58 protein-coding genes and 1 pseudogene are annotated in these 57,487 nt (G+C 37.2%); 35 read left to right on the forward strand and 24 right to left on the reverse strand.

What is annotated here, in order from left to right:
• Positions 1-275 precede the first annotated feature (275 nt).
• Complete coding sequence (locus F564_RS0117845) at positions 276-1,163, forward strand: DUF72 domain-containing protein (protein ID WP_028123758.1); 888 nt, start codon at positions 276-278, stop codon at positions 1,161-1,163.
• A gap of 152 nt (positions 1,164-1,315) precedes the next feature.
• On the opposite strand, the gene F564_RS0117850 is transcribed toward F564_RS0117845, so the two are convergent.
• Positions 1,316-1,612, reverse strand: coding sequence for a hypothetical protein (locus F564_RS0117850; RefSeq protein WP_028123759.1), 297 nt, complete (start codon positions 1,610-1,612; stop codon positions 1,316-1,318).
• A gap of 247 nt (positions 1,613-1,859) precedes the next feature.
• Between F564_RS0117850 and glyA the strand changes: the two genes are divergently transcribed.
• The 18 genes from glyA (at position 1,860) to F564_RS0117940 (ending at position 21,586) form a co-directional block, all read left to right on the forward strand.
• Positions 1,860-3,128: a serine hydroxymethyltransferase gene (gene glyA, locus F564_RS0117855; RefSeq protein WP_028123760.1), complete on the forward strand. Its 1,269-nt coding sequence runs from the start codon at positions 1,860-1,862 to the stop codon at positions 3,126-3,128.
• A gap of 66 nt (positions 3,129-3,194) precedes the next feature.
• Positions 3,195-3,671, forward strand: coding sequence for a regulatory protein RecX (locus F564_RS0117860; RefSeq protein ID WP_028123761.1), 477 nt, complete (start codon positions 3,195-3,197; stop codon positions 3,669-3,671).
• A 98-nt stretch (positions 3,672-3,769) separates the two neighbouring features.
• Complete coding sequence (locus F564_RS0117865) at positions 3,770-4,375, forward strand: outer membrane beta-barrel protein (protein ID WP_028123762.1); 606 nt, start codon at positions 3,770-3,772, stop codon at positions 4,373-4,375.
• Positions 4,376-4,509: 134 nt separating this feature from the next.
• Positions 4,510-5,214 (forward strand): polysaccharide biosynthesis/export family protein, encoded by a 705-nt coding sequence (locus tag F564_RS0117870; RefSeq protein WP_228373938.1) that lies wholly within the window; start codon positions 4,510-4,512, stop codon positions 5,212-5,214.
• Between the two features lie 5 nt (positions 5,215-5,219).
• Positions 5,220-7,553, forward strand: a complete 2,334-nt coding sequence (locus tag F564_RS0117875; RefSeq protein WP_028123764.1) for a GumC family protein — start codon at positions 5,220-5,222, stop codon at positions 7,551-7,553.
• Positions 7,553-9,007 carry a lipopolysaccharide biosynthesis protein gene (locus F564_RS0117880; RefSeq protein ID WP_028123765.1) on the forward strand — a complete coding sequence of 485 codons (1,455 nt, stop codon included), beginning with the start codon at positions 7,553-7,555 and terminating at the stop codon, positions 9,005-9,007. The genes F564_RS0117875 and F564_RS0117880 overlap by 1 nt, the downstream gene beginning before the upstream one ends.
• 32 nt (positions 9,008-9,039) lie before the next feature.
• The gene (locus tag F564_RS19725; protein ID WP_161625953.1) at positions 9,040-9,942 is read left to right on the forward strand and encodes a glycosyltransferase family 2 protein; all 903 of its coding nucleotides are present in this window, start codon (positions 9,040-9,042) and stop codon (positions 9,940-9,942) included.
• A 71-nt stretch (positions 9,943-10,013) separates the two neighbouring features.
• Positions 10,014-11,162 carry a glycoside hydrolase family 88 protein gene (locus tag F564_RS0117890; protein ID WP_028123766.1) on the forward strand — a complete coding sequence of 383 codons (1,149 nt, stop codon included), beginning with the start codon at positions 10,014-10,016 and terminating at the stop codon, positions 11,160-11,162.
• 2 nt (positions 11,163-11,164) lie between these two features.
• The gene (locus tag F564_RS0117895; protein WP_034982032.1) at positions 11,165-12,304 is read left to right on the forward strand and encodes a polysaccharide pyruvyl transferase family protein; all 1,140 of its coding nucleotides are present in this window, start codon (positions 11,165-11,167) and stop codon (positions 12,302-12,304) included.
• A 4-nt stretch (positions 12,305-12,308) separates the two neighbouring features.
• A complete protein-coding gene (locus F564_RS0117900) occupies positions 12,309-12,962 on the forward strand; it encodes an acyltransferase (protein ID WP_051259743.1) in 654 nt (217 codons plus the stop codon).
• Positions 12,946-13,905, forward strand: coding sequence for a glycosyltransferase family 2 protein (locus tag F564_RS20075; protein ID WP_051259744.1), 960 nt, complete (start codon positions 12,946-12,948; stop codon positions 13,903-13,905). The genes F564_RS0117900 and F564_RS20075 overlap by 17 nt, the downstream gene beginning before the upstream one ends.
• Complete coding sequence (locus F564_RS0117910; protein ID WP_028123769.1) at positions 13,902-14,975, forward strand: glycosyltransferase; 1,074 nt, start codon at positions 13,902-13,904, stop codon at positions 14,973-14,975. Before F564_RS20075 ends, F564_RS0117910 begins: the two co-directional genes overlap by 4 nt.
• The gene (locus F564_RS0117915) at positions 14,962-16,092 is read left to right on the forward strand and encodes a glycosyltransferase family 4 protein (protein ID WP_028123770.1); all 1,131 of its coding nucleotides are present in this window, start codon (positions 14,962-14,964) and stop codon (positions 16,090-16,092) included. The genes F564_RS0117910 and F564_RS0117915 overlap by 14 nt, the downstream gene beginning before the upstream one ends.
• Positions 16,085-17,278 (forward strand): glycosyltransferase, encoded by a 1,194-nt coding sequence (locus F564_RS19735; RefSeq protein ID WP_034982033.1) that lies wholly within the window; start codon positions 16,085-16,087, stop codon positions 17,276-17,278. The genes F564_RS0117915 and F564_RS19735 overlap by 8 nt, the downstream gene beginning before the upstream one ends.
• Positions 17,278-18,333, forward strand: a complete 1,056-nt coding sequence (locus F564_RS0117925) for a glycosyltransferase family 4 protein (protein WP_028123771.1) — start codon at positions 17,278-17,280, stop codon at positions 18,331-18,333. Before F564_RS19735 ends, F564_RS0117925 begins: the two co-directional genes overlap by 1 nt.
• Before the next feature lie 2 nt (positions 18,334-18,335).
• Positions 18,336-19,370 (forward strand): acyltransferase family protein, encoded by a 1,035-nt coding sequence (locus F564_RS0117930; RefSeq protein WP_161625954.1) that lies wholly within the window; start codon positions 18,336-18,338, stop codon positions 19,368-19,370.
• On the forward strand, positions 19,360-20,529 hold the full coding sequence (locus F564_RS0117935; protein ID WP_028123773.1) for a hypothetical protein: 1,170 nt from the start codon (positions 19,360-19,362) through the stop codon (positions 20,527-20,529). The genes F564_RS0117930 and F564_RS0117935 overlap by 11 nt, the downstream gene beginning before the upstream one ends.
• Before the next feature lies 1 nt (position 20,530).
• On the forward strand, positions 20,531-21,586 hold the full coding sequence (locus tag F564_RS0117940; protein ID WP_028123774.1) for a hypothetical protein: 1,056 nt from the start codon (positions 20,531-20,533) through the stop codon (positions 21,584-21,586).
• Between the two features lie 153 nt (positions 21,587-21,739).
• On the opposite strand, the gene F564_RS0117945 is transcribed toward F564_RS0117940, so the two are convergent.
• Complete coding sequence (locus F564_RS0117945; protein ID WP_028123775.1) at positions 21,740-22,018, reverse strand: helix-turn-helix domain-containing protein; 279 nt, start codon at positions 22,016-22,018, stop codon at positions 21,740-21,742.
• A gap of 356 nt (positions 22,019-22,374) precedes the next feature.
• Between F564_RS0117945 and F564_RS0117955 the strand changes: the two genes are divergently transcribed.
• From F564_RS0117955 to F564_RS0117975, 5 genes are all read left to right on the forward strand, one after another.
• Entirely contained in the window at positions 22,375-23,019 is a 645-nt protein-coding gene (locus tag F564_RS0117955) for a DUF6266 family protein (protein WP_154656925.1), read from the forward strand.
• Between the two features lie 154 nt (positions 23,020-23,173).
• Entirely contained in the window at positions 23,174-24,322 is a 1,149-nt protein-coding gene (locus F564_RS0117960; protein ID WP_028123778.1) for a glycosyltransferase family 4 protein, read from the forward strand.
• Positions 24,323-24,450: 128 nt separating this feature from the next.
• The gene (locus tag F564_RS0117965) at positions 24,451-26,175 is read left to right on the forward strand and encodes a T9SS type A sorting domain-containing protein (RefSeq protein ID WP_161625955.1); all 1,725 of its coding nucleotides are present in this window, start codon (positions 24,451-24,453) and stop codon (positions 26,173-26,175) included.
• 209 nt (positions 26,176-26,384) lie between these two features.
• Positions 26,385-26,975, forward strand: a complete 591-nt coding sequence (locus tag F564_RS0117970; protein WP_028123780.1) for a hypothetical protein — start codon at positions 26,385-26,387, stop codon at positions 26,973-26,975.
• 60 nt (positions 26,976-27,035) lie between these two features.
• Entirely contained in the window at positions 27,036-27,896 is an 861-nt protein-coding gene (locus F564_RS0117975) for a mechanosensitive ion channel family protein (protein ID WP_028123781.1), read from the forward strand.
• Positions 27,897-27,977: 81 nt separating this feature from the next.
• Here F564_RS0117975 and F564_RS0117980 read toward each other — a convergent pair whose 3' ends face one another.
• The 7 genes from F564_RS0117980 to F564_RS0118015 all read right to left on the reverse strand — a co-directional run bounded on the left by F564_RS0117980 (position 27,978) and on the right by F564_RS0118015 (position 32,945).
• Positions 27,978-28,709 (reverse strand): SIMPL domain-containing protein, encoded by a 732-nt coding sequence (locus tag F564_RS0117980; protein WP_028123782.1) that lies wholly within the window; start codon positions 28,707-28,709, stop codon positions 27,978-27,980.
• 308 nt (positions 28,710-29,017) lie between these two features.
• On the reverse strand, positions 29,018-29,380 hold the full coding sequence (gene folB, locus F564_RS0117985) for a dihydroneopterin aldolase (protein ID WP_028123783.1): 363 nt from the start codon (positions 29,378-29,380) through the stop codon (positions 29,018-29,020).
• A gap of 260 nt (positions 29,381-29,640) precedes the next feature.
• A complete protein-coding gene (gene nadA, locus F564_RS0117995; protein WP_028123785.1) occupies positions 29,641-30,657 on the reverse strand; it encodes a quinolinate synthase NadA in 1,017 nt (338 codons plus the stop codon).
• Positions 30,658-30,733: 76 nt separating this feature from the next.
• On the reverse strand, positions 30,734-31,300 hold the full coding sequence (gmk, locus tag F564_RS0118000) for a guanylate kinase (RefSeq protein WP_028123786.1): 567 nt from the start codon (positions 31,298-31,300) through the stop codon (positions 30,734-30,736).
• Positions 31,301-31,353: 53 nt separating this feature from the next.
• Positions 31,354-31,608, reverse strand: coding sequence for a hypothetical protein (locus F564_RS0118005; RefSeq protein ID WP_028123787.1), 255 nt, complete (start codon positions 31,606-31,608; stop codon positions 31,354-31,356).
• Positions 31,586-31,951 carry a hypothetical protein gene (locus F564_RS0118010; RefSeq protein ID WP_154656926.1) on the reverse strand — a complete coding sequence of 122 codons (366 nt, stop codon included), beginning with the start codon at positions 31,949-31,951 and terminating at the stop codon, positions 31,586-31,588. The genes F564_RS0118005 and F564_RS0118010 overlap by 23 nt, the downstream gene beginning before the upstream one ends.
• A 136-nt stretch (positions 31,952-32,087) precedes the next feature.
• Entirely contained in the window at positions 32,088-32,945 is an 858-nt protein-coding gene (locus F564_RS0118015; RefSeq protein ID WP_028123789.1) for a YicC/YloC family endoribonuclease, read from the reverse strand.
• A 273-nt stretch (positions 32,946-33,218) separates the two neighbouring features.
• Here F564_RS0118015 and lpxK point away from each other — a divergent pair, with 273 nt between their 5' ends.
• Both lpxK and F564_RS0118025 read left to right on the forward strand, forming a co-directional pair.
• Entirely contained in the window at positions 33,219-34,244 is a 1,026-nt protein-coding gene (gene lpxK / locus F564_RS0118020; RefSeq protein WP_028123790.1) for a tetraacyldisaccharide 4'-kinase, read from the forward strand.
• The gene (locus F564_RS0118025; protein WP_028123791.1) at positions 34,228-35,040 is read left to right on the forward strand and encodes a purine-nucleoside phosphorylase; all 813 of its coding nucleotides are present in this window, start codon (positions 34,228-34,230) and stop codon (positions 35,038-35,040) included. Before lpxK ends, F564_RS0118025 begins: the two co-directional genes overlap by 17 nt.
• 55 nt (positions 35,041-35,095) lie before the next feature.
• On the opposite strand, the gene F564_RS0118030 is transcribed toward F564_RS0118025, so the two are convergent.
• From F564_RS0118030 to F564_RS0118070, 9 genes are all read right to left on the reverse strand, one after another.
• The gene (locus F564_RS0118030) at positions 35,096-35,581 is read right to left on the reverse strand and encodes a hypothetical protein (protein WP_028123792.1); all 486 of its coding nucleotides are present in this window, start codon (positions 35,579-35,581) and stop codon (positions 35,096-35,098) included.
• A 385-nt stretch (positions 35,582-35,966) separates the two neighbouring features.
• On the reverse strand, positions 35,967-37,160 hold the full coding sequence (gene sucC / locus F564_RS0118035) for an ADP-forming succinate--CoA ligase subunit beta (protein ID WP_028123793.1): 1,194 nt from the start codon (positions 37,158-37,160) through the stop codon (positions 35,967-35,969).
• Between the two features lie 261 nt (positions 37,161-37,421).
• Complete coding sequence (locus F564_RS0118040) at positions 37,422-37,682, reverse strand: zinc ribbon domain-containing protein (RefSeq protein ID WP_028123794.1); 261 nt, start codon at positions 37,680-37,682, stop codon at positions 37,422-37,424.
• Positions 37,683-38,042, reverse strand: a complete 360-nt coding sequence (locus F564_RS0118045; protein WP_028123795.1) for a response regulator transcription factor — start codon at positions 38,040-38,042, stop codon at positions 37,683-37,685.
• The gene (locus tag F564_RS0118050) at positions 38,043-38,429 is read right to left on the reverse strand and encodes a DUF423 domain-containing protein (protein WP_028123796.1); all 387 of its coding nucleotides are present in this window, start codon (positions 38,427-38,429) and stop codon (positions 38,043-38,045) included.
• A 3-nt stretch (positions 38,430-38,432) separates the two neighbouring features.
• Positions 38,433-38,762 carry a hypothetical protein gene (locus F564_RS19740; protein WP_051259745.1) on the reverse strand — a complete coding sequence of 110 codons (330 nt, stop codon included), beginning with the start codon at positions 38,760-38,762 and terminating at the stop codon, positions 38,433-38,435.
• A 44-nt stretch (positions 38,763-38,806) separates the two neighbouring features.
• On the reverse strand, positions 38,807-38,983 hold the full coding sequence (locus F564_RS20725) for a hypothetical protein (RefSeq protein WP_154656927.1): 177 nt from the start codon (positions 38,981-38,983) through the stop codon (positions 38,807-38,809).
• Positions 38,984-39,034: 51 nt separating this feature from the next.
• Complete coding sequence (locus F564_RS0118065; RefSeq protein ID WP_161625957.1) at positions 39,035-40,570, reverse strand: WG repeat-containing protein; 1,536 nt, start codon at positions 40,568-40,570, stop codon at positions 39,035-39,037.
• 43 nt (positions 40,571-40,613) lie between these two features.
• A complete protein-coding gene (locus tag F564_RS0118070) occupies positions 40,614-41,942 on the reverse strand; it encodes a hydroxymethylglutaryl-CoA reductase, degradative (protein WP_028123798.1) in 1,329 nt (442 codons plus the stop codon).
• A gap of 97 nt (positions 41,943-42,039) precedes the next feature.
• Between F564_RS0118070 and fic the strand changes: the two are divergent.
• The 5 genes and pseudogenes from fic (at position 42,040) to F564_RS0118095 (ending at position 45,465) form a co-directional block, all read left to right on the forward strand.
• Positions 42,040-42,597: pseudogene (fic, locus tag F564_RS19745) on the forward strand (protein adenylyltransferase Fic).
• Positions 42,598-42,711: 114 nt separating this feature from the next.
• Positions 42,712-43,968 carry a putative DNA modification/repair radical SAM protein gene (locus F564_RS0118080; protein WP_028123799.1) on the forward strand — a complete coding sequence of 419 codons (1,257 nt, stop codon included), beginning with the start codon at positions 42,712-42,714 and terminating at the stop codon, positions 43,966-43,968.
• A 70-nt stretch (positions 43,969-44,038) separates the two neighbouring features.
• Positions 44,039-44,275, forward strand: a complete 237-nt coding sequence (locus F564_RS0118085; RefSeq protein WP_028123800.1) for a type II toxin-antitoxin system ParD family antitoxin — start codon at positions 44,039-44,041, stop codon at positions 44,273-44,275.
• On the forward strand, positions 44,268-44,564 hold the full coding sequence (locus F564_RS0118090) for a type II toxin-antitoxin system RelE/ParE family toxin (RefSeq protein ID WP_028123801.1): 297 nt from the start codon (positions 44,268-44,270) through the stop codon (positions 44,562-44,564). Before F564_RS0118085 ends, F564_RS0118090 begins: the two co-directional genes overlap by 8 nt.
• Before the next feature lie 142 nt (positions 44,565-44,706).
• The gene (locus F564_RS0118095) at positions 44,707-45,465 is read left to right on the forward strand and encodes a TIGR03915 family putative DNA repair protein (RefSeq protein ID WP_028123802.1); all 759 of its coding nucleotides are present in this window, start codon (positions 44,707-44,709) and stop codon (positions 45,463-45,465) included.
• A gap of 2 nt (positions 45,466-45,467) precedes the next feature.
• Here the strand turns inward: F564_RS0118095 and F564_RS0118100 are convergent, their stop codons facing one another.
• Complete coding sequence (locus F564_RS0118100) at positions 45,468-47,495, reverse strand: TonB-dependent receptor (RefSeq protein WP_028123803.1); 2,028 nt, start codon at positions 47,493-47,495, stop codon at positions 45,468-45,470.
• Between the two features lie 144 nt (positions 47,496-47,639).
• Here F564_RS0118100 and F564_RS0118105 point away from each other — a divergent pair, with 144 nt between their 5' ends.
• The 3 genes from F564_RS0118105 to F564_RS0118115 all read left to right on the forward strand — a co-directional run bounded on the left by F564_RS0118105 (position 47,640) and on the right by F564_RS0118115 (position 51,063).
• On the forward strand, positions 47,640-48,149 hold the full coding sequence (locus F564_RS0118105; protein WP_028123804.1) for a YceI family protein: 510 nt from the start codon (positions 47,640-47,642) through the stop codon (positions 48,147-48,149).
• Between the two features lie 515 nt (positions 48,150-48,664).
• Entirely contained in the window at positions 48,665-49,492 is an 828-nt protein-coding gene (ygiD, locus tag F564_RS0118110; RefSeq protein ID WP_028123805.1) for a 4,5-DOPA-extradiol-dioxygenase, read from the forward strand.
• 401 nt (positions 49,493-49,893) lie between these two features.
• Positions 49,894-51,063 carry a peptidase associated/transthyretin-like domain-containing protein gene (locus F564_RS0118115; RefSeq protein ID WP_028123806.1) on the forward strand — a complete coding sequence of 390 codons (1,170 nt, stop codon included), beginning with the start codon at positions 49,894-49,896 and terminating at the stop codon, positions 51,061-51,063.
• 122 nt (positions 51,064-51,185) lie between these two features.
• Here F564_RS0118115 and F564_RS0118120 read toward each other — a convergent pair whose 3' ends face one another.
• The 3 genes from F564_RS0118120 to F564_RS0118135 all read right to left on the reverse strand — a co-directional run bounded on the left by F564_RS0118120 (position 51,186) and on the right by F564_RS0118135 (position 54,227).
• The gene (locus tag F564_RS0118120) at positions 51,186-51,632 is read right to left on the reverse strand and encodes a GNAT family N-acetyltransferase (RefSeq protein WP_028123807.1); all 447 of its coding nucleotides are present in this window, start codon (positions 51,630-51,632) and stop codon (positions 51,186-51,188) included.
• A 127-nt stretch (positions 51,633-51,759) separates the two neighbouring features.
• The gene (hutH, locus tag F564_RS0118125) at positions 51,760-53,247 is read right to left on the reverse strand and encodes a histidine ammonia-lyase (protein WP_028123808.1); all 1,488 of its coding nucleotides are present in this window, start codon (positions 53,245-53,247) and stop codon (positions 51,760-51,762) included.
• 323 nt (positions 53,248-53,570) lie between these two features.
• Positions 53,571-54,227, reverse strand: a complete 657-nt coding sequence (locus F564_RS0118135) for a GDSL-type esterase/lipase family protein (RefSeq protein WP_028123809.1) — start codon at positions 54,225-54,227, stop codon at positions 53,571-53,573.
• A 173-nt stretch (positions 54,228-54,400) separates the two neighbouring features.
• On the opposite strand from F564_RS0118135, the gene F564_RS0118140 reads away from it, so the two are divergent.
• A complete protein-coding gene (locus F564_RS0118140; protein ID WP_028123810.1) occupies positions 54,401-54,646 on the forward strand; it encodes a VF530 family protein in 246 nt (81 codons plus the stop codon).
• An 89-nt stretch (positions 54,647-54,735) separates the two neighbouring features.
• On the opposite strand, the gene F564_RS0118145 is transcribed toward F564_RS0118140, so the two are convergent.
• Both F564_RS0118145 and F564_RS0118150 read right to left on the reverse strand, forming a co-directional pair.
• A complete protein-coding gene (locus F564_RS0118145) occupies positions 54,736-55,113 on the reverse strand; it encodes a YchJ family protein (protein ID WP_028123811.1) in 378 nt (125 codons plus the stop codon).
• A gap of 81 nt (positions 55,114-55,194) precedes the next feature.
• Positions 55,195-57,291 (reverse strand): M3 family metallopeptidase, encoded by a 2,097-nt coding sequence (locus tag F564_RS0118150; protein WP_028123812.1) that lies wholly within the window; start codon positions 57,289-57,291, stop codon positions 55,195-55,197.
• Between the last annotated feature and the right edge of the window lie 196 nt (positions 57,292-57,487).

Consider the following 57,487-nt stretch of genomic DNA (forward strand, 5'->3'; position numbering starts at 1 on the left):
CTTTAGGGTTGGGGTAAAGAAAATCAATCTGAAATTATTTCTATGGTATTTTAAAAGTGTATCTAGCAATGACCTCAAAATTCATCGCAATTATTTCCCCAACCCTAAAGGGAGTAATTTCGATGAAATTTCAGCTTGATTTTCCTCCCTTTAGGGTTGGGGTAAAAAAATCACTCCAACGTTATATTAGATAACTTTAAAATATTCAACTCTTTTTCTCTAACTTTAGAGCTCTAAACTAACATCTCGTTTCTAACCTCTAACTTCTAATTAAAATGAAATTCGGACAAGTTGCAGATCCTTCGCAGATAGATTTTACTTTACCAAAAGACCATCCTCAAACCCAATTCATCCTCGAACAGAATAAAAAAGGATTGGAAAATATCTCCATAGGTTGTGCAAAGTGGAACAAGACCGACCTCAAAGGCTTTTATCCGAAAGGAACCAAAGATGAGCTGACCTATTACGCAACGCAATTTAATTCGATCGAGCTGAATGCCACTTTTTACGGGATGCCAACAGCCGATCAAGTTACGACTTGGAAGGAGAAAACACCTAAATATTTCAAATTCTTTCCGAAGATCACCAACACCGTTTCCCACTTCCGAAGATTGCTGAATATTACTGATGTGGTGACCCAATTTGCATCAGCTGTTCTTAACTTTGATGAGAAATTGGGCATGGTTTTCCTGCAGCTTCACGATAACTTCAAGCCGAAAGATTATGAACGACTGGAGCAGTTTGTAAAAGACTGGCCAAAAGAAGTTCCCTTAGCCATTGAACTCAGAAATACCGAATGGTTCACAGACGAAGAAGTTTTCAACACGGTTTGTGAATTGTTTGAAATGAATAACATTACCAATATCATCGTGGATACAGCCGGTAGACGCGATATGCTTCATATGCGGTTGACGACCTCCAGTGCTTTCATCCGTTATGTTGGTGCCAATGCCGACAGCGATTATCAAAGATTGGAAGATTGGCTTCAAAGGTTGACCAAATGGAAAAAAGAGGGTCTTCAGAATTTGTATTTCTTTGTTCATCAAAATATCGAAAAAGCTTCACCACTTTTGTCTTCACATCTCATTCAAAAAATGAATGAAGACTGGAAGACAGATATTCACACTCCTGTAATGGCAGATGGTCAGCCGACTTTGTTTTAAATGATATTAAAGAAAATAAAAAATTCCCTTCGTGCAGGGAATTATTTTTTTTCTCCAAAAATTCCCCTCCTCTGGAGGGGCGACGAAAATTCAAAGGATTTTTGTCGGGGTGGTTATTGTCACTCTGAGGCTCTCGAAGACCATAAAAAAGCTTACGCCAAAAACTTCAGCTCTTTATCTTTGAAATTATTTCTTTCCACCAGTTTATTCATCGCTTTCATTGTTTTTTTACGCAGTTTTGCAAGAATACGGACATTTTTGTCCTCGCTGTAATCAAAAATATTGTCTTCAAACGAAAAGACATCACCTTTTTTGAAACTGATGTTGTTTTCCTTTAACTCTTTCAGAAGCATCAGGTTGGTCATCACTTTCAGTGAGGTGCTTTCAGCAGCTTCCATATATTTCAGAGATTTCAGAAGTTCTTTTTTATATTTTTTCTTAGAATTCATAATTTTTTTATTAAGAGTTTGTAAACTTAGTCATAATATTTTTACTTTCAGAATAACTTTTTTAAGTATAGCGCTTTGTTGCGTTTGAAGTTGATGCTGAGCCTTTGTTCGTATCTTCAGGAGCCTTAATACAGAGGTATGGAAATCATCTTGCTGGACTTCGTGATCATATGAATCGTTTTAGTTTAGATTTAAAGTTATAAAAATATCTTCAGAATTTCTTATTTTTGACAAAAATAAATCTAAAATGCAAGACCCAATCTTTGACCTCATTGAAAAAGAAAGAGAAAGACAAACCCACGGAATCGAATTGATCGCTTCGGAAAATTTTGTTTCCGAAAATGTGATGAAGGCGATGGGAAGTGTACTGACCAACAAATATGCAGAAGGCTACCCAGGCAGACGTTATTACGGCGGTTGCGAAGTGGTGGATCAGGTAGAGCAATTGGCGATCGACAGAGCAAAAGAGCTTTTCGGGGTGGAGTATGTGAATGTACAGCCACATTCCGGATCTCAGGCCAATGCGGCAATCTACCTTTCGATCCTGAAACCTGGCGATAAGGTGATGGGGATGGATCTTTCTATGGGAGGTCATCTCACGCACGGTTCTGCGGTTAATTTCTCCGGAATTCAGTACGAAGTTTGTTCTTACGGTGTTCAAAGAGAAACAGGTTTGATCGATTATGATCAGATGAGGGAAGTGGCTTTGAGAGAAAGACCGAAAATGTTGATCGCTGGATTTTCAGCTTATTCCAGAGATTTGGATTATGAAAAATTCCGTGAAGTGGCAGATGAGATTGGCGCTACACTTTGGGCAGATATTGCACACCCGGCTGGTTTGGTGGCCAAGGGCTTATTGAATGACCCATTTGCGCATTGCCACGTGGTGACGACTACGACGCACAAGACATTGAGAGGGCCAAGAGGTGGAATGATTATGCTGGGCAAAGATTTTGAAAATACATACGGACACAAAACACCGAAAGGCGAAACGAAACTGATGAGTGCCGTTCTTGATAGTGCTGTTTTTCCCGGCATTCAGGGTGGACCTTTGGAGCACGTGATTGGTGCAAAGGCAGTGGCATTTGCTGAAGCTATTGATTCTAAATTCGAAGTGTATGCTAAGCAAGTGAAGGCTAATGCTCAGGCTTTATCAAAATCTATGGTGGACAATGGCTTCGAGATCGTAAGTGGCGGAACTGATAATCACCTGATGCTGATCGACCTTCGCAATAAGAATGTAAACGGAAAAGAGACCGAAAAAGCCTTGGTGAAAGCCGATATTACTTGTAACAAAAATATGGTTCCTTTTGATGACAAGTCACCTTTTACCACTTCTGGTATCAGATTAGGAACTGCAGCAATTACAACCAGAGGTCTGAAAGAAAATGATATGGAAACCATTGCAGGCTTGATCTCAGAAGTAGTGGATCATATTGCCAATGAAGAAGTTCTGACGTCTGTGAAAAAGAAAGTAAACGAGTTGATGGAGGGTCACGCACTTTTCAACTATTAAATTATAATAAAAAAATGACAATAAAAGAATGGACAATTTCGTTCATTCTTTTTTGTTTGAAATCAGATGGAAAAAAAGTCCTATACTTTTGAGGAGATCCTGCAGAAAATGGTCAACTACTGCGTTTATCAGGATCGTTGTCATGCCGAGGTGGAGCAGAAGATGAGAGATTTCTTATTGATTCCGGAAGCTAAGGACGAGATTTTTCTTTATCTGATGAAGGAGAATTACCTCAATGAGGAACGTTTTACCCGAAGTTACATCCGTGGAAAATTTTACATCAAGCACTGGGGAAGGACTAAGATCAAGATGAATCTGAAGCAAAAAGGGATCAATGAAAAGCTGATTTCTAATTCTATGGATGAAATTGATGATTCAGATTATGAAAAAACAGTTATGAAGCTTTACGAAAATTATTTTTCTGCACAAAAAGGGCTTCAGGATTATCAGAAGAAGAGCAAAACAATTAAACACTTATTGTCCAAAGGCTATGAATATGAGGTGATTTTGGATCAAATAGAGAGACAGGATTCCGAAAGTTAATATAATTTAATATTACAAATAACATATCAAAAAGAAAATATTTTGTTAAAATAGATAAATAATTCTTAATTTCGTCCCAAATTAGATCAATACATTTCATGAAAAAAATAAATCTTATATATTTTCTGTTGTTTTTCGGGTTTGCGAACGCACAGTCTATAAAATATGGTGTGACAGGAAACTTTCATAAGACTTCGGTTGTAGGCATTCACGATCGTTCAAGGGGTATATTTGGCGGAAGTGTTGGTGTATTCGCAGATATCTCACTGGTACCCAATTCGGCATGGCTTTATTTTACGCCACAGCTAGAGTATGCGATGCAGGGTGAGGCAGCTGAAATTCCAGGTAAAGACCGTCAGAAATTTTATTTTAATTATGTAGGATTGCCATTGTATATCAAGTACTTTTTGAAGAATAACGGCTATAAAGGTGATCTCTATTTTATGGCAGGACCAAGATTCGAATTTTTAGTATCTGATAAAGTCAGCGGACCACCGTCTCTTACAGTTGCACAGGAAGGCAATCAGAAAACAATTGGTTATGGTGTATCAGTAGGTGTGGGTGTAAAAGTACAGGACAAACTGGATGTTTTTATCCGGTTTGACAGAGGGTTTTCAAAAATCTATCCAGATTATACAAAATATACAACATATAACAGGATGTTAGGCATAGGTGTTAACTACTATATCGGCAGCACTAACTAATATTATATTTATATATTATCTAAACTGTAATAGATAATCTTTATCTTTGCAGGATTCCAATGAAAAAATCATTATTTTTTTTGCTCTTAATGCTTTTAGCTTTTTCTTGCAAGCCAAAAGAAAACTTTGTTTACATGGGCAATAATAACTTCGAGCAAGAAGTTTCTCAGGCACGCTACGAAGGTCTCCGCATACAGGAAGGAGACGTTTTGGAGGTGACTGTGACAGCTTTAGATGACCTAGCTATCAAGCCTTTCAATAGAACAACCATGCCGCAAACTGGAGAGCAAACCGGAAATGCTTTGCAGTTAGGTGATAATCAGTATCAAGTTAATTCTGACGGATATGTTTCTTTCCCTGTATTGGGAAATGTTTATTGTAAAGGAATGACCAAACAACAGCTTGTGGTTGAATTCGAAACCAGACTGAAGCAATATCTGACAGATCCGCTAGTCACTATAAGACTTGTGAATTTCAGTGTCAGTATTTTAGGTGACGTCAGGACTCCGGGACAAAAAACAAGTTTTACAGAACGTTTAAATGTTTTACAAGCACTTGCTTTAGGTGGCGACATGAATGATTCTGCCAACCGTACAAAAGTAAAATTGATACGTTATTCCGAAGAGTCGGGTAAAGACATTGTCTATTCTCTTGATGTTTCTGAAGCATCTATCGTCAATTCACCATATTATTATCTGCAGCAAAATGATATTCTGTATGTAGAAGCCGACCGCAATAAACAAATTGGCGCAAATGCAAATCCGAATCGTGCGATAATATTGCAGATTTTTGCAGTGGTTTTATCCTTGACTACAATTATAATAGCAATATCCAAATAATTAATATGGAGTTAATGGATGGCCAATCGGCTGTAAAGAAGAACAAAATTAATATCAAAAAAGAAGTTTTAAAGTTTCTGCGTTATTGGTATTGGATCGTTCTTAGTATCATACTGTTTTTTTTTGGTGCTAAAATTTATCTTCGGTATGTCACACCTCAGTACCTTTCCAAAACAACATTACAGTTTCCACAGTCCAATACGAAAGGTAATGCAGCACTGAGTGATTTGCAGACTTTAGGAAATGGACTTTCAGAAGACAGTGAACTTCAAGGAGAGACTACCGCAATTTTAGCAAAACCGAATCTTGCGAAAGTAGTTGGTAAGCTAAATCTGAATGTTAGTTTTTTTACCGTGGGAGCAATCAAAGAAATCGAGCTTTACACCTCATCACCGGTACAGGGAAAAATTATTTCTATCTCAGATCCTAAGTTTTCTGCAGTTTCGTATTTAATTACGCCGGTAGGCAATAATTCATATAAGCTATCAGAAGGTCCACTTCTGAAAGGTAAAAACACATTTTCATTTGGCGAGTTTGCGGCATTACCTTTTGGTAAAGTAGTTATAAATATCAAGCCAGGTAGAAAAAATTTTAAAACCGTTAAAGTTGTGTTTAAAAGCACAAAAAACATTGTTTCTTCTTTAGAAAAAGCTGTGTCAGTTGTGTTACCTGCTAATAAAGGTTTGTTGATGGAATTGAGTTTGACAGGTGCTATTCCAGGTAAATCGGAGGATATTTTGAACAGTATTACGGAGCAGTATAATACGGAAGGTGTAAAAGATCGTAGTTTAGAAGCACAGAATACACAGGATTTCATCAATGGAAGATTGGAAATTATATCAAGAGATCTTGGAGGTATAGAAAATGAAAAAGAGAATTTCAAAAGAAATAATGAAATTACAGATCTTGATGCACAGGCCAGTATGGCACTTACCAATTCCAATGATAATACCAAGCAGTACGTTTTGTATGCCACACAGTTGGATTTGGTTAATTCTATTTATAATGCCAGTGGCTCAGAACAGCTTTTACCAACTAATCTAGGACTTTCTAATGCAACGGAAGGGTACATTGCCAAATACAATGATATGTTGCTCACTAGGAATAAGACTTTAAAGCAAGCAACAAATAAAAACCCTTCAATTATTCAGTTGAACAGGGAGATTGCCGAGATCAGAGGCTTGATAAGAGAGAACTTGTTAGAGTCCAAATCGACCTTGCAAATCCAGATTGCACAGCTAAAAGGTCAGCTAAATGCTGATCGTACAAGGATTTATAATTATCCTACACAAGAAAAAATATTCCGTGGTATAGAGCGTCAGCAGACTCTGAAGGAACAGCTGTATTTGTATCTTTTACAAAAAAGAGAAGAAAATGCTATTACATTGGCTGTTACTGCGCCAAAGGCAAAGATCCTGAATCCCGCCTACACCATTGGTATCGTAGAGCCTAATAAGCAGCAGATTATGATGGGTGCATTATTGGCCGGTTTACTTTTACCTTTGATAGTCTTATATATCAAATATGCGTCAGATAACAAAGTTCATACAAAAGATGAATTACAATCGTATATACCCAACGCTGCGGTCATTGCAGAGATTCCTGCTAAACAGGATGGTGGTTTGGTCTTGCTGACTCAGAACGATTTTACTGTGTTTGCAGAATCATTTAGGATACTAACTTCCAATCTGAAATTTCTATTACGATCGAAAGAGATAAAGCAGTCCTGTGGAGTGATTCTGGTGACATCTTCTATAAAAGGTGAAGGAAAAACAACTGTTGCAATGAATACGGCTTTGACCCTTGCCGGATCCTCAAAGGTTTTGATTATTGGTGCTGATATTAGAAATCCCCAACTGCATCGGTTTGTAAAGGAAAGTGAAAAAGGTCTCACAGATTATTTAATATCAGAAGATGAGGCTCCTGATTCTTACATCGTGCCTTCTACGCTTCATCCTAATCTGGATATTTTGTTTAGCGGTGCTATTGCACCTAATCCAAATGATTTGCTGGATATGAAAAAGTTCGACACGATGATTCATCAACTTAAGGATCATTATCAATATATTATTTTAGATTCTGCTCCTGTAATGCTTGTGAGTGATACCCTTCATCTTATGCCACATGCAGATGTGATTCTTTACATTGTGAAAGCTGGTTATACTGGTCATCAGATGCTTGGTTTTGCAGATGAATTTCAAAAGACTCACGATATCAAAAATATTTCTTTTGTACTCAATAACGTTATGCCAGAAGATAGCCGATATGGTAGCAGGTATGGCTACTACTCACCAGCCAGAACAGAAACGAAATTGGCAAAACTTTTTAAAAGAAAATAATGTCGTTAAAAAAACAGGCATTTTCGGGCATGATCTGGACATTTATAGAGATGTTCGGAGGACAAATAATTAATTTTTTTGTCAACATTATCCTTGCAAGAAAATTGTTTCCAGAAGATTATGGTCTAATAGGAATGATCTTCATTTTCATAACAATAAGTAATGTTCTGATGGACTCTGGTATTTCAACTTCTATCTTACGAAGTAAGAATGTTGATGAAGAAGATTATGCCACACTCTTTGTTTCTAATGTTACAATAAGTATTATTATTTATGTAATTATTTTTTCTTTTGCTCCGTATATCGCTAAGTTCTACAACAAGGAAATTTTAAGTGCTTTAATACGAGTATATGGTTTGAACATTATAATACAGTCATTTGTTATAGTGCAATCGATATATTTACTGAAGAATTTAAAGTTTAAGAAGCAGACTTTAATGAAGTTACCTTCTATAATTATTAGTTCATGTGTAGCGATTTATATGGCATATCATGGATATGGAGTATGGAGTCTGGTTTGGATGTATTTATTGCAGAATTTTTGTTGGGCATTATTTCATTGGGTTTTTGGAAATTGGAATCCTAAATTAGGTTTTAACTATGAAATTTTTAAAAAGCACTTCTCTTATGGTAATAAATTGGTCGTAGTAGAATTGCTTAACAGCTCTACAGCAAATATTTATCAGATTGTCTTGGGGAAATTTTTTAATTCAGGTTTGGTAGGAAACTACACGCAAGCGATAACCTTACGGCAAATACCAGTCTCTAACATTTATGGTGCTATTATGAAGGTTTTGTTTCCAATCTTCTCTAAGATACAAGGGAATAAAAAATCTTTCAACCATTATTTTTTATTTTGTCAAGAAGTTTTGTTGCTAATTTTGGTCCCAATATTTATTTTTATGGGTTTTTATTCAAAAGAAATACTTATTTTATTATTTTCAAAAAAGTGGGAAAATGCAAGTTTTTTCTTAACGGCGGCATGTATCGCTGGTTTATTTGGGTCAATTACAAATTACAATATAAGTATTCTCAAAATAGTTGTCGATTCTTCAAAGATTTTGAAATTCGAAATGATAAATAAAATTCAGTTATTTTTCTTTATAGTACTTTCTCTTTTTATTAGTCGAGATGCTAATTTGCTTGTGTCTACATTACCGCTTTGTGCTTTGATCAGCTTTTTGTTTAGTAATATTATGATTAATAGGGCATTGGATGTCAATTTTTTCAAAATGGTTTTTAGTATATTTCTTTACATTACATTTGCGTTAGTAGGAGTTTTGGGAGCGAAGTATATCTATTATTTATCGGGTGATAGTAATCTTCCGCTTTTTTATCAAGTATCATCTAGTGCTATATTAGCATTTGCTATATTTATTATTTTCGTGAGAATATTCAGGAAAAAGATTCTTATTGAATTTTTTGATTTAGTAAAGGGAAATTTTAAATTCTAGTATATAAGAAAAAATATTCCAAAATGAAAATAATGAAGAAGGTTTCCTGTGTAATCATCACCTATAATGGGATGAAGTGGATAGAAAATTGTCTGCGTAGTCTGGAAAGATCTGACTATCCAGTGGATGTCATTGTGATCGATAATGGCTCAAATGATGGGACAATAGAGTTGATTGACAGTTCTTTTAAAAATGTGAATTTTGTTAAGTCTCCAAAAAATTTAGGATTTGGTGCCGCAAATAACCTAGGTTTTGAAATGGCAGCAAGTAATCATTCAGAATTTGTGTTCCTTCTAAACCAAGATACCATCATCTATCCTGATACGGTTGGACGTCTCATTGATGTATTTACGAGCAAAAAGACAATTGGGATTGTATCTCCATTGCATCTCAATGATAATGGAGACAAACTGGATAAGAAATTTGAAGAATATATCTCTGCAAAAACATGTCAGGACTTCATCTCTGATATGACTTTGGGGAATCCCAAAGCATATTACGAAATAGGCTTTGTAAACGCAGCAGCGTGGATGGTAAAAACAGCGGCGGTCACAGAAATTGGGCTGTTTTCAAAAGAATTTTTCCACTATGGAGAAGATTCTAATTTCTTGCAAAGATTGAAATACCACGGCTTTTCGTTGGTCATAACGCCATTTTCAAAAATACACCATTTAAGAGAGGAGAGAAAAGGACAGTTGACAGAAAAGTTCCGTAAGGAGCAGACTTTGCTTGCAATCAAAAGCATCATGCTAAACCTGAATTTTTCATCAGGTAGAAAAAGAACTTTGATGCTGAAATTCTTATTGTCCAAAGTGAAAACATTAAAAATAAGAGATTTCTTTTTGATACTATATCATTATTTATATCTGTCCAGAAAATATTCACAGATCAAAAACAGGTACAAAATGAAAAATCAGAATATAAATTTCTATTAGAAAAGTCAAGTACTTTTCTTATTTTACCCAATTACGGATAAGATAAGATGCCAAATTAAAATAGATACGATATGGAATTTCTCCTTTATATAATTCTAATAACATCAGCTTTCGTCAATATTCTGTTCTTCTACTATGATTTCTTTCCCTTCTTTAAAAATATTCTAAAAGAAAAAAGAAAAAAAAGTACAGCGCCAACAGATAAAGATGTGAAAGCGATTGAGAATGAGATTTTAAAAACTTCATTCGATATTATCGAGGCCGATAAACAACTGACGACCTGGGACAAAAAGCAATACGTTTCCGAAAAACTGTACCATTACATCAAAGGGACAAAGTCTGATTCTTTTAAGAAATTTCATTTTCCTGTTGCATTTTTATACCATGGTCTTTCATCGTATGTTTTGAATAAGAATAAGGAGTCCGATATCTTAAGATTCAAAGCGGTGTTCGATAAAATTATTGATCAGACAGGGCAACCCAAATTCACGATGGATAAACCGGATCAGGTTCCATTTGGATTGACAGCATTAAGTCTTTATGACAAATTCAAGGAAGCAAAATATTTGCAATTCTCAGAATATATCTTTCAATTTATTTTAACTAATCTGGATCATAAAGGTATAATGCTTTATAACAAATCTTCTGACAACCAATATGTAGATGTATTGGGAATGATAGTTCCTTTTCTAGTCAGTTATTCTAAAGTCAGTGGTGACGGCGATGCTTTGATTTTGGCAAAAGCCCAGATTGATTTTTTTGAGAAACACGGTGTTGATAGTGAAACATTTCTACCTTCTCACTCATTTCATTTAAAGACTTTTATCAGAACAGGCTCTGTCAATTGGGGACGTGGCTTCGGTTGGTATTTGCTGGGAATCAATGCGGTTAATTCTGTAGATGCATCTTATGTGAATAAGATAGAAAAAATTTTCAGTAGCGTTCCTAGCATTGGAAATCATATTTATTCGCAGTTTCCAGGCAGCAGCCAAAAAGCAGATCTGTCAGCAACAATGATGCTTCTCAATTGCTTCTCAGATTCCGGGATCATTACTGTCAATAAAGAAGAACTGATCAACACATTACAGCCTTACGTCCAGGATGGTTATGTAATGCAAACATCCGGTGATACTATTGGAATCAATGACTATTCTGACTTTTTTGGGAAGAGTGAGTTTTCACAAGGTATGATGTTATTACTATTATCAAAACTAAAATAAAAATGAAGAAAATTGCGATTTTGACACAGCCACTCATTTCTAACTATGGTGGAATTTTACAAGCTTTTGCGCTTCAAAAAGTTTTGAAGAATAACGATTACGATGTTACAACAATCGATAGAAGGTACAATGGTGTTTCCGGATCCAAATTACTATTAAGCAATATAAAAAACACGATCCTCAATACTCTTAAACTTGGCAATGCTAGAAATTTCACAAGTTCTGATATTAGATATGTTACAAAAAATCCACGTCATTTTATAGCAAAGTATATGACACTTTCTGAAGTTATAGATCAAAACGAAAAAATGGTCAATCATTTCAAAAATAACACTTATGATGTGGTGATTGTAGGAAGTGATCAGGTGTGGCGACCGCGTTATTCGCCAAATATTTATGACTATTTTTTCGGATTTTTAAAAGACAATTCCACAACAAAAAAAATATCTTACGCGGCATCCTTTGGTGTAGATACTTGGGAATATAGCGACACTCAAACCAAAGAAGTAAAAGGTCTAGTCAAGCTATTTGATGGCGTCTCTGTACGAGAAAAGAGTGCTGTTCAGCTTTGTAAAGATAATTTGAACACAGATGCAAATTTTGTTCTGGATCCTACATTGTTACTGGGAAAGGAAGATTACTTGAAGTTGATTACAGAACAATCAGAAAGATCAGCGCCATCTATCTTCACTTATGTTCTGGATAAATCGGAATCTAAAAAAGATATTATTCATTTTGTCCAGAAAAAACTGGGCAAAGATGTCACAACCAATCAGCCCAAAGAAATTATCAGAGAATCATCATCTAAGGTTTTGAATGATTATGCCTACCCTTCTATAGAAGGGTGGATTAGATCCTTTGATCAGGCAGATTTTATCGTAACTGACTCTTTTCATGGAACCATCTTTTCCATCATATTTAATAAGCCATTTTTAACGATTGTAAATTCTGAGAGAGGTGCAGCACGTTTTAAGTCTTTGCTGGCATTGTTGAATCTGGAGGACAGGTTAATTGAGAGCTATGATGAATCCCTGATTTCTGAAAAATTATTAGCAAGTATTGATTATTCTAAAGTTAATGCAACTTTAAACGAACTGAAGGCTGAGTCTTTGGCTTATCTTTTAAATAACATCGAAAAATAAAGTCATGGGTTCTATTGGGTTATTGATCAATTCACTAAAAGCATTTTATAAAGCACCTAAAAGTCTGCTTCCAAATGTTTATATCAAAGGCAGCAGGCAAAATGCATCACGAATTCTATTTTTTGGAAGAATTACATTTAATATAGATAAAACTGCGAAAATCAATATCAACAATGGCGACCTGGCTCTCAACAGATATTTAAGACGAAACGACGGTGCATCCGGATGTATGGAAATGGGAAAAAATAGTATCATAAACGTTGATAAGTCATTTTTTATCCATAGCGGCTGTGATGTTGTCCTCCTTGAAAATTCTGAACTGAATCTGGGAAGTGGATACATCAATAAAAATTGCCAGATCAGATGTCATAAAAAAATATCGATTGGTCATGGAGTAGCAATAGCAGAAAATGTGTACATAAGAGATAATGATTCCCATGAGCTAATGACCAATGGAAGCCACAACATAGCATCTTGTGATATAAAAATTGGCAATCATGTTTGGATAGGAGCTAATGTCACAATCCTAAAGGGCGTATCAATCGGAGACGGTTCTATAGTCGCTGCGGGTTCTGTGGTTACGAAAAGTATTCCGGAAGCTTGTTTGGCTGCAGGAGTACCGGCAAAAGTCATTAAGGAAAATGTTCAATGGAAATAAAATGGATGCAATGTTTTCTGTAATCATAACTTATTACAACAAGAAAGAATATATCGAGAGATGTATCAACTCTGTTCTTGAACAGAATTATAGAAATTTTGAAATCATTATGGTCAATGATGGTTCCAAAGATGATGGTGTACAATTGGTAGAGGAAAAATTTGGGAACAAAGTCACCATCATATCTCAAAAAAACGGTGGCGTTTCCTCAGCCAGAAATACCGGACTATTAAACAGCCAGTACGGATACATTGCTTTTCTAGATGCGGATGACTATTGGAGTCCGTGGTTTCTAGAGTCTGCAAATCATTTGATACAGCAGGAAAAGACTGTCAGCATTATTGGTGCTCACTACACGAGAGACCAACTTTTGGTTCAGAAAAATAAAGAAGACGTCAGGTATTCTGAGGTTAAAAATTATTTTAAAACGGCCATCAAGAACACGCTTTTTCTCACTTCGGCCACCATTGTGAAAAAAGATTTTTTTGACCATCATGTCCCATTTAATACGCGTCTTAAAAGTGGAGAGGATTTAGATGTCTGGTTCAGGATTATAGAAAGTGGCGGTAAAGCATTCTATATAGAAAATTCATTAGTCTATTATTCTGATGAAGATCAGCAACAGATTACAGCCTCTTATACAGCATTGGACAATGCCTTAGTCGGGAATATTCTAGCAATGTATAAAGATTTATTAGCAAAAAATGAAAGTCGGGAATTTCAGGAATTTGTCAGCAAATATATTTATTTCAATATTTTTCCCTATTATTTTGATCAAAAAACAAAGGCTCAGGCAACATCGATTCTGAAGCAAATTAATATAAGATATGGTTTAGCTGAGCTGCTGTTCAAGCTGCCAGGACATAGTACATTTCAGAAAATAATAAAACACAAATATAAAAGGCTATACTTCAAATTTCTTTTTAGATACATATACAAATGAAAATTATTCATCTGACAACTTTTCTCGATTTTGGCGGTATAGAGCGTAAAAAAGAAAACATTTCTTCTTGGAAAGATGATAATGAATGGATTTTTGTAGCAATTAATAAAGGCGGTGTTGCCGAGGAAAAGATAAAAGCAAATTGCAAAAATGTAATTTGTCTGGGACTGCCTTACAAAATACCTGCATTGAAAACCATACTGGCATTATCTAAAGTATTTAGAGAACTAAAACCGGACGTTATCCATGCTTCTGGAGCAGAAGCTTCTTTTTTTGGTTTTTTTGCAGGAAAACTTGCGAATGTTCCAAAAGTAATCATCGAAGAAATTGGTATTCCAAACCATTCGAAAATAGCAAAAATAATATTTAGCTTCCTGTATAAAAAATCATACAGAACTTTGGTAGAGTCCCACAGTGTTGCCAATTTTCTTTTAAAAAGCTATCAGCTAAAACCTGATGTCGTAACCGTTGTTCCCAATTTTGGAACTTTTGATTATGATTTGAGTAAGCTTAAAAAAGCGGAGAGCCTTCATTTTAATATTTCAATGGTCTCCAGGTTAGAACCGGTGAAAAATATTGAGGGTGTTATCAATGTGATCGCTAGACTTATAAAACTAGGAAACCATCATGTAAAACTGAACATTTTGGGTTCAGGCATTCTGGAAACTTCTTTGAAACAAAAAGCAGAACAATTACAGATTTCAGATTCTGTGAATTTTGTTGGCTTTGTAAAAGACCCTTTTCCATATTTGATAGATAGTGATCTTTATATTCTGAATTCATATACCGAAGGTTTTTCGAATTCTTTATTAGAGGCTATGTACAGCAAAACACCATCACTTAGTACAAAAGTGGGAGCCGCAGATGATCTGATCGAAGATGGAGAGAATGGTTTTCTGGTTCCTGCAGATAATGAAGAAGCCTTGTTCCAAAAACTCAAAGAAATTTTAGAGCTTAATAGCGAAACTTTAGCAAGAATAGGTTTTAATGGCCAGGAAAGTATCGTTACTAAATATACATTAAGAAGCCATATTAATCAGTTATTAGATATTTATCATGGAGAAGTTTAGAATTTTATATACGATGTCAACTGTGGCATCGGGTGGTGTGGAAAAACGCAGACTTTCTCTCGCAAAATATTTGGATAAATCTAAGTATGAACTGAAAATTATTTCCACTCATAAAGCAGGTGGACTTGTAGATCAGTTACAAAATGAAGGCGTGGAAATTATAGAGATTAAAACTTTTAAAGGTATTTTTCATTGGGAGAAACACAAGAAAATCCAGAAAATCATAGATGATTTCAAACCACATATCATCCACGGTGCAGTCTATGAAGGGGTCACAATGGCGGCTGTCAACGGATTTCTAAAAAAAGTTCCCATTGTGTTGTTAGAGGAAACGTCCGATCCGCAAAATAGAAGCTCAAAAGCCAATATGCTGTTAAGGTTGTTTTCTTTTGCTGCCGATAAATTTATTGCGATTGCACCAAATGTCGCAGATTATCTAAGAAATACTGCAAAAGTTTCTTCAAAAAAAGTAATCACAATCAATAACGGAGTGGAAATTCCCAGGCAAGTTTCAGACTTGGAAATTCAGAATTTGAAAGAGCAATATGCTATTAAAGAAGGTGATTTTGTAGTTGGAACAGTTGGCAGATTATTTAATGACCATAAAAAGATCACAGATATTATTGAAGCTATTCATATTTTAAAAGACGTAGAGAATCTTAAATTATTGATTGTTGGAAACGGGAAAGATGAAGAATTAATCAGACAAAAGGCAATTGATTTAGGTATTCAAAATAAAGTCATTTTTACAGGTTATCAATACGATACCGCGCCTTTCTACAAATTAATGGATGTTTTTTGCATAGCGTCCCAGAGAGAAGGTTTTGGATTGGTTGCAGCAGAAGCAATGCTTCACCATTTACCAGTCATTGCCACACGGGTTGGTGGGCTTCAAGATGTAGTGGTAGATGGAGAAACGGGCCTTTTGATACAGCCTCATCAGCCTGCGGAAATAGCAGAGGCTATCAAAAAAATGTATGATTCTGCAGACTTGGTCACAGGATATGCAGCGAGTGGCTATGAGAGAGCTATCAAAAATTACACCGAAAAACGCTACGTGAAGGATGTAGAGAATCTTTATAGAGAACTATTAGAAAAGAAAAAAATTAATGCCTAAAAATCTCCTCTTCATCACTTGGGACGGGCCTCAGACTTCCTATATGGAAGGCTTGTTTATGCCTATTTTTCATGAAATTGCTAAGATGAAGCATGTCCAATTTCACGTGCTGCAGTTCACTTGGGCCGATGATAACAAGATCTGTCATACCAAGAATACAGCGCAAAAAATGGGGATTAAGTATGCTGCTTTACCAATCATTAGAAAACCTAATGTTTCTGTAGGTAGTTTGCTGACTGTTTTTACATCATCTGGCAAAATCAAAAAATATATCAGGGAAAATAACATCGACACCGTCATGCCAAGAAGTACTTTTCCTGCAATGATGGTCAATCAAATTAAACATAAAAACTTCAAAGTGATCTTCGACGCCGATGGCTTGCCCATAGAAGAAAGAGTTGATTTTGCAGGTCTTAAAACAGATTCGTTTCAGTACAAATTGATGAAATCTGCTGAGACCAAGATGCTGAACAGTGCAGATGCCGTTATCACAAGATCTGATAAAGCGATTGATGTTCATATCAACAATATTGGAGAAGCAAACAGGCACAAATTTTCCGTAGTCTTCAATGGTAGAGACAAAAACCTCTTTAAATTAAATGATGATTCTAGAGTTGCTGCTCGCAAAGCATTAGGATTGGAAAACGAATTCCTGTTTGTGTACGCAGGTTCTTTGGGGCCGCAATACTGCTTTTCGGAGATGCTGGAAATCTTTAAAAACCATTCACAGAAACATAAATCTAAATTTCTAATACTGACTGGTAATACAGAATTTGCTGAACAAAACATGCCGTCAGAATTAAAACAAAATATCATTTTGAAATCCGTAAAATCAGATGAAGTGCCTTTTTACCTCAATGCTGCGGATTTGGCATTTGCCCTACGTCAACCTACTTTCAGCATGCAGGGCGTCGCACCGATAAAACTGGGAGAGTATTTGTTGTGCGGATTGCCGGTCATCGCAAGTAAGGGCATTGGAGATACAGATGGTATTTTGAAAAACTTCGTAGAGTGTTATGTGTACGATCACGCATTCAAGTTAGAGGCTCAGGCAGCACAAATCAAGGAATTTTTAGAAAAGGCTATCTTTGCCGACAAAATCAGCATCGCGGGAAAAGCACAGCACTATTTCTCTTTGGAAGCTGCTGCAAAATCATACATCCAAGCAATTAAGAAAATCAATTAATGAAAATCCTTTATCTTACCAAATATACAAGAATGGCTGGCAGCAGCAGAATGCGGAGCTATCAGTATGTTCCTTATTTGGAAAAAGCAGGATTTCTAATCACGGTAAAACCTTTTTTTGATGAGGCTTATCTCAAAGATTTCTATGCCGGGAAAAAAAATATCGGTGCAGTAGCGAAAGCTTATCTGCAAAGATTCTTTGTCCTGTTCTCTGTTTTGAAATACGATCAGGTGGTAGTGGAAAAAGAAATTTTCCCTTTTCTACCTGCTCTAGCAGAGTGGTTGCTGAATAGGCTGAATGTCAAATATGTAGTAGATTATGACGATGCTATTTTTCATAATTATGACCAAAGTTCCAATCCTGTGATTAAAAAATTGCTGGGCAACAAGATTGCCACAGTGATGAAGCTGAGCGGAACGGTCGTAGCTGGGAACAGCTACCTGGCAGAATATGCGAAAAATGCCGGTGCGAAAAATGTTCACACCATTCCAACCGTCATTAATTTGGATCGTTATCCGTTGAAAGAAAACACAGACCCTGGACAATTTGTTGTGGGTTGGATCGGTACAAAAACGACATTCGAAAAGCATCTTTTGCCTTGCAAAGAATGGATCAAAGAACTACAAAATCAAGAACCAGACATTCAGTTCAATATTGTGGGAATGACCGAGGATATGGATCTTGGCAAAAATGTAAAATACATCCAGTGGACAGAAAATACAGAAGTTGCTAACATCCTTAATATGGATGTGGGAATAATGCCACTTCAGGATTCGAAATGGGAAAAGGGAAAATGTGCCTACAAATTGATTCAGTACGCCGCCTGCGGAATTCCTGGTGTAGCGTCTGATATCGGGATGAACAAAGAGGTTTGCATTGATAACGAAACAGGATTCATCGCCAAAAACAAGGAAGAATGGATGGGCCATATCCGATTCCTCAAAAATAATAGTGAAAAGAGAGCTCAGATGGGTCAGAATGCAAGGAAGCTGGTGGAAAAGCAATTTTGTATTCAGGTGACTGCGGACAAGTGGAAAAATATATTAATAAAATGATCATGGAGCAAAAAAAATACTTTGATATCCTGCAGATTTATAGAGGGATTGCGGCATTGTTGGTTGTTGTTCACCACACATATGCCTCTTTTGCACATTTTAATCATCTTGATATTCCCGCTTTAGAATTCATTGCAAAAATAGGAAAATTAGGAGTCGATTTTTTCTTTATCCTCTCAGGGTTCATTATCACCTATACCACTTTTAAATACAGGGGAGACAAGACTTATATTAAAAAATATGCCTTCAACAGGATAATCAGGGTGTACATTCCGTACCTCCCGATTTCTTTAGGGATGATCGCTCTTTATTATTTTTTACCTAGCATCAGTGCGGCAGACCGCTCGATGAGTCTGCTGACTTCTCTTACGCTGTTACCTCATGGGAATCCTGCCTTATCAGTCGCTTGGACATTGATATTCGAGATGTTTTTTTACTTTGTATTTTCACTTAATTTCATTTGGAAAAAAGGGTGGTTCTATTTCCTTGCTTTATGGGTTTTAGGAATCATTGCATCTGCAATAATTAAGTTGGATCTTAGCCATCCTATTCTGAAAGTCATCTTCAGTCTTTATAATCTTGAGTTTATTATCGGTGTGCTGGTGGCTTATCTCATTAAGTATAATTTTAAAATCAAATATACTTATCTGTTATCAGCATCGGTATTGGTTTTAATTGTTTTTTTAATTGTTAAATATCTGAATATCAATATTTTTCCATTCTTTCAAAATCTGTTGTTTGCTTTCTCTGCGTCTCTTTTTGTTTTTCTAGGCGTGTTGTATTGGAACAGAAAAATAAGTACACGTAATTTATTTATGATGATAGGGAATTCGAGTTATTCGTTATACCTGTTGCACAATCCGTTACAGAGTATTTTGGTGAGGATTTTCCCCAAAAACGAGTCACAATTGATTGTTTTTACAGAATTTCTAACGGTGGTCACCATCATCACTATAATTAGTTATATTTATTATGTAATTTTTGAAAAGAAAGTCATTGCATTAATCAAAAGTAAAGTCGATATTTATGTTGCTTGATGTTATTTACATCCCAATCATCATTATGTTGGGCCTCGGTTTTATTAATATTTTCAGGGATGAACTTTCGGATTATGATGAGCTGATGCTCAAAAGGCTGTTTTTCTTTCACTTATTAATGGGCGCATACTTCTGCTTTTTTATCTTAGGAGATGCCGTTGGGTATTGGCGCGTTCCAAAGACCTACAATTTTGAAACCTTCAAAAATGGTTTGTTTAATGGGGAAGGTACCATGTTTATGTATGCCTTTAACTTTTTGTTTTCCAACCTTTTAAACATGTCTTATCTGTCCAATACACTGCTGTATTCACTGTTTGGTTTTATGGGACTTACATTCTTTTATGTAGTAGCAATCAAGAATGTTCAGTATAATAAAATGATCAATGGATATGTCTTGTTTCCTCTCATTTTCTTTTTGCCAAACCTCAATTTCTGGAGTGCGGGCGTAGGAAAGGACACACTCTTATTTCTCTGTATTGGTATGTTTGTCTATGGATTGATGAAACCTTTTAAAAGAATCCCCTTGTTGGCATTTGCGGTATTGATATCGATGGCAGTAAGGCCTCACATCACATTGTTTTTGATGGTGGGATTCGGGTTGGCATACGTAATGGGTGGCAAAGTCTCTCCTTTTCAAAGATTTCTATTTTCAGCGGTGATGATAGGCATTGGAATTGCCATTTTGCCAACGGTAATGCAGTTTGCCAAAATTGAAGAAGCCTCCGCCGACGGTTTTGATAAGTTTGCAACCAATAAAGCAGCAGTTCTCAGCCGTGGAACAACAGGATCAGCGATCGATATCTCATCCTATCCGTTTCCACTCAAAGTCCTGACATTTTGGTTCAGACCTTTGTTTTTTGATGCCAGAAATATCAATGGACTCATTGCATCAGCAGAAAATCTAGTCCTGTTGCTTGTCTTTATAAAAGCGATGAGAACCAATCCTATTGGCGCTTTCAAAGCAGCACCATTCGTAGTAAAAGGACTCGTCTTTTTTGTGATGGTCGGGACGCTGGCTTTTTCCCAATCGTTGGGCAATCTTGGGATTATGATCCGGATGCGGAATATGTTTTTACCAGGATTAATTATTTATATGATGTGGATCTTCTCGTATGAACAGCAGATGATCAGGAACCAAAAGAAGCAATTAAAAAAATAACATGAAAAGAAAATGGTCGGGATTTCCCGTTTTTCTTTTGATTTACCACGTATTATTCGTTCTTGTGACCTGGCATTACAGTCAGCATAACAAGGGCGATGCTTACAGATATTGGCACCCCGATAGAGCATGGAACGAGTATCTGCACGCAGGAACCGATGTGATAAAATTCATCAATTATCCATGGTCAAATATGTTCCACCTTCCTTTCTGGGCAGGATTTGTAGCTTACAGTTTGATTGGTTTCTGTGCCATCTATCAACTTTACATTTTTTCCCTAAAATATATCGAACCCAAAAATGATGGACACAGATATCTGTTGATGTTCGTCTTTTTACTGCCAAATTTACACGTCTGGACCTCCATCATCGGCAAAGAGCCAATCGTCTTCTTGGCAATCACGTGGATTATCATCAATCAAGTCAAAGGCAGATATACAAATTTGCAGTATGTTTTGGGATGGGTGTTATTAATCCTGATTAGGCCACACGTGGCGATGTTTCTGTTAATGGCCATTGCTTTCGCATTGGTTTTAAAAGATAGGGGATTTGGGTGGAAAAAATTAGCAATCACGACCGCGAGTATAGGTTTTTCCCTAGGTTTGTATTTGATGACTATGCATCTTCTGGACCGTAATCCCTTTGATGTGACCACCATTCTGGAAAGAAATGATGCCTCCTTGGTCGCTTTTAAAAGAGCTGGTTCTTACGTGCCGATGATCAATTACAATGTGTTTGAAAGGGTTTTTGCCCTTAATTTCCGACCTCTCTTTACGGACTCTGTATCTTTATATTCATTGATCATCAGTGCTGAAAACTTCCTGATATTGATTTTGCTAAGTGGTGCAATGTTAATTTATGTCCTTCGTCCAAAATCAATGAGTCTGGACTTATTTGGCAAAATAGCACTTTTGTTTTTCGTGATTTCATCCCTCTTTTTCATCCAACGCTATTCTTGCTTAGGGATTTTCGTGAGAACAAAGATGATGTACATGCCTTTCATCTTAATCACCGCTATCCAGATCATCAGTCAAGCAAAAAAAGCCGCTCAACATTAAACTTTCTTTAATATCGAACATTCATTAATGGTGCAGGATAAAATTCAACCTTTGTTCCCACGGCGAACTCCCCCTTTAGGGCCGGGGCGCACGTTCCCCCTTTAGGGCCGGGGGTGAATTTCTCATTTAACAATGGGTGGGGTACCCAAAAACCTACAGCAAACTCTCCAGACTGATGATAATAAGATCAATAAAGAGAATAAGTTCCAGGTATAAAATACGACCTTCCAGTTTGATGTGGTGGAAGTATTTTTTCGTGCGGTAGGTACGCATGGTGCGTTCACTGACGCCCAAAAGTGAGGAAACTTCATCCTCCGTCAGAAGCAGCTTTTGGTCAAAAATACGTTGTGTAAGCAGATGGTCGATCAATTGTTTGAGATCCAAAATCCATTCATTAATTTGGCTCTCACTGAAAAGTGAAAATGGTTTCATGATGGCTTGTGTTTTTATTACACTGAATTAATGAATTTTACCGAAAATATATTAAAAATGACGACAATTTGTGATTTTTTTTCAGTAAAATTATGGGTAAACATCCATGAACAATTTTTGTACTGTGCCTGCCACCCGTCCAAACTCCATCAGTTTCAACCTGTTACTATATCCAAAGCCTATCCAAAGCCTATCCAAAGCCTATCCAGAACCTATCCGGAGCCTATTCAAAGCTTATTCAATGCCTATCCAGAGCCTACCAGTAATAATTCAGGCGGCAAATTTCGGAAGTTTTGACGGCAAGGTCAGATCCGCATGATACCTTTGGGATGTTGAAACCCCCTAAAATTAATGTCATGGGAAAATTAAATGATTCTTTATTGTCAGGGTCCAGTGGCAGAACTGGACGACTTGTTGTGGCAAATGTTGCCGGAACTGAAATATTGAGAGTGCGACCTCGTAAAAAAACCACGCCGCCATCTCCAAAGCAACTCCTGATTCAGAACAGGATGAAAAAGTGCTATGACTTCATCCTGCCCTACAAAGGCTACGCCTCGGTATATTTTGGATACAGGCAAGGCATGAGATCCAGCTACAACCAGGCAATCACCAACTTGCTCAATGCATTCAAATTGGATTATGCACTAATGACGATTTCGCCTGATTTTCCAGAGATTGAGTTCTCACGTGGAAACCTTCTGGCAGCAGTGCCAACAGGAATAGATTCGGCAACAGTCGGTGCATTGTCGGTAGAGTGGTACAACAATTCGGGTGCTAACCCAGATAGACTGGCAGATCAGTTGCAATTGCTTTACTACGAGGAGTCGCAGAAATGTCCGGTGTTTTTAGAGAATTTGGGTGAACGGACAGATACCACCGTGACAGTACCCTTACCACCATACTTGTCTGGTAAGGAGCTTCATGTATGGATCGCATTCCGTTCCCAGGATGGTGTAGAGTCGTCGATATCAGCATATGCTGGCAGCGTTGTGATTCTGTAAATTATTGATTGCCCATGTTCTGACAGTTTATTTGGCATCCATTTAATCAATCCCATAGCTCTGGCGTGGGATTTTTTTTGGTTTTCCCATCCTTCCAATCCACGATCGCCAATACCTCCCTCCCTTTTGCTATATTTGCAAAAAATCTTCTTCAATGGCAAAACTCTTCCGTGTTACAACTGTTCCTATTTCTATAGAAAAACTTCTAGGAAAACAGTTGACTTTTATGAACCAGTTTTTTGAAGTCACCGCTATTTCTGCAGATCAAAATGAGCTGGAAAGAGTGGGGGAAGCATTAGGTGTCAAAACCCATGCCATTGAGATGACCCGTAAGATCACACCATTGCAGGACCTGACAGCACTTTGGAAAATGTACGCCTATTTTAAAAAGGAAAAACCGGACATTGTGCATTCCCATACACCAAAAGCTGGTCTTATTGGGATGTTGGCAGCGAAATTGGCAGGGGTGAAAATCCGATTGCATACCGTGGCTGGTTTACCACTGATGGAATCTACGGGCAACAAAAGAAAAGTACTAAACTTTGTAGAAAAGCTCACCTACAGCTGCGCTACAAAGGTGTACCCAAATTCGCAGGGCTTGTGTGATTTTATTCTGGAAGAAAAACTGGGAGAAGCGGATAAAATTGAAGTCATAGGCAATGGTAGCAGCAATGGGATAGATGTCCATCACTTCGATCCCCAATGGTTTTCTGAAAAATCAAATCAGAATTTGAAAAGACAGTTAAAAATATCGGATGATGACTTTGTGTTTGTGTTGGTGGGTAGATTGGTAAAAGATAAAGGAGTCAATGAATTGATTGGCGCTTTTAAAAACCTACAGCAGTCAAGTCCTAAATCGCTCAAACTTCTTTTGGTAGGACCCTTGGAGCAGGATTTAGATCCATTGTCTCAGGATGTACTTGATGAAATTGAGCAGAATCCCAATATCATCCCGGTAGGTTTTCAGAAAGATGTAAGACCCTATTTTGCCATCAGCAACTGCCTGGCGTTTCCGAGCTACAGAGAAGGTTTCCCTAATGTGGTTTTACAAGCTTTGGCCATGGGGATTCCAGCTTTGGTGTCGGATATCAATGGGTGCAATGAGATCGTCGAAAACAATTATAATGGCTTGATATTCCCTCCAAAAGATGAAGCTACTTTGCAGATTTGTATGGAAAAAATTCTGGATCAGCAGCTGTACACTGAGATTCAGTCTGCTTCCAGATCAAGTGTTGTCAAATACAAACAGGAGGTGATTTGGGAATTGTTAAAGCAGAACTACAGTCATCTCTTGAATTCTTAAAGTTTAGTGATTAATAATTATAATTGAATAAATTTATTGTTAATTTGTTCAATTTAATACGATTATATATTTTTAGTACAGATTGATTAATATTTTTTATAATTTTGTAAGCAGAAAAATATATGGTTATGAAAAATAAAATTCTATTATTTTTGATGATGGTGTTGGCCATTACGATGAATGGACAAACTACCACTTGGAATGGCACCTCTTGGTCTGCAGGAGTTCCCAGTTCTACAGTTGATGCCATTATAGCAGGAAATTACTCTTCTACTTTAAATGTAAATGTTAAGAACATCACTATTAATGCCGGAACAATATACACTATCCCTAGTGGATCTCGTCTGGTCATTTATGGGAATTTCGTAAATAACGGATCTATCATTCTTAACAATGATGCCATCGTTAGTCAGTTATCTGATACTTCTACCTATTCAGGTACCGGTACAGCAACTGTGCGCAGAATTGCAAATCTGAAAAGAAATGATTACAACTACTGGAGCTCACCTGTAACTGGGCAAAATTTATTTAATTTTTCCACGGGTACGCCAAGCAATTATTTCTACAAGTACAACGAGGCCAACGATAAATTTGTCACCACAGGTTTGACTGCTAGTTCTATTTTTGAACCGGGTATTGGATATGCAATTAGAGGAAAAAACACGTATTCACTTACAACGAGTGCACCCGACACCTTTTCATTTACAGGTGCTCTCAACAATGGAACTATCGTTGTTCCCTTAAAGAGGAGTGCGGGAGCGGACAAGGGCTATAACTTGGTAGGGAATCCATATTCTTCCAATATTGCTTTTAAGGTGCTTTTTAATAGTTTTGCAAATAAAAATTCTATCTTCAATAAGCAATGGTTTTGGAGCAATCTGAATGAATTAAAATATCAGCAAGGATCAAGCTACTCTGGTAATAATTATGCTACTTTTGTTTCTGGGGTGGGCGGGGTTGGTCCCAGCTATGTTTCAACTAATGTTGAAGAGGTGACCCTACGTCCTCAATCTTACACAAAACTTTCACAAGGTTTTATAGTGCAGGCAAAGTACAATAATGCACCTTTAACTTTTGCAAACTCTATGAGAGTTTCTACTGCTGGAGGAGCTATATTTTATAACAAAACAGCAAATCCAGATGGAGAAGCTGAAGGTGACGACGATCCAGAGCCAGTAGAGATAATAGACAGATATTGGTTGAAATTTATTAATCCGGATAATGTCGCCAATAATATTTTGATTGCCCATATTGCTGAAGCAACCAATGATTACGATGATGATTACGATTCGTCACTTTTTTCTCTTGGTAATGATGCATTTTATTCTGTGGTGGGTACCAATAAACTGCAAATACAGGCAAGAGCATTACCCATAGATAGGGCGGATGTGATACAGCTAGGTTATAAAAACTCAAAGGCAGGCAACTGTATTATTGCGCTTAATGACAAAGATGGTGTTTTCAAAAATGACTCAAAGGCGATCTATCTGAAAGATAAAATAACAGGCATCGTAACAAACCTTCAGGATGGCTATTATACGTTTTCAAGTGATCTGGTGACAGCACAAAACGAAACAAGATTTGAGATTATTTATGGCAATGCTGTGCTTGCCACGCAGGCGTCTGAGACAAGCGCACTGCTGGTGTACAAAAACAATAATGAGCTCGTTATCAAAGGAAATCAGAATATGACTTCTGTTGAGATCTACGATGCAGCAGGCAAATTAATCCGTCACCTTTCCAATAAGATGGCCAAAGAGATCCGCATAGATGCTTCAGCTTTTGTCAAAGGCATATATGTCTTGAAGATCACTTCTGATAAAGGAATCACCACTAAGAAAGTGATGTTGTAGATGTTTGTAAGATATCATCATAAAGAGCCAGCCTGCAAAGGTTGGCTCTTTTGTTTTGTACATAATAAAACCTATATTTTTTCAGGTATCAAATTTGGATCATATGGCTCAAAAAAGATGATTTCAATCATCTCATAGGCCATTCTGCCGAAATGGCACACGCTTTGCAAATTGTAAAAAATATAATTATAAACGAAAAATTTAACGATATGAAAAAATTGATTTTTGGAGCAGCGGTTTTAGTAACAGGATTATTATCTACGGCTCATGCTCAGATTCAGGAAGGAAACTGGATGGTAGGAAGTGGTATTATTTCAAGTAATTTTGGTCTGAATACAGGAGCTGGATACAGCATTGCATTACAGCCAAAAGCAGCCTATTTTATTAAAGATAATGTCGCTCTGGGTGCTTATGTAGATCTTGGAATTAGCAAAGAAACCAAAGGAGCTCCAACAGGTTTTGATTATGGTGTTGGTGCATTAGGACGTTACTATGTTTCTCCGGGAGAAGCAGGTGTAGACAACCTGCTGAATCACGGCCGTTGGTTCTTCGAAGGTAATTTGGGTGTAGGTGGTTATTCTGTAGAAAATGGCCCTTCCACAACAGGTCTTGATTTTGGAGCAGGTCCTGGATATTCCTATTTTATTACGCCTAATATCGGAATCGAAGGTCTCGTAAAATACAAAGGTAGAGCTGGATTCGGGAACGAAGGTTTGAACTCGAACATCACTTTCAATGTAGGTTTAAGTATCTACTTACCAAGCGGACAAGCAAAAAGAATTGCGAACGAAGCAAAATAATTCTTCATTTGAAATACAATAAAACCGGCATTTGTCGGTTTTTTTTATTAATTATACAGTATGGAATATATCAACACGGTTTACGCCGTTCTTCAGAAGTGGTACATTAGTTTTGCAGAGATTACACCCAGACTGATTGTTGGGATTTTGGTGTTTCTGTTTTTCCTGATGACCAGCACGTACCTCAGCAGATGGTCTGTCAAACTTTTTCACCAATTGTTCCCCAAAACAAAAAATGAATCCGTAGTCACACTGATTTCGGTATTCAAATTTCTGATTATCCTGATGGGGGCTTTTATCTCTTTGGAGATTATGGGATTTAGCGGATTTTTTATTAAATTTCTGGGAAGTTTAGGGGTTGCCGGTGTAATTGCCGGTGTGGCGCTTAAAGATCTGGTGTCAAGTATGTTCTCTGGTATGCTCGTAGGTGTTGATAAGGCCTTTAAAATCGGTGATTATGTCACCATCGGAGGTAATTCCGGAACGGTTCAGGATATAGGACTTCTCACCACCAAGTTAATTACAGATGATGGTAAAAAAGTATATATTCCCAACCAGGTCATCTTCAATTCACCATTTTTTAACATCACCGCTTCGCCGCAACGTAGGATCATTTTGGACTTCGAAATACCGGTCGGGGAAGATATTGTAAAAGCCAAATCCGTGATTTTGGATGAGATCAAATCACTGCAGCATGTGGATAAAACTGACGCTGTAGAAGTGGTTTTCACCAATGTAAAGCAGGGTGTCTTCACCATGCAAATTAAGTTTTGGCTGGAAATAGGTGGCAATTTCACCACTGTAAAAAGTAATGCAATTATGCAAATCAATGACCGGCTGATGAAAGAACATGTTAATCTGGTAACGCCCACAAGTATCAGCGTGGTACCACAACCATCTGGAGAAGATGACAATGCCTAAAAAAAAAAGAGAAGCCAATCAACTTGGTTTCTCTTTTTTATGATGATTAAGTTTTTTCTAAACTCTCCATTTTAAAATATTCTAATCAACTTCATACTCCAGCTTGATGGTAATCGTAGCTTCTTTATCCTTTGACGCGGTATTGTAGGTGCCACCATAAGAATAGTCCTCGTTGGAGTTGGGTGCTGTAATTTGGATCACACCCATGCTTGCTTTTTTCAAATTCCCAAGATCGCTTCCTGCATTTTCAGCGATTTTTTCTGCCCTTTCTTTAGCATCTTTGGTCGCATTAGCGATCATTTCCTGTTTCACGTCTGATAATTTGGTGTAGAAATATTGGGGCGATGAGGAAGTGAATTCGATTCCGCGGTTGATGATCTCTGTGATGTTTCTGGAAATACTTTCGATCTTGCCAACTTCTTTTGATTGGATAGACACACTTTGGGTCAGATTATAACCCGCAAATTCGCCTTGCTGATAAGTACCGTTAGAATCTGTAAAACTCCTGAACTGTTTCTGAATATCAACCGCCGAAAAAACCATCTCGTTTTCCTTCACACCTTTGGACTTTAGGTAGTCGTAGATGACTTTTCTGTCCACAGCCAAGGCGTCGTAAGCGGTCTTCAGCTCAAAGCTATTTTTGGAAAAACTCCCGGACCAGGAGATCAGGTCAGAGGTGAAAGTCTTGGATCCGAGTCCTGTGACAGAAACTGTATTTTCGAATTTATTTCTGTTTTTCACGGCGTTGCCTAGCAAAGCAGCCGCAATAATAAAAGCTAAAGCAGCAATCCCTACCGCAATGTATGTCTTCATAATTGTGTATTTTAAATCTGTTTGCATCAAATGTGATACCAGATTTTAAGATTTTATTAACATTTTAATTATCACAAGAATATGAAGAGCCTGTTGACATGTCGTCACATTGATTTTCCCGATCCTAACCGGCGTAGTTTTGACGGAAATTCTAAGGTATTTTTCCGCCCTTTAGGATCGGGAAAAGAAAATATCTTGGACATTATCTTGTTAATTCTTGATCAACAGATTCAAAGTAATTGCTTGATGTTTCAATGGGTGAACGTGTTTCACGGAAGGTGATGTTGAGGCTCGCAAAGCCCTATTAATTATTTGATTTCCTTTTCAAATTCCAGACTCACACCTTTCATTTCGCCGGGCATTGGCGGGATGGTTTTGGTTAGTCTGATTTTGATGAATGTCATTTGGGGAAACTGATTCTCGATTTTATGAATGATTCTGCCAATGACGTGTTCCAAAAGTTCTGACCGGATGGCCATCTCTTGATGGATGATGTCACTGATCTCAGCGTAATTGATAGTGTCGTTAAGATCATCAGATTGCGACGCTTTTTCCAGATCGGCGTGCACTTCCAGATTTACGAGGTAATGATTTCCGATCATAGCTTCTTCCGGCAAAACACCGTGGTAAGCATATATTTTTATGTCTTCTAAAATGATCTTTGATTTCATTCTTTAAAAATAGAAAAACTTTGACTAAGATTTCCAATTTTGACAAAACTTTCTGTCGTGCGAAGCTGCAATAGGGATAGTAGTGGAAATCCTTTTTCCGTGGTCTGAGCGGCCGCGAAGGCCACGGAAAAAGATTGCAACGGATAGCCCGACCCGAGCGGTGACTCTTCGAGAACCTCAGGATGACAATCTCTAGCGAGGGGATTGCCCAAATGATGGTACAAAAAAACCTCATCGGTTAAGACAAGGTTTGTGGTTTTTTATTTGATGCTTTTGGAAAGTTCCAGCATGGCTTCGATTGGTTTCAAAGCTTTCACGCGGATATCTTCATCCATTGTGATCTCCGGAAGCTCGTACTTCATACAGAGGTAGAGTTTTTCCAGCGTATTTCTTTTCATATAAAAACACTCAGAACAGTTGCAGCTTTCGTCAAAAACCAGAGCCGGAATCAGTTCTTTGTGTGGTGCGCGTTTTCTCATCTCGTGAAGGATGCCTTCTTCTGTTGCGATGATGAACTGCTGACAGTCGTCTTGTTCCACATAATTCAGAAGCGCAGAAGTGGAGCCAATGAAGTGCGCCAATTCCAGAACCGGAGATTCGCTTTCCGGATGCGCAATGAGTTTTGCATTGGGATGATCTGCCAATTGTTTGGCGATGCGTTCCATAGAAAAGGCCTCGTGTACGATGCAGCTGCCGTCCCAAAGGATCATATCGCGGCCGGTTTTTTTGCTGAGATAACGCCCAAGATTCTTGTCCGGAGCGAAGATGATCGGGCGGTCTTTTGGCAAAGCTTCGATGATCTGCTCTGCGTTGGAACTTGTTACGATGATGTCTGAAGCTGCTTTGGTTTCTGCATTACAGTTGATGTAAGTGGCAACGATCGCATTGGGATATTGCTCACGCATTTTGTTGAGACCTTCTGCGGAACAGCCGTCTGCAAGGGAACATCCAGCAAGTGTATCCGGCAAAACCACTTTTTTGGTGGGATTAAGGATTTTTGCGGCTTCTGCCATAAAGTGAACGCCACAGAAGGCGATCATATCAGCATCGGTTTCCTTGGCCTGTCTTGCCAATTGCAAAGAGTCTCCCAAAAAATCGGCAATATCCTGAATAGGTCCCGGCTGATAGTAATGCGCCAGAATGACGGCGTTTTTTTCTTTTTTAAGATCCAGAATGGCCTGTACCAAATCGTCTCCGGTTGGGATGGCAAATTCTTTAAGATCCAGAAAGCCTTTGACCGGCATATTATTTATCGCAGTGTCTAGTGTGTTTTTCATTTGTCTAATTAACTTTTAAGTAATTCAAAGTATTGATTTGAAGCCAATAGCAAAAAGCTAATTGCCAACAGCTAATTTAATCGTTTATAAAGTTATTAATTATTTTCTCGACCTCAGCTTTTGCCACGTCCAAATCTGTATTGATGATGATTTTATCAAAGTGTTTTTGATAGGTCATTTCTTCACCCGCTTTTTCCACTCTGGTTTTGATGGTTTCCGAACAATCTGTGTTTCTGGAAATCAGACGTCTTTCAAGTTCAGCAATACTTGGCGGCATTACAAAGATGGACAATGCTTTGTCTCCGAAGATTTCTTTCAGGCGTATTCCGCCTTTGACATCTACATCAAAGATCACAACTTTGCCTTCATTCCAGATTCTTTCGACTTCGGATTTCAGCGTTCCGTAGTATTTGTCGGTATAAACTTCCTCGAATTCTACAAATTCATTTTGAGAAATTTTGGTTCTGAACTCTTCAGGTGTCAGGAAATAATAATCGTCGGCGTGTTTTTCTTCACCTCGGGGTTCCCTTGTGGTGGCAGAGATAGAGAAACAAAGTTCCGGTACCACGGACAAACCGTGTTTTACCAAAGTTGTTTTACCGCTTCCTGATGGTGCGGAGAATATGATGACTTTTTGTTTCATTTTTTAGTTCCGAGTTTTTAGTTTCGAATTCAATGTTTTTAATGATATATTCTTTAAAATTCTATATTAAATTCTTTTCTGATATATTTTAAAATATTTACAAAATAATTGAGTTCGTCAATCTCTGGATAATGTTTTAAATAAGATTCAGGATTATCGTAATTAAATTCATTTTTTTGTTTCCCTGCTTGGTATTTGACAAAATATCCTGTTCCATCTAAAATTGACGTTACCTGTTGATGAAATACAAATCCATTTTCATCTTCATCAAAAACAACCTTTTTATTATTTGTTTTTTTTATATTCAAAAGTTTCTTCTTTTGGCAAGTAATTTATATTTCTAGCTTGAAGATTTACAAAGATTTCTTCTAAAGATTTTTCATATTTAAGAACTATAAGTTTTGGTTTTACCAATTCTAACTCATCTCTGCTGATTTCTTTTGGCAAAAACCATTGGATCAGTTCTGCTTTCCAGGTTTTATCTTCTTTGTAAATTCTGAAAATATGTCCGCTATTTGTAATTCCTCGATCTTTATAAATTCTGATTTCAGACTCCTTCAATTCGGAAGGGATATTTGCAAGTTTGTCTACATTTTGTGATTTTAGAAATGTAAACAAAAACAGAAATGAAAATATAAATAATAAACGCATATTAAATGTGTCGTTCCTAAAGAACTATTTGTTTATTTATTGCTGATTTTCTACAAACATTCTGCTCCTACGGAGCTTTAAAAATCAATGCTTTACTTCAGAAAACGATATTTTTCAAAAAACTTAGAACCTTAAACTAAAGAACATTCAGCGTTTGCTCTTTGATTTTTTCAAGATCATCTTTCATCTCAACTACCAATTTCTGGATCTCAGAATGGTTGGCTTTTGATCCTAAGGTGTTGATTTCTCTTCCCATTTCCTGAGCAATGAAACCTAATTTCTTTCCGTTAAAATCTTCATTTCTCATCACTTCCAGATAATATTTGATGTGTTGGGAAAGTCTTACTTTTTCTTCAGAAATATCTAATTTTTCAACAAAATAAACCATTTCCTGATAATATCTTGTCTCATCAATGTTTTCAAAATTTTTCAAAGCAGAAAGGTATCTGTCTTTGATAGGCTGGATTCTTTCTTCTTCATATTGGCCAACCTGAGCCAGATTATTCTCTATATTAAGAACGATTTTTTCTATCTCTTCGGCCAGATTATTACCCTCTGTCTGACGGAATTCTATGAACTTGGAGACAGATTCCTGTACCACTTCCAAGAGAGATTTCCACTCGTTTTCTTCCAGGTCAGAATTTTTTGTAGATAATACATCCGGCATTCTCACGGCCATTTTCAGGTACTCAAATTCCGGTGCGTCAGAAGCAACGGCTCTTAACTGTTCAATGTAATTCTTGACGAGTTCCTGATTGATTTTCACATCATTACTGTCTTCCAGACTTTCGCAGTTGATGTAGCAGTCTACTTTGCCACGAAGAATCTTGTCATTGAGAAGTTTTCTGATCTCGAATTCTTTTTCTTTATATCGTAGCGGTGTTTTGACATTAAGATCAAAGTTCTTGCTGTTAAGAGATTTGATGTCCACCGTTATTTTTGTGCCTTCATAAACAGTTTCGGCTCTCCCGAAACCTGTCATAGATAATATCATATTCCATATTTATAAGACTACAAATATAGGGTTTTCATTGATTTGTTATAAAGCTTTTAATAAGGAAAGAATTTATCGCAAAGGCGCACAAGATAAAATGAAAATGCATCTGCTGTAAGGCGCAAAAAAAACAAAGATTTTAAAACTATTCGACTGACAGAACTTTATGATTAAAAATTTTGCGCCTTTGCGATAAAATACATTTCAATTTTAACAATTTTCATCTTCAATAAACTTTGATTAAGAAATTTGAAATTCCTATTTTTGCAATCTATGAAAAGATGGTATCTCTACCCCTTTTCCCTGGGTTATCATCTCGGCACTTCTATCAGAAACCGGATGTATGATTGGGGGTTATTTTCTTCTACGAAATTCAGAACACCCATTATTGGTGTGGGAAACTTGTCGGTTGGTGGCAGCGGAAAATCACCAATGGTGATGTATTTGGCAGAATATCTGTCCAAATATTACAGAACCGGCGTACTGTCCCGAGGCTACGGAAGAATTACAAAGGGCTATGGCATTGTCAATTATGACAGCAATTATAAACTGGTGGGTGATGAGCCTATGCAGTTGTTTGAACGTTTCCGCAATCGTTTTGTGATTGGTGTTTGTGAAGACCGTGTTTTTGGGGCTAAGAAAATCATTGAAGATATGGATCTGGAAGTTTTGCTTCTTGACGACAGTTATCAGCACCGTGCAATACATCCGGAAATGAATCTGCTCTTGACGGATTATAATGATCCTTACTTCAAAGATTTCATCTTGCCGGCGGGTGACCTGCGCGAGAGCAGAAACGGAATGAGCCGCGCAAACATCATTATGGTGACCAAATGTCCGGACGATCTTACCGAGGAGAAAAAACAGTATTATATCTCACGGATCAAACCTCAGCATTATCAGAAAGTATTCTTTTCTGCTATTGCATATGATGACAATATTATGGGAATCCGTCATATGATGCCGGTGAAAAATCTGGATTACTATGATGTTTTGCTGATAACAGGTATTGCAAATCCATCGCAGCTCATAAAGGAGGTTTCTAAGTACAACAAAAAAATTAAGCATCTGCAGTACAAAGACCACCACAATTTTACAGATGACGACATCAAAAAAATATCGGCGGAATACAAAAAAATGGGAGAGTACAAAGTCATCCTGACGACCGAGAAAGATTATGTGCGCCTGAAGACTTTTGATTATCTTCGGGATAAGATTTACTATTGGCCCATCAATGTAGAGATTGATAAGCGCGAAGATTTTAACCAGATCATTCAAAATTATGTTAGAAAAGTATAAAGAAACAGCAGAATTCATCAGTCATATTATCGGGGAAACTCCTGATTTTGCTATTGTATTGGGTTCTGGCTTAGGAAAACTTCAGTACGAAGTTGAAGCTATTCACATCTTAGATTATAAAGAAATTCCGAATTTCCCTCAAACCACAGTTGTGGGTCACGGCGGGAAATTGATCTACGGAATTCTGGAAGGTAAAAAAGTCCTGATGATGAGCGGACGATTTCATTATTATGAAGGTCATTCGATTGAAACGGTGACTTTCCCTTTCCGGGTTTTCCATCTTTTAGGGATTAAAAATCTGATTCTTTCCAATGCTTGCGGTGGCGTGAATCCAAACTTCAAAGTGGCAGACATTATGATTGTGACAGATCATATCAATATGTTGCCGGAACATCCGTTAAGAGGTGGAAATATCGACGAATTCGGACCGCGTTTCGTAGATATGAGTGAACCTTACAACCGCAAGATGATTACGCTGGCTAAGTCAATCGCTGCAGAAGAACATATTGATGTGAAGGAAGGTGTTTATGTAGCTTTGTCAGGTCCAACTTTCGAAACACCTGCAGAATACGGCATGATCAAAGCCATTGGTGGAGACGCTGTCGGGATGAGCACGGTTCCGGAAGTGATTGTTGCAAAACACCAGGGAATGGATTGTTTCTGTCTGTCTATCATCACAGATCTTGGCGGACCGGATATTGCCTTTGCAGTTTCTCACGAGGAAGTTCTGGAAGCAGCTAACAAAGCAATGCCGAATGTGATTAAGCTTGTAAAAGGTTTGGTTAAGAATTACTAAATTTGATTTAATATAAATGATTAAGACAGCTTATTCGGCTGTCTTTTTTTTTAATTTATTTTGGTTTTTTCTTTAATGCGATGCTGTCTTTTTTAGGCATTTTTGCAACTGAGTCATTTTCAATAAGTACTTCTCCTATTTCGTAATCATTATTTTGTTTAAGTATGTCTTCTTCTACTAATACAACGCCTGTTGTAGCAACACAACTTTCTTTTTCTTTATTGCAACCAGTTAAAAATAGTATTAAGGAAAATATACCCAATGAAAGTCTATGATTATGAAAACCCGAAGGTATAAATTTGAAAAACATTTCTTTCAACTTAAACGCTTTGGAATTGTCATTATTTAACTGGTGATTGTAGAATCTGCCGCAAACACTTTCATCTGATTTTTCCGTAATGATTTGTTGAATTTCTACTGCGTTCTTTTCTGTAAAATCAATCACACATTTGGAACAGACGGAACAGAATCTGCCTTTTGCTTCCGGAGACATTTCGTTCCAGTTTTCTGAGCAGGGATTTGGGATGTAGATGTTTTTCATGATGTCAGTTTGGATTGTTGAGGTAATAAACCGTTTTAAAATTTGAAACGCTTTTCTTTCTGATTTTATTTTGGAAAATATGATATTAAATGGAAATGATATTTTAGAAACCCAACTTCTAAATGATCGCAAAGCCTGCAGCCCGACTTGAGTGGAGCTCTTTTTGTCAATGCGAGTGCAGAGAATTGCTATTGGTAAATTCCCGTCGATCGCATTGGCAAAAAAGCGGGAACCCTTCGACAAGCTCAGGATAAACTACGGCGGAAAAGCTGCCCAAATTAAAACTTTCTCAAAATACACAGATACCGTTGATAACTTTGACAAACTGCAAAAAAAAATCCGCTCAAAAAAATTGAACGGATCTGATATTTATTTCAAAAAATTCTTAGCTAGCCAGAACTTCTTTTACTTTGTTTGCCGCTTCTTCCAAAGTGATTGCAGAGTGAACAGGAAGTCCGGACTCGTCAATTAGTTTTTTAGCTTCTACAGCGTTGGTTCCCTGTAATCTTACGATCAATGGAACTGGAAGGCTTCCCATGGCGTGGTAAGCATCTACAACACCTTGCGCCACTCTGTCGCATCTTACGATTCCTCCGAAAATGTTGATCAAGATTGCTTTTACGTTCGGGTCTCTCAAGATGATTCCGAAAGCGGTCTGAACTCTTTGTGCATCAGCAGTTCCACCAACGTCCAGGAAGTTTGCAGGGTTACCGCCAGATAATTTGATGATATCCATAGTCGCCATTGCAAGACCAGCTCCGTTTACCATACAAGCAACGTTTCCGTCCAACTTCACGAAGTTAAGACCAGCTTCACCAGCTTCTACATCCAATGGATCTTCTTCTCTTGTATCTCTCAATTCAGCAAGGTCTTTGTGACGGAACAATGAGTTGTCATCCAAAGTTACTTTTGCATCTACTGCGATGATCTTGTTATCAGAAGTTTTAAGAACCGGGTTGATCTCGAAAAGAGAAGCGTCGATTCCGATGTAAGCGTTGTAAAGAGACGTGATGAATTTTGTGAATTCTTTGAAAGCATTCCCTTCAAGACCTAGTCCGAAAGCAATTTTTCTAGCCTGGAAACCTTGCAATCCGTAAGCTGCATCGATCACTTCTTTGTGGATCAAGTGTGGCGTTACCTCTGCAACGTGCTCAATGTCCATCCCACCTTCTGTAGAATAAACGATCGTGTTTTTCCCTAAAGCTCTGTCTAGAAGGATAGAAACATAAAATTCTTTCGTTTCTGTCTCTCCTGGATAATATACATCTTCAGCTACCAAAACAGAATGTACTTTTTTACCTTCAGCAGAAGTCTGAGGCGTAATCAATTGCATTCCGATGATGTTTCCAGCGTTTTCTTTCAGTTTGTCCATATTAGGAGAGAACTTTACACCGCCACCTTTACCTCTACCACCAGCGTGGATCTGAGCTTTTACCACCCAAGCTTGCGCTCCTGTTTCAGCAGTCAGTTTTTCGGCAGCAGCAACTGCTTCGTCCACATTGTTTGCAACAAAACCACGTTGGATATTAACCCCGTATTTTGCTAAAATCTCTTTTGATTGATACTCGTGAAGATTCATAATATATTATTGATTAATTTTTAGATTTTATAAGATTCACAAATTTAAGAAAAAGTGATGAATTACATTATATAAATGTCTGATTGAAATCAGTTTTCACTTTTATCTGGGTGTGTCCCTCGCCAGCGCTAAGTTCCAGCCGCTCGGGTGCTTTAGTTTATGCTGAGCCTGTCGAAGTATCCGGTGCAATTCCTCATTCCTTGGCTTTGGCCAGCGCGTATTCCGGGATTTCCGATGCCATCGCTCACACAGCTTGGGTTTTCAGTAGTTTCTTCCCACTTCTTTACAAAGTTCCAGATATTCTTTTGGCATATTAGATGAGCCCAATCCCGTCTCATAATATTCATCCGAATGTGGAATGTAAATGCTGTATTTCTTACTGAATGGAAAAATCGGAATGAAAAACAGTTCGAAATAATTCTTGTAAACCGACACAATAGCATTTGCCATAAAGCCATTTTTCAGGACTTTACGGTCTTCTTTTCCCACGAGTTTGGTTTTGATTCCGAAGATGAAAAACATTTAGTTTGAATTTGTGATTGTTTTTACAATAAGAAGCAATTTGTTTATATCTATTGGTTTTGAAATATATGCATCTGCTCCCGAATTTTGCATATCTTCCAAGGTAGCACTTCCAGATATAAAAACAATTGGAATGATACAATTTTCTTTTATTATCTTTATTGACTGCTCTCCAGAGAAGGGAGGAATTTTCCTGCCAATTAAAATGAGATCGGGCTTGAAATCATTTATCTTTTCCAATAAAGAATCTGTCGTAAGAAAAAACTCAACTCTATAGCCTTCATCTGTAAGAATAGCTTTCATAACACTTGCAATTGCCAGCTCATCTTGAAAAATAAGAATTGATTTATGAATCCTCATTTAGAATTTGACCTTAGCAAAATACCAGATCAACATTCCCCAACTGATGATCATAAACAAACCGCCAAGTGGTGTAATTGGTCCAAGGAATTTCAAATTAACGCCCCAAACGTCCTGAAAAGCCAAACAATAAATGCTCATAGAAAATATAAAAGTTCCCGCAATCATCAAGATAGAGATCCATTTCTCAGATGTCGTTTCGAATTTCAAGATATAACCGACAATCAAAAGGAAAAACGCCGCGTACATCTGATAACGAACACCCGTTTCGAAGCTTTCCAATCTCTCGATGGATAATATTTTTTTAAAGGCGTGTGCCCCAAACGCACCAAGAACTACAGATAGCAAACCGTAGATTCCGCCGATGATTAAAGTGATGTTTTTCATAATTTAATTTTTACAGATTTCTTCAATTTTGTTATGGAAATTAATATCCCATTCTTCATTTCTATTTTCGTTATCGACCTCCAACAATTTAAAAATGTCATCAATTTTTTCTATAGTTTGTTCTCTAAAAGAAATTGCTTCTTCTTGGGAACTACAAAAATAGGTATGAAACATCAGGTTGTAAATTCCGATTGTGACAGAAAAAGGTGCAATGTTGCCATTTTGTTCAATGGTTATTCTCGCACCATTGCTACTTTCAAAATCTGAAAGAATAATGCCTCCTTCAGAACCTTTCTTACCAACTGAATTTGAATTGTCAAAGATATACCACATTTATATATTACTTAATTTTCCAATTCTGCAATTACTTACAGTTTTCATAATTGCAATTCTCCCTTTTGATATAAAATAATAAGTTTTCCTGCAATAGTTAATAATCCTAAAACAATGAATAGCCAGGAAAATCGCTTGGCACCTGCAAATCCCGGATCTTTTGTAAATCGTAAAAATATTCCAAAAATCAGCATAAAAGCTGAAAGTAAAATTCCGAACATAAGTCTATTTATTTCTCAATTTCTCCAACTCCGAAATCACCTCGTGGTGGCTCACTGTTTTGTCTTTGAATTATTTAAAACATCTTGCTTTACAACTTGTTGTATTTTTGGAGGGATTTCTGGGTTTGCAATGGTAATGGTTTTTCCATCTTTTTCAAACTCTAAAATATCGTCTTCTGTATATTGGCTGTATTTGTCATAGATGGGCGGTATTATTTCTTTTCCAAAAGCATTTGCCATACCTACTTTTCCATCTTTGTAAACTGCAAAAAGTAAAAAATTGTACTTTGCGACCCCAATGTGGTCATATTTTGTAGGGATAATCATGTTTCCTCTTATATCCATCAATCCGACTAATTTGTTTTCTTCAAATTTTAGGTATTCATAATAAAGCCTATCTCCACGAAAATTGTCTAAATCCTCATATTTTGGTTCTATTACAAATCTGTTAAATTTATTGATCAGACCTTTTTTGTTATTTTTTTCTACTACAAATGTATCATAATATGGATAATCAATATCATCATAAACTATAGGGATAATTAATTTGCCATTACCATCCATAATACCATTTTTGCCATTTTTTTCAAGAAGAAAAAAGTCGCCCCAGTCTGAAATTTTTGTATTAGAAAATGGGATAATGATTTTGTTATTAATATCAATAACCCCGTATTCGCCTTCATTGTTTTTTGCAACAATTAAGTTTTTATCATCGCTATAACTAATGAAATGATATCCAGAAACCAATATTTTGCCATCAAAATTATAAAGCACATCGGTAGCATCATTTCTATTAACACGTATGATCTGCTCGTCTTCATTTATAGAAATATCCTGTTCTTTTCCTTCTTCCGGAAAATCTATAAAAACTGTTCCGTCTGTATAAAATAAACCGTTATCGTGATTGTGAGTTTTATAAACAAATACGAAATTTCTTACTTTAGGAGAATGAGAGGTGTACTTTTTTGAATGAATTTCTCGGAAAAAAGGAAGCGTGATTTTCTCATTTTTAAAATTATAAATACTTTGTTTCTCATTCTTTTTTATGATAAGATAGTTGTATTGATCAACTATCTCGTCATATTCGATAGGAAGAAGTTCTTCAAATTTTGAATTATAAACCCCATACTTATTCGCTTTGGTTACCAATAGATATCCATTTTTTCCTAGAAGGTTTGCATCATCAAAAATTCCAGATTTAATTAGTTCCTTTTTCTTTTCTACAAAACCTGTCGTAATGTTGTTAGTAATAGATGGTGGTGGCGTTTCTTTTCTTAATGAATTTTTAACTAAAATACCAGGTTTAGAGCGATAAACATCTTTGTTTTCTGATGTTATCAAACTATTGACATTATTGTCAATAACATTATAATCATGTTTTTTAAGTATCGAATTTTGTATTTTTTTTATTTTTTGGGAATTATTTTCGCAGGAAATTATCATATTGTTAAACGATATTTGTGCCAAGTCCGTTTTTTCGACAATCAATAAACTATCAATCTCTTTTTTGTAGCTTTTAAAGCACTTTTTGTCTTGCGAATAAAATAAGAATGGTGAAAACAAAAAAAATAAAAATACATTCTTCATATAGTAAGCTTTCATAATATTTAGAATAATAGGAATTTCATTTCTATAATTTTCTTAATCTATTAATTTCGTTAATCACCTCGTGGTGGCTCACTGTTTTATCTTTGAAGTAAGTTACAAAATGCTGTTTCTCCTCTTCCGTGGCGCCAAATTGATTCAAGATATTGAAAAGGTGCATTTTCATATGACCTTTTTGGATTCCGGTCGTCACCAAAGAACGAAGCGCTCCAAAATTCTGCGCCAATCCGGAAACTGCCAAAATACTCATTAATTCCTGAGCAGATGGTTTTCCTAATAGAGCCAAAGAGAATTTTACCAAAGGATGAAGATTCGTCAATCCACCAACCACACCGACGGAAATCGGCAAATCGATCCAAAATCTAAAAATCCCGTTGTCCGTTGTGCAATGTGTGAGCGAAGCATATTTCCCGTTTCTCGCAGCATAAGCGTGTGCACAAGCTTCCGTCGCACGGAAATCATTTCCAGTCGCGATGACCACAGCGTCTACACCATTCATAATCCCTTTATTATGCGTTGTTGCTCTGTAAGGTTCGATTTCTGCAATCGTCACCGCGCGTTTGAATTTCCACGCAAATTCTTCATTGGAGATGCCGCTGTCGTCTTTTAAATCATCAATTTTGCAGGAAACTTCGGCTCTCACGATGCAATCCGGCGTGTAATTGGAAAGGATATTCATCACAATCTGCAATGACTCTTTTTCTTCCTGCGAGAAACTTTCTTCCTTCGCAACTTCTTCTTTCAAAGTTTTTCCGAATTGCTCCAGACAGGAATTAATGAAATTCGCGCCCATCGAATCTACGGTGTCAAAACTCGCTTTCAGCTGGAAATAATCTTCCAGTTCAGCCGTTTTATCGATGAGTTTGATATTCAGGATGCCGCCGCCACGGTTGCGCATATTCTTGGTAATATCTTCCGTCGCTTCCAGTAATTTTTTCTTCAGTTTAAAATTGAAAAAATGCAAAAGTTTATGAGCTTCGGTTTTGAAGATAAAATGCGTGTGACCTAATTTTTCTGTATTGATAATCGTCGTTTTGAAACCACCTTTATCAATCCAGAATTTGGCCGCTTTAGATGCGGCTGCCACCACCGAACTTTCTTCAACTGCCATTGGAAGCGCCAAAAGTTTCCCGTCTATGAGGAAGTTTGGGGCAATTCCGTAAGGCATATAAAAATTGGAAATGGTGTTTTCGGAAAACTCGTCGTGCATTTTTTGCAAGGTGGCATCGTCATTCCAATACTGCTGCAGAATCTGCTCGTAACTTCTGTCATTGCTTAGATATTCGCTGATTAGCCAATCGATTTTTCTTTGTTTGGAAAGTTTTGAAAATCCTTCAACAGGTTGATGGTTCATAGGGAAATTTTATGTTGTAAAGATAAGGATTTTGGGAGATTGTGATGGGTTTGGTTTGTATATTTGTGAATGTTTAGAGGTCAATTTTAAAGAAGTTATGAAAAACATAGACAAAAATAGTTTGGAAAATGCTTTCCGCTTATTCGAAAGTGGCGCCATTGAAAAATTAGAAATCGGAACAACCAAAGGTTTGCAAGAGATTCATCAATATTTATTCGATGGATTATATGAATTTGCAGGTAAGATAAGAACTCAAAATATTTCAAAAGGCGGTTTCCGGTTTGCAACAGCTTTGTATTTGACTGAGATTCTCGCGAAAATTGAACAAATGCCGTAAAATACATTTGAAGAAATCATTGCGAAATATGTAGAAATGAATATTGCTCATCCTTTTATGGGAGGCAATGGCAGAACGATGCGGATTTGGTTGGATATGATTTTAAAGTCAAATTTAAAGAAAGTCGTGACCTGGTAATTTGTTGACAAAACACTTTATTTACAATCAATGGAACGCAGTCCAATCAACGATTTGGAATTGAAAACTTTGCTTAATGGAAATTTGACAGATGATGTAGAAAACAGAGAAATTATCTTTAAAGGGATTGAGCAGTCTTACTATTATGAAGGTTATGAAAAGGAAAATGACGACCAGTAAATGAGTAATTCTGTTAGTAACTTAATTGACAAAAACTATCAAAATTGTAATGAAGTGGACTTATTTTTGACATTCATTTAGAACAAAATTCGTTTAAATAAAATCCTCCAAAATATGAACTTCGACCGCACAAAAGAAAAGCTCGAAATACTTGCAGATGCTGCTAAGTACGATGTTTCCTGCTCATCAAGTGGCGGAAAAAGGAAAAATAACGGCGGATTGGGCGACAGTTCTGCCAGCGGGATTTGTCATACTTACACGGAAGATGGGCGATGTGTCTCGCTTCTCAAAATCCTTTTGACCAACCATTGTATTTACGATTGCATCTATTGCGTTTCCAGAAAATCAAATGACATCAAACGCGCCGCTTTCACCGTGGAAGAAGTGGTGGATTTGACCATCAGTTTTTACCGCCGAAATTACATCGAAGGTCTATTTCTAAGTTCCGGGATTTTCAAAGATGCCGATACGACGATGGAACGTTTGGTTCGAGTAGCGAAAAAATTGAGAAACGAGCATCACTTCAATGGCTACATTCATCTCAAATCGATTCCGGGAGCGAGTGATATCTTGATGCAGGAAGCCGCACTTTACGCTGACCGACTTTCCGTAAACCTGGAAATCCCGACAGAATCTGGACTTAAACTTTTAGCGCCGGACAAAAATCGGGAAGATATGCTGCAGCCGATGCGGATTGTCCAAAAAGGCATTCAACAATACAAAGACGAGAAGAAAATTATCAAAAGCGTTCCGAAGTTCGCGCCAGCAGGACAATCAACACAAATGATTGTCGGCGCAACCAACGAAAACGATTTGCAAATCATCAAAGTGGCAGATCATTTCTACCAAAATTACGGGATGAAACGCGTTTATTATTCGGGTTATATTCCTGTAACTTCGGATGTGCGTTTGCCAGCGATTACCGCAGCAGTTCCGGTTTTAAGGGAAAATCGTCTGTATCAATCTGATTGGCTGATGCGTTTTTATGGTTTTAAGGCGGATGAAATTTTGGATTCCAATATGCCATTTTTGGATTTGGAAGTGGACCCGAAATTGAGTTGGGCGTTGCGTCACTTAGACCAATTTCCTGTCAATCTTCAAACTGCGGATTATAAAATGATTCTCAGAATTCCGGGAATTGGTGTGAAAACGGCGATGAAGATTGTCAGCTCCAGACGTTTTCAGGTTTTGAATATGGATCATTTGAAAAAATTAGGCGCAGCTGTTAATCGTGCAAAATATTTCATCGATTTCAGTTATGGGAATCCATTTTTGAAGCATTTGACAGATTTGAATTTAAGGAAATTAATTATCGGCGGAAGTCAATCCAAATTTCAAAATCAGTTTTCCCAGCAACTGACTTTGTTTTAATTTACTAACTTTTATTGTCCATATTTGCTAAATTTGGATAGTATTTGTAATTTCGAGCAAAGAATTTACAATGAATGTCAGTTTCACCAAAAAACAAGAAAATTATATCTCAGACCAAATTGAATCTGGAGATTTTCAGAATGCAAGTGAAGTCGTTCGCGATGCTTTGCGCCTTCACGAAGTCTATCGCCACCGCATTATTCAGGATTTGAGAAATGAAATTGAAAAAGGTTGGGAAGGTAATTCGAGTTCACGGTCGATTAAGGATATTATTAAATCAAAGAAGAAAGATAACAGCAATGTCTAAAGAATCCTATGTTTTATCAGAAATTGCTGATGAAGATTTGGAAGATATTTTCGATTACACAACTACGGAATTTGGACTTGAACAAGCAGAGAAATATCTTAATGAAATCGAAGATGTTTTTCAAAATTTACTTCTGAATCAAGAATTGGGAAAAACACGAAATGAAATAAAAGAAGGCTTATACAGTTTTCCAAAGGACAACCACATTATATTCTACAGAATTTTAGAAAATAATATCCGAATTGTAAGAGCCTTACATGGAAGCCGAGATATTCCGAAATATTTTTAGTTGTAAATTCCAGAACCAATTTTCTCACCCATTTAATTTTTTATAAAAAGGCTTCAATTCCGCTCAGCCTGACAATTCTATAAAGTGATTAGTATACGATGTCACACTGAGCGGAGTCGAAGGGTTCACAATATATTTATAAATGACAACCATCCTCTACGACGGTAGTTTCGACGGACTTTTAACAGCAATATTCGAAGTGTTTGAATACAAGTATAAAGACGTGGAAATCCGAAACAGAGAAAGATTTCAACAAGAAAATATGTTCGCTGAAATCCACGAGGTTGCGACTCAAAATGAAAAATCTGACAGAGTTTTAAAAAAATTAGAAAACAGCATCGGAAAATCCGGAATCAAACAATTGCTGATGGTTTTCTTGTCTGAACTTCCGGAATCTGAAGATTTGATCTTTTCTGCCATCCAACAATCCATTAAAAGTCCTGATCATAATGTGTTGCAGAATTTCGCCAATGACGATATTCTTCAAATCTCAAAAATCTGTAAATCTGTCAGCAGAGAACGACATCGGATGACGGCATTCGTAAGGTTTGAGAAAATGAAAGACGATATTTATTTCGCCAAGATTGACCCTGATTTTGATGTTCTGCCTTTGATTCAGAAACATTTCAAAGACCGATATGCCGATCAGAAATGGATGATCTACGACCTCAAACGCCATTACGGATTGTTTTATGATTTAGAAAATTGCGAATTTTTCTACCCTGATTCCACATTCAATTTGAATCAATACCAGCAGAAGTACCACGAGGAAGAGATTAATTATCAGGAACTTTGGAAAAGTTATTTCACGAAGACGAATATTAAGGAAAGGAAAAATATCAAACTCCACGTTCAACACGTCCCGAAACGTTATTGGAAATACCTGACGGAGAAGTTTTAATTTTATAATTGAATAGTCGCGCCCAACACAAAATTCCGTTTTGCAGCAGGATTGTAAAACCTTTTTCCAAAAGCATTGATGTCAAAGCCCAAAACATAATCTGTATTATAAAGATTCTGGATTTGGAAAAATAAATCCAACTTTGATTTTTCAAAAACAATTGGATAACGAATTTGAATATTTGAAACCAAACTTGGTTCCGACCAAACAGAATTCGCATCTGTCAAAGGAATTTTTGAAGTCAGAAATTGAGAATAATCAACGGCTAATTTTTTAAAGAAAGTGAAATTCAGTAAACTGTTGATGGTGGTTTTCGGAACGCCAGTCAACGCATTTCCTGAAAAGTTAGAAGTTCCTTGGACATCATTTTTAAATTTAAAGTCATAAAGACTTCCCGAAAATCTGAATTTGAAATGACTCAAAACAGCATTCTTCAAATCAAATCTTTTCGATTCCAGAAGGAATTCCCAACCTTTTTGAACGGTATTTCCCTGGTTTACAAAATAGTCTTGGCCAGCTTCATTCTGTCTTCGGACAATTGCATCTTTCATTCTGAAATCAAAATAATTCAGTTCCACAAAAACGATTTTCCCAAATTGTTTCCGCACCCCAATTTCCTTATTCCAGCCATATTCCGGCACGAGATTGAAGTTGAATTCCTGATTGGAAGAGCGGATCTCCTCATTCGTCGGCGCCGAATTTCCTTTCCCGATTTTCCCTCGCACAGAAAATCCTTGATCCAAAACATAAGTCATCCCAAAGTTGGGTAACCATTGGTTTTTGAATTTCATATTTCCAGTTTCAGAAGTCGGAAATATCTTTTCCCATTTGTAGGAATTAGAATTTAAACTGAAGGAAATATCAGTCAATATCCGCTCGTTAAAATTCAGTTTCTGCGACAGAAAATAGAATCCGGAATTGTTTCTCAGTTTATCAAAATTCTGAGGATTTCCTTCTGTGCCACGATTGTTGTCATAGTTTTTAATATAAATGGGATTAGTTGCACCTTCGTAACCCAGTCGCCATTCGGCAGAAACCTTGTGCCAGTTTTTTTCATAAGTGAAATGCGTTCTCAGTGCAAAGTTGCTTTCAAATCGATTTTCAAAATTGGTAATGAAAGGATTTTCAAAATCGACATACGAACCTTGAACCAAAACGAAATGTGAAAGTCCATTCGTCAACTGGTATTGATTCGAAAGTCCAGCCAGAAACATTTTATTTCTGATTCCTGCATCCTGTTCTTTCGCTCCGGGAAGCGTTACAGTTGCTGGTCGCGCTTGTTTTCTGTTGGCTTCCATTTGAGCCAAAGTCAATCCGCCAGGCGTTTCATAATCCAAATCGGAAAAGAGTAGCATCGCTTTCAAGTTGCCTTTGTCAGAATATTTGAAATGATCTTTAATGAAGATCTGTTTTCTTTCAACCGCCGATTGTTCACGGTAAGAATCCGTTCTGTAATAATTCTCATAGACTTGGAAAAAATGCTTTCCCAATTGTTTTGAAAAGTTGATACTTTCATTAAAAGTCCCATAACTTCCAGAAGATACATTCAAAGACAAGTCATCAGAATTCTGAGTTTGTAATAATAAAGTTCCACCAGTCACCGCTCCAAAATCGCCACTTTCCGGACCTTTGTAAATCTCTATTTTATGGATGAGATCGGGCGAAATCTGATTAAAATAAGTATTCCCGGAAGCATCGGACAACATCAAATCATCCAGATACACTTTCACATTCCGCACCCCAAAAGGCGAACGCAAAGAACTTCCACGTACTGCAATCCGGTAACTTCCCGGCGAGCGTTCTTCCATTCTGGCTCCAGCAATTTGGTTGATAGATTCCAACAAGCGCTCTGGCGGATTCTGAGAAAGTAGGTTTTCCGAAACCACAGCAACAGATTTGGTAGAAGCGATAAAAGAAACCGGTTTCTTATAAGCATCAATTCTGACTCCAGAGATCAGCGTTGCAGAATCGCTCTTCTGCGAAAAGTAAAAAACGCTGGAAAGTAAAAATAAGATGGAAAGTTTTTTCATTATTTTCTACACAGAAATCATTGTGCCGAAATCACCGTAAAGTTAAAGATTTCACAAAAAAGTCATTCTTAACTTACATCAACGCCACGCGGATATCTTCGCTATATATTTGTACTATAATTAATCAACAAAATATCAAAAATAATGGCAACCAAATGGTTATTAGACCCAACACATAGTGAGATCACTTTCAAAGTAAAACACCTAATGATTTCTAACGTCAAAGGAGAATTCACTACTTTCAATGCAGAGATCGATGCAGAAGACGACACATTCGCCAGCGCAAAAGTTTCCGCTTTCATCGATACAGATTCTATCTTTACCAATAATACAGACAGAGACACGCACCTGAAATCAGCAGATTTCTTCAACGCACAAGCTAACCCGAAAATCACTTTCGAAGCGTCAACTTTGAACGGTGATGTAACCGGACATCTCACTCTGAACGGTATTACCAAAGAAATTACGTTGGACGTAGACTTTGGCGGTATCAATTCTGATCCGTGGGGCAACACCAAAGCAGGTTTCTCATTCGAAGGGAAGATCAAAAGATCAGACTTTGGTCTCACTTGGAACGCAGCTTTGGAAACAGGCGGTGTGATGGTAAGCGAAGACGTGAAAATTGCAGGAGAACTGCAGTTCGTCAAACAGTAATACATCATCGTATTTTATAGTGTGACTATTTTGAAGTGTGAACAAGGGCAACTTTGTTCACGCTTTTATGATTTCAGCAGGAAGAATGATTATAATTTGGGCAGCTTAATCCGCCTGTAGTTTATCCTGAGCGAAGTCGAAGGGTTCCCAATCTTTTTTGCACACGATTTAAGTCTAAATAGAACTTGAGTACAAGCAAAAAAGGATTTCCACTCAAGTCGGGCTGCACGTCGCATAGTTGAACTTTTGTCTATCAATTCACCATCCTCCAAAAATCGAAGATTTCAAAAACTTAATTGTTCTTATGTGACTTTGTAGTTCAAAAAAAAATGAACTTAAGTGCTTCGGAAATCCACCAGATCTGCGAGAAAAATTTAATTAAAATTATTTCCCCAACCCTAAAGGGAGTAATTTTAATAAAATTTTCAAATAATTTTCTCCCTTTAGGGTTGGGGTAAAAAAATGATTTGAATATACATTTTACATTAATACATTTTACTTTTTACAAAATAAAAATGAACCTCAACGACCTTTCCAACATCTCCGATCATTTCAAAACCACCCAAAAAATGCCCGTTCTTTTCCTGGGACACGGCTCTCCGATGAACGCTATCGAAGAAAATATTTTTGTGCAGGGCTTTCGTAATATCAGCAAAGAAATCCCAAAACCAAATGCCATCATTTGTATTTCGGCGCATTGGTTTACCAACGGAACATTTGTCACAGCAATGGAACTGCCAAAAACCATTCACGATTTTGGAGGTTTTCCGCAGGCCTTGTTTGATGTTCAGTATCCAGCACAAGGAAGCCCCGAATTAGCGCGAGACACTGTAGGATTACTCGCTCCGGTTTTGGTAGAAGAAGATCATAATTGGGGATTGGATCACGGCGCGTGGTCGGTTCTTCGGCATCTTTATCCTGAGGCCGATATTCCGGTGATTCAATTGAGTATTGATTATACCAAACCACCAGAATATCACTTTGAATTGGCAAAAAAATTATCCAGACTCCGGGAAAAAGGAATTCTCATCATCGGAAGTGGAAACATCGTTCACAACCTCAGATTGATCGATTGGAAAAATATTGACACCGTTGGCGCCGGCTGGGATTGGGCGATCGAAGCGAGAGAAAAAACCAACAACTGGCTTTTGGATGGCGATTTCCAGAAACTCATCGATTATCAGAAACAAGGAACGTTTCTGCAATACGCTGTTCCGACACCGGATCATTATCTGCCAATGATTTATAGTTTGGGACTGAAAGATAAGTCGGAACAACTCTCGTTATTTAATGATTCCTTAATTGGCGGATCTTTGAGTATGACTTCGATAAAAATCGGATAATATTTTCCTAAAAAGATCCAGTTGAGCAATCTGTTAATAGCAACATCTGATAAACAAACAAAAAGCTCCGTAGAAGTGACCTGTGAATTATTATCATTATCAGGCCGCTCCTACGGAGCTTTACTGTAATGATGGATTTTATTTTCTATAAGCAGGTATCCCTCTGGGATTTTACAATCAGATCCAATTATTTATTCAAGTGATGTAAGGTTGTGAAGAGAATTATGTGCAATTTATTGTATTTCAATACTTTACGTATAATTATGCAAAGTAGCAAAAAATGAAATTTTCCTTACTTAAGCTTTTGAATGACTTAAAACGCACGACAAATTTTGTGATTTGATGCGTATATCGACGAAATCCTCTTTTTATTTATTAAATTAGGAGTTCAAATATATCACGTGAGGTTTTTACAATTCTTAATCGTCTTTTTCGGATTTTCGATTTTATATTCCCAAACCATTTCGGGGAAAATACAGACAGAAAGTGGCTCGGCCATTTCTGATGCCAATGTCTATCTTGACGGAACCAAAATTTCTACAACTTCTACTTCTGACGGCAGTTTCCAGTTGGATGTTCAGGGACAGAAAAGCGGAAACTTAATTTTCCGAAAAGACAAGTATGAAACCAGCATTTTTCCTTTAGATAAAGCCATCGGGAAATCTGTGAAAGTGATTATTAATCCAGTAAGCGAAATAGAGGAAGTGGTTATTATTCCTTACACAGAGGAGGCTTACAATAATTTTATTAATTATTTTCTGGATCAGTTTATGGGATTGGATAGAGATGATGTCAGAATCAAAAACCAACGTACACTCAAATTTTCTTATGATAAGACGAATCAGTTTCTGAAAGTGAAAGCGCCACAGACTTTGGTCATCGAAAATAAAAAATTGGGTTACACGATCCAGTATCATCTGATCAATTTCCAGGCTGACTTCAAAGCAAAAAGTACGAGTTATCTGGGAACATCATTCTTCAAAGAGACCAGTTTCAGAAAGGAGATCACTCTCAATCGGATGAATGCTTACAAAGGAAGTATGATGCATTTTCTAAGAAGTCTCTATCAAAACGAACTGGAAAAGGAAGGATTCATCGTGAATCACGCCAAGCGTATCCCCAACCCAGAATATCCTTCTGAAGCCGAACTGCAAAAACTGAACGACCATTTTGCCATTAAGAAAACACAAAACTCGACCTTGCCTTGGACAGACGAGCTGGAAGCGATTGCGCAAAAGAAAAGTAAAAACTCCGAATTTCTGATGGCCATCCTAAAAACCAAAATGAAAGAACGGGAATTTACGAAGCGTCAAAATGAACGCTTGTTTTTAGATTTTGAAGATCTGCTTCAGGTGAATTATCAGAAATATTATTACGAGATCAAAAAAGGAGAGTTTGTAAAATCTTCTGGCGTGGTGACGCAATCGTCGTTCGTTCATCCGGAAGCTATGCAATTCGAGATCTTTACGGAAGGCAATATTTCTGAACCTGATCTGTTGATCTTGGAAGGCGATTTCTCCAGACAAAATGTTTCAAAAATGTTGCCTTTGGATTATCAGTTTGGGAATTGATTTGTAATGATTTTCAACGCAAAGGCGCAAAAGGTATTAATTTGAAATGTTTAAAAGTCGCAAACCTAAATTGCGACTTTTAGTATATAATAGCTAATGAACTTTTTGCCTTAGCGATAAGTTTACAATTTTTTCTCAAAGCAAACGCTGTTTTCCACGCCGGCATATTGCCCGTAATTGGGAATGACTTGATAACCGCATTTTCCGTACAGCGCAACTGCTTCGGTTTGTCTTTTTCCGGTTTCCAGAATGGTTTTTTCGTAACCTAATTCTTTCGTCCACGATTCTAGTTCTTTCAAAATAGCAGATGCTAAGCCTTTTCCACGTTGTTCCGGAAGTGTGTACATTCTTTTCACTTCCATCGTTTTCTCATCAAAAACTTTTATGGCACCGCAGGCAACAGCTTTGTCATTGTCAAAAATAACAATACAGTTTTTCAGTGAATCAATCTGATTATACTGATCATAAAAGCCGTGTTCATCACCATCCATCACGGCGAGGTACGTATCCAGTTGTTTTACCAATTTTTGGAAGTCTGGATTTTCGGAATTTGTTCTTAGGGTTTTCATAAGATATAATATATGAACGCAAAGTTGCAACTGACTAGCATTTAGATAAGTTATAAGGCGCAAATATTGAAATTTGCGACTTGTAAACATTAGAATTAAAAATAAATTTTGTGCCTTTGCGATCAATTTAATTCACTATAAGTTTTCTCTCTCTTACCAAATCAGCAATTTTAAGAATATCTTCACCAATCAGTCTGTCATTTTCCAATTTTGCAACTACGGAACGGATGATTTCGTAATTTTTCTCAACAATCTCAGAGCAAACGGCAGGTCGTCGGAATTCCAGACCTTGCGCGCCAAACATCAATTCAATCGCCAAAATGTTTTCCAGATTTCCTAGGATCTGATTGAATTTTCTTCCCGAAATACTCCCCATAGAAACGTGGTCTTCCTGACCTAAACTTGTCGGTATAGAATCTGCAGAAGCCGGGAAACAAAGCGTTTTGTTCTCTGTTACTAGGGCTGCACTTGTGTATTGTGGGATCATAAATCCGGAATTAAGGCCGGAACTTTCGATTAATAATTTTGGTAAACCAAATTTTCCTTCCAGCAAAAGGTAACTTCTTCTGTCGGAAATATTCCCTAATTCCGCTGCCGCCAACGCACAGTAATCCAGAGGCAAAGCCATCAGTTGACCGTGGAAATTACCACCCGAAATAGATTCTTCTGCACTCAGGATGATTGGATTATCGGTGACAGAGTTCAATTCTGTGTCCGCCATTTGCTTCAGATGTTCAAAAGCATTTCTGCTCGCACCGTGAACTTGAGGCACACATCTCATCGAATAAGGATCCTGAACGCGGTCGCAGAATTCGTGCGATTTCAGATTGTCGGAATCTTTCAGGAAGTTACGCATTCTTTCTGCCACTTTTCGGCTTCCGTCAAATGGGCGAATGTCGTGCAATTCTTTCTTGAAAGGGCTTGCGGAACCACGGTAAGCCTCCAGACTCATTGCGGCAGTAAGATCTGCAAGATCCAAAAGATATTCGAATTTGGAAAGTCCTACAATGGCGTGAGCCAGGATGAATTGTGTACCGTTGATCAAGCCCAAACCTTCCTTCGGTCCCAATTTTAAGGGCTGAATGTGGTGTTTTTCAAGAACCGCAGAAGTCCTCACGGCTTGGTCATTTTCCCAAACCTGACCTAATCCCAAAAGCGGCAAAACCAAATGTGCCAAAGGCGCAAGATCGCCAGATGCACCAACAGAACCTTGTTCCGGAACTACAGGAATGATGTCTTTTTCCAGCATCAAGATCAGTCGCTCAATCACTTCCAAAGAAACACCCGAGAATCCTTTTGACAACGCATGGATCTTCGCAATCATCATGATTTTCGAAATCGTCTTATCAATGGGTTTTCCAACGCCAACGGCGTGGGAAATGATGAGGTTATGCTGAAGCTGCGCTGTTTCTGACTCTGATATTTTGGTGTCGCAAAGTGGCCCGAATCCTGTATTGATGCCGTAAACAGTCCTGTCGGAAGCTACAATTTTCTGAACATTGTGGTACGACTTTGTGATTTGTTCTATTGATTTTTCACTGAGTTTTGCTTTGGATGGATGTTTTGCTATTTCCAAAACATCGTGATATCCAAACGTATCGATTCCGTAAATCATTACTAAAAAATTTTGCCTAAAAATACACTTTTCGTGAGGAACCGAAGAAGGATTTTATATTTTATCAATCAATACTCATTAGGTAGGAAGAAAAGAATCAATATTTAAAAATAATTCAATATAAAAGGGAAGAAGACTTCAAAGTAACCTGAAGAAATTCTGAGCAGAATTGATGCCATTTTTTTTGAGGTGAAGGCGAATTATCTTTACCTAAACATTTTTCTAAAATCGGCATCATTTTTATTTTGAGCCCATGATAAAATTTTGATTGTCATTCGAAACGCCTTGAAGATTGACTTTTTTTATCGTTAATGCTTCAAGATTCATGACTTCAAATTTTTCATCAGGATTTCTTCCATTTTTTCGTAACCCAATTGGTTCGGGTGGATTTCATCTTCCGTATACATCTTATCCAAACCATTTTGGGAATCTTTCATTTCAGAATGATAATCGATGTGGGTGATCTTGTTTTTCTTTGCATAATCAGCGATCATTTTGTTGAGTGCAATGACTTTTTCTGCAGGTTTCATTCCTGGTCTCCATCCGAAATTATACGCCGGAAGAACAGAGCACAACACCACTTTGATGTGATTAGCTTTTGCCAACTCTACCATAGAGACAATATTGCCGAAAATTTTGTCCAAAGAAATCGGACCTTGGTTTTCCGCAATATCATTGGTTCCCGCAAGGATGATCACGCGTTTTGGTTTCAGTAAAATCACATCTTCCCGAAATCTGAGAAGCATCTGCGAAGTCACCTGACCGCTGATGCCTCTGCCAACAAAATTGTTTTTGGTGAAAAAATCAGGGTCTGTGGCGAACCAGCCTTCTGTGATAGAATCGCCCATCAAAATTGAGTTTGGAGTGGTACTTTTAGATTTGATTTCTTGATTTTGTTTTTGATATTTGCCGAAATTGGCAAAGTCCTGAGCGTGAGACATTGTAGAAAATAAAAGGATAATAAATGTTAGGATTTTCATTTTTTCTGATTTGTGATCAAATATATGAAATAAGGATAACTAAATCTTTTATTTTTAATCCAACTTAGCTGATCGAAGCGGCTGTGCGAACCTTAACAATATTTTCAATAATTATAAAAAAATCTTTGCGGACTTTGCGTTCAAAATTATATTAAAATCAATAATTTTACAAAATGGAAAAACCTTCGAAAGACCCTTTACATGGCAAAAGACTCGACGCTATTTTGGAAGAATTGGTAGACTATTACGATGGTTTCGAAGAATTGGGGAAACAAATCAATATCCGGTGTTTCAACGCCGACAAACCCAGCATCAATTCTTCACTGAAATTTCTCAGAAAAACCGATTGGGCGAGAGCGAAAGTGGAAGGTCTGTACTTGTACGTTTTGAGACAGAAGAAGAAAAAAGGTTTGTTATAAATTTTAAGGAAATTTTTTCCCCCAACCCTAAAGGGAGAAATTTCATCAAAATCACTCCCTTTAGGGTTGGGGGAAATGATTTTGATGATTTAATCCAAAAATATTCCGCTCACATAATACCAGCGATTCTGAATCGTTTTGAAAGTCGATAACTCGTGATGAACTTGAGGCTTTCCATCTTCATCCGTATAAAATGCTTTGAACTCCACCTTATTCATTGACGGTGTATCCACGATTTCCAACTTTGTCCATTCATTGATTTCGCCCCATTCCTGCAGACTTTTTTTATTATGGTATTTCCTTTTTCCAGGTGAAGTCGTTTCCCAAAGATATTCGCCGTTTGGGATGGCAAAAGCTGAAAAGCGAGAACGCATCAAAGCTTCCGCAGTTGGCGGGAATTTTTCTTTTGTGTGATAAGGTTGACAGCAATCTTCGTAGGATTTTAGTGAACAGCAGGGACAAGTCATTAGAGAATATTTTAGGATTAAGATGTTAGAAATTAGAAAAAAGATTGAGACTTGAATTTCAAATCTCAATCTTAACTTTTTTTATCCAAACGCTCTCTTCAACAAACTCTCCACTTTCGGCTCGCTTCCACGGAACGCTTTGAACAATTCCATTGGGTCTTTGGTTCCACCAGAAGATAGAAGGATTTTATATTTTGAAGCAATTTCTGGATTGAAGATGCCGTTTTCTTTGAAATATTGGAACGCATCCGCATCCAAAACTTCCGCCCATTTGTAAGAATAGTATCCAGCCGAATATCCGCCTTGGAAAATATGTGAAAAACTCGGTGCAGTCGCCGTTTCCGGATTCGAAGGATAAATTTGTGTCGCTTTTGTGAAATGATTTTCAAATTCTTTCACGTCCGTTACTTCGTGCTCCGAAACACTCGAGTGAAACGCCATATCCAACAAGCCAAGACCCACTTGTCTCATCGTTTGATAGCCTTCCATAAAGGATTTGCTTTGAGATAATTTCTCGATTTTTTCGTCTGGTAAGATTTCTCCGGTTTGATAATGTTTGGCGAAAGTTTTCAAAAATTCTGGTTCGTAGCAGAAATTTTCCAAAAACTGTGAAGGCAATTCTACAAAATCCCATTTCACCGATGTTCCTGACAAATTCGGATATTGCGTGTCTGCCAAAACACCGTGCAGTGCGTGTCCAAACTCGTGGAAAAGCGTTGTCACTTCTTGGAATGTTAATAAACTTGGCGTGTCTTTCGTCGGTTTTGTGAAATTACAAACCACAGAAATATGCGGACGGGAATTGTCGCTATTTTTTTTATACTGATTTTTATAACTCGTCATCCAAGCGCCGGCTCGTTTTCCTTTTCTTGGGTGATAATCCGCGTAGAGTAGGGCTTTGTATTTGGTTGTCGGTTTTTGGTTGTCAGTTGTCAGGCTGAGGCTCTCGAAGCCTTTTTTATTTTTATCTTCTATCTTCTGACTTTCAACCTCAACAATTTCATAAGTCTTCACATCTTGATGATATTTCTGAACATCATTAATTTCATTGAATTCCAATCCAAATAATTCTTTTGCTAAACCAAAAACTGCTTCCTGAACTTTCTCCAGTTGGAAGTAAGGCTTCAGTTCTTCATCATCAATATCGAATTTCTGTTTTCTTAATTTCTCAGCATAGAAAGCGTGGTCGTAACTTTGGATTTCATCGATTCCGTCGGCTTTTGCTAAAGTTTTCAGTTCTTCGATTTCTTTTTGGGCGAAGGGTTTTGCTTTGTCCAGAAGCTCATTCAGGAATGCGAAAACTTTCTCGGGCGATTTTGCCATTCTTTCCTCTAAGACAAAATTTGCGTAATTTTTATAACCTAATAATTCTGCTTTTTCCTGTCGAAGTTTTACGATTTCTTTGATGAGATTCTGATTGTCAAATTCTCCGCCGTCGAAAGACTTTTTGCCGTTTGCTAAGGCTAATTCTTTTCTGAGTTCTCGGTTTTCTGCGTAAGTCAATGAAGGCAAATAACTTGGATATTGAAGGGTGATCACATAACCTTCCAAACCTTTTTCCTTTGCATCTTCTTCGTATTGCTCGAGAATCGCTTCCGGAATTCCTTTCAATTCTTCTTTATTTGTAATGTGTTTGAAATAAGCATTAGTCGAAGCCAAAGCATTTTGTCCGAATTGAAGTGACTTGATGGACAAATCCATATTGATTTTCTCCAGTTTCTTTTTGTCTTCTTCATTTAATAAAGCGCCGCTTCTCACAAAACCTTTGTAGGTTTCATTGAGTAACATTTTTTGTTCGTCATTCAATGACAAAGTGTCTTTCTGGTCGTAAACGTTTCTGATTCTTTCGAATAATTTTTCGTTTTGAGAAATTTTGGAAGAGAATTCGGTCAAAAGTGGCGAAACGTCTTGCGCAATTTTCTGGATTTCGTCGTTGGTTTCTGCTGAATTAAGATTGAAGAAGATACTGGAAACTCTGTCCAATTGTTCGCCGGAAAAAGCCATTGCTTCAATCGTATTTTCGAAAGTTGGCGTTTCGGGATTGTTGGTGATTTCGTCGATTTCTTTTTGAGCAGTTTTTACTAATTCCTGAAATGCGGGAAGATAATGTTCTTCTTTGATGTCGCTGAAAGGTGATGAGGTATATTTGGTGTTGAATTTTTCTAATAGTGGATTCATTATTTTGTTCTTGATTTAAGGTTTACTGTTCAGGGTTCTTAGACTCCGCTCAGAGTGACATGGCTGATAAAAATTGTGATATACGAAATGGTCAGGCTGAGCGGAGTCGAAGCCTTTTCTTATTTTTTGTTGAAATCACAAATTTAGTACCTAAAGTTGAAAGTATGACAAAATTGCGCCCCGGCTTGAGCGGAAA

Origin of the sequence: Epilithonimonas tenax DSM 16811 (assembly GCF_000428485.1) — a bacterium.
Lineage (GTDB): Bacteria > Bacteroidota > Bacteroidia > Flavobacteriales > Weeksellaceae > Epilithonimonas > Epilithonimonas tenax.

Excerpts from the sequence above, each read along its gene's own strand:
- F564_RS0117845 (WP_028123758.1), top strand. The coding sequence starts at position 276 with ATGAAATTCGGACAAGTTGCAGATCCTTCGCAGATAGATTTTACTTTA.
- F564_RS0117850 (WP_028123759.1), bottom strand. The coding sequence starts at position 1,612 with ATGAATTCTAAGAAAAAATATAAAAAAGAACTTCTGAAATCTCTGAAA.
- glyA (WP_028123760.1), top strand. The coding sequence starts at position 1,860 with ATGCAAGACCCAATCTTTGACCTCATTGAAAAAGAAAGAGAAAGACAA.
- F564_RS0117860 (WP_028123761.1), top strand. The coding sequence starts at position 3,195 with ATGGAAAAAAAGTCCTATACTTTTGAGGAGATCCTGCAGAAAATGGTC.
- F564_RS0117865 (WP_028123762.1), top strand. The coding sequence starts at position 3,770 with ATGAAAAAAATAAATCTTATATATTTTCTGTTGTTTTTCGGGTTTGCG.
- F564_RS0117870 (WP_228373938.1), top strand. The coding sequence starts at position 4,510 with ATGGGCAATAATAACTTCGAGCAAGAAGTTTCTCAGGCACGCTACGAA.
- F564_RS0117875 (WP_028123764.1), top strand. The coding sequence starts at position 5,220 with ATGGAGTTAATGGATGGCCAATCGGCTGTAAAGAAGAACAAAATTAAT.
- F564_RS0117880 (WP_028123765.1), top strand. The coding sequence starts at position 7,553 with ATGTCGTTAAAAAAACAGGCATTTTCGGGCATGATCTGGACATTTATA.
- F564_RS19725 (WP_161625953.1), top strand. The coding sequence starts at position 9,040 with ATGAAGAAGGTTTCCTGTGTAATCATCACCTATAATGGGATGAAGTGG.
- F564_RS0117890 (WP_028123766.1), top strand. The coding sequence starts at position 10,014 with ATGGAATTTCTCCTTTATATAATTCTAATAACATCAGCTTTCGTCAAT.
- F564_RS0117895 (WP_034982032.1), top strand. The coding sequence starts at position 11,165 with ATGAAGAAAATTGCGATTTTGACACAGCCACTCATTTCTAACTATGGT.
- F564_RS0117900 (WP_051259743.1), top strand. The coding sequence starts at position 12,309 with ATGGGTTCTATTGGGTTATTGATCAATTCACTAAAAGCATTTTATAAA.
- F564_RS20075 (WP_051259744.1), top strand. The coding sequence starts at position 12,946 with ATGTTCAATGGAAATAAAATGGATGCAATGTTTTCTGTAATCATAACT.
- F564_RS0117910 (WP_028123769.1), top strand. The coding sequence starts at position 13,902 with ATGAAAATTATTCATCTGACAACTTTTCTCGATTTTGGCGGTATAGAG.
- F564_RS0117915 (WP_028123770.1), top strand. The coding sequence starts at position 14,962 with ATGGAGAAGTTTAGAATTTTATATACGATGTCAACTGTGGCATCGGGT.
- F564_RS19735 (WP_034982033.1), top strand. The coding sequence starts at position 16,085 with ATGCCTAAAAATCTCCTCTTCATCACTTGGGACGGGCCTCAGACTTCC.
- F564_RS0117925 (WP_028123771.1), top strand. The coding sequence starts at position 17,278 with ATGAAAATCCTTTATCTTACCAAATATACAAGAATGGCTGGCAGCAGC.
- F564_RS0117930 (WP_161625954.1), top strand. The coding sequence starts at position 18,336 with ATGGAGCAAAAAAAATACTTTGATATCCTGCAGATTTATAGAGGGATT.
- F564_RS0117935 (WP_028123773.1), top strand. The coding sequence starts at position 19,360 with ATGTTGCTTGATGTTATTTACATCCCAATCATCATTATGTTGGGCCTC.
- F564_RS0117940 (WP_028123774.1), top strand. The coding sequence starts at position 20,531 with ATGAAAAGAAAATGGTCGGGATTTCCCGTTTTTCTTTTGATTTACCAC.
- F564_RS0117945 (WP_028123775.1), bottom strand. The coding sequence starts at position 22,018 with ATGAAACCATTTTCACTTTTCAGTGAGAGCCAAATTAATGAATGGATT.
- F564_RS0117955 (WP_154656925.1), top strand. The coding sequence starts at position 22,375 with ATGGGAAAATTAAATGATTCTTTATTGTCAGGGTCCAGTGGCAGAACT.
- F564_RS0117960 (WP_028123778.1), top strand. The coding sequence starts at position 23,174 with ATGGCAAAACTCTTCCGTGTTACAACTGTTCCTATTTCTATAGAAAAA.
- F564_RS0117965 (WP_161625955.1), top strand. The coding sequence starts at position 24,451 with ATGAAAAATAAAATTCTATTATTTTTGATGATGGTGTTGGCCATTACG.
- F564_RS0117970 (WP_028123780.1), top strand. The coding sequence starts at position 26,385 with ATGAAAAAATTGATTTTTGGAGCAGCGGTTTTAGTAACAGGATTATTA.
- F564_RS0117975 (WP_028123781.1), top strand. The coding sequence starts at position 27,036 with ATGGAATATATCAACACGGTTTACGCCGTTCTTCAGAAGTGGTACATT.
- F564_RS0117980 (WP_028123782.1), bottom strand. The coding sequence starts at position 28,709 with ATGAAGACATACATTGCGGTAGGGATTGCTGCTTTAGCTTTTATTATT.
- folB (WP_028123783.1), bottom strand. The coding sequence starts at position 29,380 with ATGAAATCAAAGATCATTTTAGAAGACATAAAAATATATGCTTACCAC.
- nadA (WP_028123785.1), bottom strand. The coding sequence starts at position 30,657 with ATGAAAAACACACTAGACACTGCGATAAATAATATGCCGGTCAAAGGC.
- gmk (WP_028123786.1), bottom strand. The coding sequence starts at position 31,300 with ATGAAACAAAAAGTCATCATATTCTCCGCACCATCAGGAAGCGGTAAA.
- F564_RS0118010 (WP_154656926.1), bottom strand. The coding sequence starts at position 31,951 with ATGCGTTTATTATTTATATTTTCATTTCTGTTTTTGTTTACATTTCTA.
- F564_RS0118015 (WP_028123789.1), bottom strand. The coding sequence starts at position 32,945 with ATGATATTATCTATGACAGGTTTCGGGAGAGCCGAAACTGTTTATGAA.
- lpxK (WP_028123790.1), top strand. The coding sequence starts at position 33,219 with ATGAAAAGATGGTATCTCTACCCCTTTTCCCTGGGTTATCATCTCGGC.
- F564_RS0118025 (WP_028123791.1), top strand. The coding sequence starts at position 34,228 with ATGTTAGAAAAGTATAAAGAAACAGCAGAATTCATCAGTCATATTATC.
- F564_RS0118030 (WP_028123792.1), bottom strand. The coding sequence starts at position 35,581 with ATGAAAAACATCTACATCCCAAATCCCTGCTCAGAAAACTGGAACGAA.
- sucC (WP_028123793.1), bottom strand. The coding sequence starts at position 37,160 with ATGAATCTTCACGAGTATCAATCAAAAGAGATTTTAGCAAAATACGGG.
- F564_RS0118040 (WP_028123794.1), bottom strand. The coding sequence starts at position 37,682 with ATGTTTTTCATCTTCGGAATCAAAACCAAACTCGTGGGAAAAGAAGAC.
- F564_RS0118045 (WP_028123795.1), bottom strand. The coding sequence starts at position 38,042 with ATGAGGATTCATAAATCAATTCTTATTTTTCAAGATGAGCTGGCAATT.
- F564_RS0118050 (WP_028123796.1), bottom strand. The coding sequence starts at position 38,429 with ATGAAAAACATCACTTTAATCATCGGCGGAATCTACGGTTTGCTATCT.
- F564_RS19740 (WP_051259745.1), bottom strand. The coding sequence starts at position 38,762 with ATGTGGTATATCTTTGACAATTCAAATTCAGTTGGTAAGAAAGGTTCT.
- F564_RS20725 (WP_154656927.1), bottom strand. The coding sequence starts at position 38,983 with ATGTTCGGAATTTTACTTTCAGCTTTTATGCTGATTTTTGGAATATTT.
- F564_RS0118065 (WP_161625957.1), bottom strand. The coding sequence starts at position 40,570 with ATGAAGAATGTATTTTTATTTTTTTTGTTTTCACCATTCTTATTTTAT.
- F564_RS0118070 (WP_028123798.1), bottom strand. The coding sequence starts at position 41,942 with ATGAACCATCAACCTGTTGAAGGATTTTCAAAACTTTCCAAACAAAGA.
- F564_RS0118080 (WP_028123799.1), top strand. The coding sequence starts at position 42,712 with ATGAACTTCGACCGCACAAAAGAAAAGCTCGAAATACTTGCAGATGCT.
- F564_RS0118085 (WP_028123800.1), top strand. The coding sequence starts at position 44,039 with ATGAATGTCAGTTTCACCAAAAAACAAGAAAATTATATCTCAGACCAA.
- F564_RS0118090 (WP_028123801.1), top strand. The coding sequence starts at position 44,268 with ATGTCTAAAGAATCCTATGTTTTATCAGAAATTGCTGATGAAGATTTG.
- F564_RS0118095 (WP_028123802.1), top strand. The coding sequence starts at position 44,707 with ATGACAACCATCCTCTACGACGGTAGTTTCGACGGACTTTTAACAGCA.
- F564_RS0118100 (WP_028123803.1), bottom strand. The coding sequence starts at position 47,495 with ATGAAAAAACTTTCCATCTTATTTTTACTTTCCAGCGTTTTTTACTTT.
- F564_RS0118105 (WP_028123804.1), top strand. The coding sequence starts at position 47,640 with ATGGCAACCAAATGGTTATTAGACCCAACACATAGTGAGATCACTTTC.
- ygiD (WP_028123805.1), top strand. The coding sequence starts at position 48,665 with ATGAACCTCAACGACCTTTCCAACATCTCCGATCATTTCAAAACCACC.
- F564_RS0118120 (WP_028123807.1), bottom strand. The coding sequence starts at position 51,632 with ATGAAAACCCTAAGAACAAATTCCGAAAATCCAGACTTCCAAAAATTG.
- hutH (WP_028123808.1), bottom strand. The coding sequence starts at position 53,247 with ATGATTTACGGAATCGATACGTTTGGATATCACGATGTTTTGGAAATA.
- F564_RS0118135 (WP_028123809.1), bottom strand. The coding sequence starts at position 54,227 with ATGAAAATCCTAACATTTATTATCCTTTTATTTTCTACAATGTCTCAC.
- F564_RS0118140 (WP_028123810.1), top strand. The coding sequence starts at position 54,401 with ATGGAAAAACCTTCGAAAGACCCTTTACATGGCAAAAGACTCGACGCT.
- F564_RS0118145 (WP_028123811.1), bottom strand. The coding sequence starts at position 55,113 with ATGACTTGTCCCTGCTGTTCACTAAAATCCTACGAAGATTGCTGTCAA.
- F564_RS0118150 (WP_028123812.1), bottom strand. The coding sequence starts at position 57,291 with ATGAATCCACTATTAGAAAAATTCAACACCAAATATACCTCATCACCT.